Here is a 51,467-nt window from a genome sequence, read left to right as displayed (position 1 = left end):
CAAGCCAGGCTGGCGAATCAACCAGAGGTGATCTGGTATAAAAGCACCGACCGGACTCATAGCTCAGCTGGATAGAGTACTCGGCTACGAACCGAGCGGTCGGAGGTTCGAATCCTCCTGAGTCCGCCATATCGAAAGGGCCTGCAGAAATGCAGGCCCTTTTTCTTTGTGCGTTATTTCTTCACGCACCCGGCTTCGTCGAAGCTGACCTGTCGGCTGTTGCCGCCTTTGCGCTTTTCACGATAGTGGTAGCGCTCCTGCCCATTGCTGGCCGTGACTCTGTCCGGTTTGCCCAGGCTGCTTTCCACGTCGCTCCGGCTCATGCCGCGGCGAACGTCCTTGCGGATGATCGCCTGGCGTCTCTCGCTGCTGCTCAGCAGGTTGCCGCAGCCATCGTCCTGCTGGCCGACGATGATCAGCTCGCCATTGCTTGCCGAGGTGGTTGCTGTGCGTCGGCCAGGGGTCGCCAGGGGGATTGCCTTGCCGCTGCTTGGCGTATGGTTGCGCGTGTCCTGCAGGTACTGTTCCTGATCGCTGGCGCAGCCGTGGCGGGTGAAGGTGACATGGCCGTCTGCGCCCACGCAGCGGAACACGCTGGCGGCATGGCTGTCTTCAATACAGTGGAGAAGTGCAGCGGCAAATAGCGCTGCCCAATGCTGTCCTTGCATGAGGCGTCCTCCGTGACGTTTGCCTGTTTCAGGTTAGACCGTTTTTTCCTGCTCGCCAGGGTGTCCTCGTGCGAGCGGCCGGCGTCGCATAGCCAGGTTTCATGCGAGATCGAAGTTTGCGATGCAAGCAGTTGTTCTTGCCGCGCTTTTGTCACGTACAAAGCTGTTTTGCGGTGTTATCATTCGCCGCGTCAGCCCCGCCGGGGCTTGTGGAATACCACCATGGACTTACCCAGTAGTTACTCAATACTCCCCTCGCACAATCGTGTAAGACCTGATTGATCCCCTTTGGCGTGCCCGCCAGCTGGGGGTGGAGCGCGCCATGACTGAAGTAGAAGCCAAAAAGCCGCAAGAGAGCCTGCAGGATCGCCTGGCCCAGGTGATCGAGCTGCTGCATCGGCACAGACTGGTCGAAGACCTGACCCATCGTCAGGAAGGCCAGCATCACGACCGGGTAGAAAGCCTGGTACATCGTCAGAATCTCGTCGAGCTGCAGCGCAAGCTCGAAGATCTGCACCCCGCTGATGTCGCCCACATCCTCGAAGCCTTGCCGCTCGACGACCGCCTGACCGTCTGGCAGCTGGTCAGGGCCGAGCGCGATGGCGACATCCTGCTGGAAGTGTCCGACGCGGTCCGAGAAACCCTGATCGCCGACATGGACGATCACGAAATTCTCGCCGCAGCCAAGGATCTGGACGCCGACGAACTCGCTGACCTGGCGCCGGAGCTGCCGCGTGACGTCGTTCACGAGCTGATGGAGTCCCTCGACGCCCAGCAGCGTGAGCGTGTGCGCTCGGCCCTGTCCTATGAGGAGGATCAGGTCGGCGCGCTGATGGACTTCGAGATGGTCACCATCCGCGAAGACGTCAGTCTGGAGGTGGTGCTGCGTTACCTGCGCCGCCTGAAGGAGCTGCCGGGGCATACCGACAAGCTGTTCGTGGTCGATTACGACGGCGTGCTCAAGGGCGTGCTGCCGATCAAGCGTCTGCTGGTCAATGATCCGGACAAGCAGGTTGGTGAGGTCATGGCCGACGATCCGGTCAGCTTCCACCCGGACGAGGACGGCTATGACGCCGCCCAGGCATTCGAACGTTACGACCTGATTTCCGCCCCGGTGGTGGACAAGAACGGCAAGCTGATCGGTCGTCTGACCATCGATGAGATGGTCGACCTGATCCGTGAGGAAAGCGAAAGCGAAGTGCTGAACATGGCCGGTCTGCGCGAGGAAGAAGACATCTTCGCCTCGGTGTGGAAGTCGGTTCGCAACCGTTGGGCCTGGCTGGCGATCAACCTGGTCACCGCTTTCCTGGCGTCACGGGTGATCGGCCTGTTCGAGGGCTCGATCGAGAAACTGGTGGCTCTGGCGGCGCTGATGCCCATCGTTGCTGGCATTGGTGGCAACTCGGGTAACCAGACCATCACCATGATCGTGCGCGCGATGGCGCTCGATCAGGTCAGCACCGGTAATACCGCGCGCCTGGTGCGCAAGGAGCTGGGGGTGTCCCTGATCAACGGCATCCTCTGGGGTGGCGTGATCGGTGGGGTGGCCTATTACCTGTACGACAGCTGGTCGTTGGGCGTGGTGATGACCGCTGCGATGACCCTGAACCTGTTGCTGGCCGCGCTGATGGGGGTGCTGATACCCATGACGCTGGCACGCCTGGGGCGCGATCCGGCCATGGGGGCCAGCGTGATGATCACCGCCATGACCGACAGCGGCGGTTTCTTCATCTTCCTCGGAATGGCGTCGATCTTCCTGCTGTAACCTCAGTTCATCGGCGCGAGCAGGTGCCGGGTGTCCAGAAAGGCCGTGCCCCTGGTGATCCGGCTGCCCTCCAGTTGCGTGCAGCAATTGCGCCTGCCGATGACCCGCAGCGCCATGAGTGCGATCAGGGGCGCGCAGCGCATGGGTCGCGCAAGCCCGTCGCAATTCATCCGCGAACCGAGCCTCTGTTCGGGAGATGAAACCCACCATTTCAAGAGCTTCCTGGCCCTCGCTGCGGCGCTCGATAGCCCAGCTCGCGCGGTCTGCTAGGGCGAGCTTTGCCAAGGCGTTCTAGTTCTTTGGTAGTGAATGCGGCGAAACCACTACATAAATCCTTCGTTCAGCCCTTATGTGGTTTGCCTGAAACGCTCGTTTCAGGCTAAGGTTCGGCAGCTTTGCCCGGGCCTAGGTGCCGGGCGCTCCTGATCAAATAATGAATGCAGCCGCCGAGCTGCTGGCCAAAGGAGCCAAGATGACCCCCAGTGAACTGCTGCTCGAGGGTGTCGAACTCATGCTGTTCGGCATGGGCTTCGTGTTTGTCTTTCTGGTGTTGCTGGTTGGCGTGGTCAGCCTGATGTCCCGTCTGGTTGCGACCTTCGCTCCGCCCGCACCGATCTCTGTCGTTTCCTCTCCAATGCCCAGTGCCAAGCCGGCCAGCCATGAGCCGGATGCAGAAACGCTGGCCGCCATCCAATCCGCTATTGTCCAGCACCGCGCCCGCCGCGGTTGATCAGGTTCAGAGGGAGTACCTGCATGACTGCCGTAAAACAAGCACTCGGAATTACCGATGTGGTGCTGCGTGACGCTCATCAGTCGATCCTGGCGACGCGTGTCCGTCTGGAGGATATGCTGCCGATCGCGCCCAAGCTCGATCAGGTCGGTTTCTGGTCAGTGGAGTCGTGGGGCGGCGCGACCTTCGACGCCTGCATTCGTTACCTTGGCGAAGACCCCTGGGAGCGTATCCGCGAACTGAAGAAAGCCATGCCCAATACCCGTCAGCAGATGCTGCTGCGCGGGCAGAATCTGCTGGGCTATCGCCACTACGCCGATGATGTGGTGGAGAAGTTCGTCGAGCGCGCCGCCGTCAACGGTGTCGACGTGTTCCGTGTGTTCGATGCGATGAACGACCCGCGCAACCTGCAAACTGCGCTCAAGGCGGTCAAGCAGCAGGGCAAGCACGCCCAGGGCACCATTTCCTACACCACCAGCCCGGTGCATACCCTGCAGATGTGGGTCGACCTGGCCAAGCAGATCGAGGACATGGGCGCCGACTCGGTGGCGATCAAGGACATGGCCGGGATTCTCACCCCGTACACCGCTTTCGAGCTGGTTTCGCGCCTCAAGGCCAGTCTGTCGATTCCGATTCACATGCAGTGCCACGCCACGGCTGGGCTGTCGTCGGTGGCCATTCTCAAGGCTGTGGAGGCGGGCATCGACAATGTCGACACCGCGATCTCCTCGCTGTCGATGACCTATGGTCATTCGCCGACCGAGTCGGTGGTGGCCATGTTCCAGGGCACCGAGCGCGACACTGGGCTGAACCTGGAGCTGCTGGAAGAGATTGCCGCGTACTTCCGCGAGGTGCGCAAGAAGTACGCGAAATTCGAGGGCAATCTCAAGGGTGTAGACTCGCGCATCCTGGTCGCCCAGGTGCCGGGTGGCATGCTCACCAATATGGAAAGCCAGCTCAAGGAGCAGGGCGCCCAGGACAAGTTCGACCAGGTGCTGGCTGAAATCCCGCGTGTGCGCGAAGACCTCGGTTTCATTCCGCTGGTCACGCCCACCTCGCAGATCGTCGGCACCCAGGCGGTGATCAACGTGCTCACCGGTGAGCGCTACAAGTCGATCACCAAGGAGACCGCTGGGGTGCTCAAGGGCGAATACGGCGCCGCGCCGGCGCCTTTCAACGCCGAATTGCAGGCCCGTGTGCTCGATGGCGCCGCGGCCATTACCTGCCGCCCGGCTGATCTGCTCGACGCCGAGATGGACAAGCTCACCGCCGAGCTCAAGGGCATTGCTCAGGAAAAAGGCATCAAGCTGGCAGCCGAGGCAATCGATGATGTGCTGACCTACGCGCTGTTTCCGCAGATCGGCCTCAAGTTCCTCGAGAACCGTGGCAATCCGGCTGCCTTCGAGCCGGCGCCGACTGGCAAGGAAGCGCTCGCCCGCGAGGCCGGCAAGCCCGAGGTCTACACCGTCGAGGTCAATGGCAAGTCGTTCGTCGTGCAGGTCAATGAAGGCGGGGATATCGAAGGTATCAAGCCGCTTGGTGGTGCGGTCAGCTCCGCTCCGGCCGCGGCGGTGCAGGCGAGCGGTGCGGGCGAGCCGCAGGCGGCTCCGCTGGCCGGCAATATCTTCAAGGTGCTGGTGCAGCCGGGCCAGGCCGTCGAAGAGGGCGAGTTGGTCATCATCCTCGAAGCGATGAAGATGGAAACCGAGATTCGCGCCTTCAAGGCTGGCACCGTCGGTGCCGTCAAGGTCAAGGTGGGTGATGTGGTGGCGGTGGGCGACAGCCTGCTGACCATCGGCTGAGGGGCGCATAATGGAAAAGCTGCTCAAGCTCTGGCAGAGCACCGGCCTGTATCACCTGGAACCCGGCCAGGCATTCATGATCGCGGTGTGCATGCTGCTGATCTACCTGGCGATCAAGAAAGGCTTCGAGCCCCTGCTGTTGATCCCCATCGGTTTCGGCGGGCTGCTGTCGAACATCCCGGTGGCCAACATGGCCGAGGGCGCGGGGTTCCTTCACCTGATCTATGAAGTGGGTCTGCCGACCAGTATCTTCCCGCTGCTGATCTTCCTTGGTGTTGGCGCCATGACCGACTTCGGTCCGATGCTGGCCAACCCCAAGACCCTGCTGCTGGGGGCTGCCGCGCAGTTCGGTATCTTCGGCACCTTACTGGGTGCTCTGGCGATCACCGCGCTGGGCATTCCCGGCATGGAGTTCACCCTCAAGGAGGCGGCGTCCATCGCCATCATCGGCGGGGCGGATGGGCCGACTTCGATCTTCGTCACCTCCAAGCTGGCGCCTGATCTGCTCGGTCCGATCGCGGTCGCGGCCTATGCCTACATGGCGTTGGTGCCGTTGCTGCAACCCCCGATCATGCGTGCGCTGACCACCAAGGAGGAGCGCGCCATCGTCATGCAGCAACTGCGTCCAGTGGGGCAGACCGAGAAGATCCTCTTCCCCATCGTGCTGTGCATTCTGATCGGCATGCTGCTGCCCGATGCCGCGCCGCTGATTGGCATGTTCGCCCTCGGCAATCTGCTGCGCGAGGCGGGTGTGGTCGAGCGTCTGGCTGATACGTCGCGCAATGCGCTGATCAATATCGTCACCATCTTCCTCGGGCTGACCGTGGGCTCGAAGCTGTCGGCAGAAGCCTTCCTGCAGCTCAAGACCCTGGGCATTCTCATGTTGGGCATGGTGGCGTTCTGCGCGGGTACGGCGGCGGGCGTACTGATGGCCAAGCTGATGAATCTGTTCAGCAGCAACAAGGTCAATCCGCTGATCGGCTCGGCGGGGGTGTCGGCGGTGCCGATGGCGGCGCGGGTGTCGAACAAGGTCGGCCTGGAGGCCAACCCGCAGAACTTCCTGTTGATGCATGCCATGGGGCCGAACGTAGCTGGGGTGATCGGCTCGGCAGTGGCGGCGGGGGTGCTGCTCAGCTTCGTTGGCTGAGCAGGGCGCGGAGTTCGCTCCGCGCTGAATGCCTGTCAGCACCACTGGCGTAAATGGCAGGCAATAAAAAACCGGCGCAAGGCCGGTTTTTTCTGGTTCAGCGCGCCTCAGGCTTCTTCGGCGGCCATCTCCACGTCGTGGGCAATCAGGGCAACCAGCGCATTCTGCTGGCGGCGCGACAGCTGACGGAAACGTTGCAGCAGTTCGCGCTCGTGCAGGCTCAGCTCGGGGCTGTCGAGGCGCAGGCTGAGATCCTCATCCAGAGCGCCTTCCTGCAGCATGCTCTGCTCCAGACGGGCGATGATTTCAGAGTTCATGCTGCGGTGATGGTTGCGTGCTACATCAGCAATACGCTCACGCATGCCATCGGGCAAGCGAACGACGAATTTGTCAGCCGTGCGGCTGGAATAAATAGCCTGTTTCATAGGGCGCATACATTACCGGTTAGTTCAGGGAGCGATACTGGTAGTCAGTGTCGAGATTGTCACCGGTTTGACCGTCTTTCGCACTAGCCGTTCAACCGGTATCGCGTTCTGCGTCATTATGACCACGAGGTCATCTGAACAGTTCCTTGACGCCAAATACGTGTCACATTGTGCTTCAGGTACAGGCTTTATGCCAGCACCGGCTGTCAGAAATGCGCACTATTCAGCATTTAGTCCTCCCGTTCGACGCCTTGGCGTGCAAAAGATTCAAGCGATGGTCACCTAAACGTAACGACTGCTTCACAGCTCTGACACAGGATCTGCCTACCTTGGTCTACACCAGAAGGCAGCCGAAGCGCCCTCTGTTCGTCAATGATAGTAGAGGGCCAGCACATGAGCGCAGCGATTCGAGTCGACCGTCTGAATAAAAGCTTCGGCCGCAAGCAGGCGCTTTTCGATCTGGCCCTGTCGGTGCAGCCGGGCGAGATGGTAGCGCTGATCGGGGCATCTGGCTCGGGAAAATCCACGCTGTTGCGGCATCTGGCCGGCCTGGCTCGCGGTGATGCCGGCAGCATCGAGGTGCTTGGGCGCCAGGTGCAAGCCGACGGGCGGCTTGATGGTGGTGTGCGTCGTCAGCGCGCCGAGATCGGCTACATCTTCCAGCAGTTCAATCTGGTCGGGCGCCTCAGCGTGCTGCAGAACGTACTGCTCGGTGGCCTTGGCCGTATGCCGCGCTGGCGCGGCAGCCTTGGTCTGTTCAACCCCGAAGAGAAGCAGCGTGCGTTGCAGGCGCTGGAGCGGGTGGGGCTGGCAGAGTTCGCTGGGCAGCGTGCCTCGACCCTTTCCGGTGGCCAGCAGCAGCGCGTGGCCATTGCCCGTGCACTGTGCCAGCAGGCCGAGGTGATTCTCGCCGATGAGCCCATCGCTTCGCTCGATCCGGAGTCGGCGCGCAAGGTGATGGAGATTCTCGCCGATATCAACCGCCGCGACGGCAAGACGGTGGTGGTGACCCTGCATCAAGTCGATTACGCGGTGCGCTATTGCCAGCGTGCCGTGGCACTCAAGGGTGGGCGCATCCATTTCGATGGCCCCACCGAAGGCTTCAATCCCACGTTCCTCAACGACCTCTACGGTGGCGATCTCGATATCAGCCTGTTGCTGCCGCAAGGGCAGCGCCCCCGCGCCATGGAGCGTCCGCTGACGCTGGCCAAGGCCTGAGCTCAGTTCCCTCATTCGAAATACCAACGCCAATCAGCAACAGGAGTGTGCTCCATGTTCAAACGTATCGGCCAGGTGCTGGCTGCCTCTGCGCTCGTCACCGGCTCCCTGCTGGGCTCGGCCCAGGCTGCCGAGGAACTCAATTTCGGCATCATTTCCACCGAGTCCTCGCAGAACCTCAAGACCATGTGGGATCCCTTCCTGGCCGACATGAGCAAGCAGACCGGTTTGAAGATCAACGCTTTCTTCGCCCCGGACTACGCCGGGATCATCCAGGGCATGCGCTTCGACAAGGTCGACGTGGCCTGGTACGGCAACAAGTCGGCCATGGAAGCGGTGGACCGTGCCGGTGGCGAGATCTTCGCCCAGACCGTCGCGGCCAATGGCGCTCAGGGTTACTACAGCCTGCTGGTTGCCCACAAGGACAGCCCGCTCAACTCGGTCGAGGACGTGCTCAAGAACGCCTCGAATCTGACCTTCGCCAACGGTGATCCCAACTCCACCTCTGGTTACCTGGTACCGGGCTATTACGTGTTCGCCAAGAACAACGTCGACGCCGGCAAGATCTTCAAGCGCTCGCTCAATGGCAGCCATGAGGTCAATGCCCTGTCGGTGGCCAACAAGCAGGTCGATGTCGGCACCTTCAACAGCGAAGGGATGGAGCGCCTGGAAGTGACCGCTCCGGATAAGGCCGCCCAGCTCAAGGTCATCTGGCAATCGCCGCTGATCCCGTCCGACCCCATCGTCTGGCGCAAGAACCTGCCTCAGGAAACCCGCGACAAGCTGCGTAATTTCTTCATGACCTACGGCGCCAAGCCGGAGGAGAAGAAGGTGCTCGCCGGCCTGCAATGGGGTCAGTTCAAGGCGTCGGACAACGACCAGCTGCTGCCGATCCGTCAGCTCGAACTGTTCAAGAAGCGCACCGACGTAGCCAACAACACCGGGCTCAAGGACGCCGACAAGCAGGCTCAGCTCAAGGAGCTTGATGCCGAACTGGCCAAGCTGCAGCAGCGCATGGCTGAGCTCGAGCAGCAAAACGGCGCCAGCGCCGGCTGAGCCTCGCAGCCGCCCCGCAAGAGCGGGGCGGCTCTCGAAAGGCCGCCGCTAAAGCGCCTCCCACAGTATCGAGAATGACCCATGACCACACTGACCACCGCCACCCCGGTCACCGACGGCAAGCGTAGCTGGCCGCAACTGATTGGCTGGGGCCTGTTCCTTGCCGTGCTCGCCTGGTCCTGGCAGGGCGCGGAGATGAACCCGCTGGCGCTGGTGCGCGATGCCGGCAACATGGCCACCTTCGCCGCCGATTTCTTCCCGCCGGACTTCAGCAACTGGCAGCACTACCTCAAGGAGATGGTGGTCACCGTACAGATCGCCCTCTGGGGCACCGTACTGGCCATCGTCTGCGCCATTCCGCTGGGCATCCTCTGCTCCGAGAACATCGTGCCCTGGTGGGTCTACCAGCCGGTGCGCCGGGTGATGGATGCCTGCCGTTCGATCAACGAGATGGTCTTCGCCATGCTCTTCGTCGTCGCGGTCGGCCTTGGCCCGTTCGCTGGCGTGCTGGCGCTTTTCATCAGCACCACCGGGGTGCTGGCCAAGCTCTTCGCCGAGGCGGTCGAGGCCATCGATCCAGGCCCGGTGGAAGGCGTGCGCGCCACTGGCGCCAGTGCGCTGCAGGAGGTGATTTTCGGCGTCATCCCGCAGGTCTTGCCGCTGTGGATTTCTTACTCGCTGTACCGCTTCGAGTCCAACGTGCGCTCGGCCACGGTGGTCGGCATGGTCGGCGCCGGCGGTGTCGGCGTGATCCTCTGGGAGGCCATTCGCGGCTTCCAGTTCGGCCAGACCTGCGCGCTGCTGATCGTGATCATCCTGGTGGTGAGTGCCATCGACATCCTGTCCCAGCGCCTGCGCAAGCTCTTTATCTGAAGGAGAGGAAGGGCGCCTGTGTGCGCCCTTTGCAAACGATGAACTTGTCTAGACAAAGCGAGCCGCTGTACCGCGAGCTGGCTGCCGTGCTGCGCGAAGACGTGCAGCGCATGAACCCGGGCGACTACCTGCCGGGCGAGATGCAACTGGCTGCGCGCTTCTCCGTCAATCGCCACACCCTGCGCCGCGCGGTCGACGAGTTGGTGCTTGAAGGCCGCCTGCTGCGCCGTCAGGGCAAGGGCACTCAGGTGCTGGCCAAGCCGCTGGTGTATCCGGTGGAGGCGGGTAGTGCCTTCAGTCAGTCGCTGTCCGCGCTTGGCCACCGCGTCGAAGCGCAGTTGATCGAGCGCCTGCGGCGCAGTGGCAGCAGCGAGGAATGCCGCCACCTGCAACTGCCCGATGGCAGCGAGCTGCTCGAACTGGCCACCCTGCGCCTGCTCGATGGTCAGCCGCTGAGCCTGATCCGCCACCGTTTCTGCGCCAGCCTGGCGCCGCTGCTGGCGGACTATCAGGGTGGTTCGTTGCGTCAGTACCTGGCCGAACGCGACCTGCCGCTGGTACGCACCTTCAGCCTGATCGGTGCGCGCTTGCCCAGCCGCGAGGAGGCCGCGCACCTGCTGATGCCACGGCATGCGCCGCTGCTCAGCGTGCTCACCCTGTCCCGTGACCCCGCCGGTCGTGCCGTGGAGCTGGCGCAGTCCAGCAGCCGCGCCGATCGCTTCCAGTACCAGGTTGCCACCTGATGGAGCCCCGCATGAACGACTTTGAACCGAACATCGCCGCGCGCCAGCGCTGGATGGGGGTGCTGGCCCGCGCCGGCCAGGCCCTCGATGCCCATGAAGCGGCGCTCAGGGATAGCGCCTACCAACTGATCCGCGCGCCCGAGGTGGGCATGACCCTGGTGCGCGGGCGCATGGGCGGCACCGGCAGCGCCTTCAACCTGGGCGAGATGACCGTCACGCGCTGCGTGGTGCGCCTGGCTGACGGGCGTACCGGCTACAGCTACCTGGCCGGCCGCGACAAGCGCCGCGCCGAGCTGGCGGCCCTGGCCGATGCCCATCTGCAGGGCAGCGACCAGGCCCGCTGGCTCAGCGACCTGATCGAACCCCTGGCCCGCCAGCAGCGCGAACAGCGCCTGGCCCAGGCCGCCCGCACCGCCACCACCCAGGTGGAGTTCTTCACCCTGGTCAGAGGAGAGGATTGATGAACACGCCGCACAGCTCGCACTGGCTGCAACCGGCTTTCGATGACCCGGTGCTGGATGCCCAGGTCAGTTTTCGCGCCGCACTCAATGCCCTGGCCGAGCCAGGACAGCCGCGCACCATGGATCGCGCTCACCCACTCGGTGACCTGGCACCGGCCACCTATGGCCTGTGCCTGGCCTTTCTCGACAGCGACACGCCGCTGTGGCTGGCGCCGCGTTTCGATACGCCACTGATTCGCGCCAACCTGGCCTTTCACTGCGGCTGCCCGATCGTCGACGACCGCGAGATCGCCCTGTTCGCCCTGCTCGACGAGAGCGAGCTGGTCGACCTGTCCGACTTCGACAACGGCAGCGAGCGTTACCCCGACCAGTCCTGCACGCTGCTGATCCAGCTCGATGACCTGCACGCCGGCGCGGCCCTGCGCTGGCGCGGGCCGGGCATCAAGGACGTGCGCAGCGTCAGCCTGCAACTGCCGGCCGGCTTCTGGCCGCAGCGCCAGGCCCGTAGCGCATTCCCGCGCGGGCTGGACTGCTTCTTCGCTGCAGGCGCCGAGGTCATCGGCCTGCCGCGCAGCACCCATGTGCTGATCGAAACCGAGGAGGCAGCCTGATGTATGTCGCCGTCAAAGGTGGCGAACGCGCCATCGACAACGCTCACCAGCTCCTGGCCAGCCGCCGTCGCGGCGATAGCAGCATCGCCGAGCTGGAGGTGGAGCAGATTCGCCAGCAACTGCCACTGGCCGTCGCCCGTGTGATGAGCGAAGGCTCGCTGTACGACGAAGAGCTGGCCGCGCTGGCCATCAAGCAGGCCGCAGGTGACCTGATGGAGGCCATCTTCCTGCTGCGCGCCTACCGCACCACCTTGCCGCGCTTCGGTGCCAGCGAGCCGCTGAACACCACGCAGATGCAGCTGGAGCGACGCATCTCCGCGACCTTCAAGGACCTGCCCGGCGGCCAGCTGCTCGGCCCGACCTTCGATTACACCCATCGCCTGCTGGACTTCGCGCTGCTGGCCGAGGGCGAGTATCCGCCGCCGCCGTCCGGCGCGCAGGACGAGCCGAGGCCCTGCCCGCGGGTGCTGGATTTCCTCGCCGAGGAGGGGTTGATGGCGCGCGAACAGGACGATGCCGCGCCGGTGCCGGACATCACCCGCGAGCCGCTGGCGTTCCCTTCCAGCCGCGCCGAGCGCCTGCAGGCACTGGCGCGGGGTGACGAGGGCTTCCTCCTGGCGCTGGGCTATTCCACCCAGCGCGGCTACGGGCGCAACCACCCCTTCGCCGGAGAGATCCGCATCGGTGACATCGAGGTGTGGATGACGCCGGGCGAGCTGGGCTTCGCCGTGCCGCTGGGCGACATCGAAGTGACCGAGTGCGAGATGGTCAACCAGTTCGTCGGCGAGAGCGCCGAGCAGGCGCAGTTCACCCGTGGCTATGGCCTGGCCTTCGGCTACGCCGAACGCAAGGCCATGGGCATGGCGCTGGTCGACCGTGCCCTGCGCGCCGGCGAGTACGGCGAAGAGGTGCAGGGCCCCGCGCAGGAAGAGGAATTCGTGCTGATGCACTGCGACAACGTCGAGGCCGCCGGCTTCGTCTCGCACCTGAAGTTGCCGCACTACGTCGACTTCCAGGCCGAACTGGAACTGATCCGCAAGCTGCGTCGCCAGGCGCCGGCAGAGGAGAACCGCTGATGAACCCTTCGACCACCAGCGGCGCCCGCGAGGCGTCCGCGTACAACTTCGCCTACCTGGACGAACAGACCAAGCGCATGATCCGTCGCGGCCTGCTAAAGGCCGTGGCGATCCCCGGCTACCAGGTGCCCTTCGGCGGCCGCGAGATGCCGCTGCCCTATGGCTGGGGCACTGGTGGCATGCAGCTGACCGCCGCCATTCTCGGTCGTGACGATGTGCTCAAGGTCATCGACCAGGGCGCCGACGACACCACCAATGCGGTGTCGATCCGCCGCTTCTTCGCCCGTACCGCTGGCGTCGCCACTACCGAGCGCACGCGGGAAGCCAGTGTGATCCAGACCCGTCATCGCATCCCGGAAACGCCGCTTTCGGCTGGGCAGATCATGGTCTACCAGGTGCCGATTCCCGAGCCGCTGCGCTTCATCGAACCGTCCGAGAGCGAGACGCGCACCATGCACGCGCTGGAAGACTACGGCGTGATGCACGTGAAGCTGTACGAGGACATCGCCACCTTCGGCCACATCGCCACCGCCTACGCCTACCCGGTAACGGTGGATGAGCGCTACGTGATGGATCCGTCGCCGATCCCCAAGTTCGACAACCCCAAGCTGGACATGAGCCCGGCACTGATGCTGTTCGGGGCCGGCCGTGAGAAGCGCCTGTACGCGGTGCCGCCCTACACCCGCGTGGTCAGCCTGGATTTCGAGGATCATCCCTTCGCCGTGCAGCAGTGGGACGAGTGCTGCGCGTTCTGTGGCAGCAGCGAGTCGTTCCTCGACGAGTTGATCGTCGACGACGCGGGCAGCAAGCGCTACGTCTGCTCCGACACCGACTACTGCCGCCAGCGCACCGAGGAGAGCCTGCAATGAGCGCCGCCGAACGTCTGCAACCTGCCCTGGAAACGGCCGAGCCGCTGTTCTCGGCGCGAGATCTGACCCGCCTGTACGGCCCGGAGAAGGGCTGCCAGGGCGTGAGCTTCGATCTCTATCCCGGCGAAGTGCTGGGCATCGTCGGCGAGTCCGGTTCGGGCAAGTCCACCTTGCTCAGCCTGCTCTCCGGGCGCTGCCTTCCGGATCGCGGCGCGGTGCGCTATCGCGGTCGCACGGGGCAGTGGCTCGACCTCTACAGCACCAGCGAGGCCGAGCGGCGTACGTTGCTGCGCACCGAATGGGGCTTCGTCGAGCAGAACCCGCGTGACGGCCTGCGCATGGCGGTGTCGGCCGGCGCCAACATCGGCGAACGGCTGATGGCTCAGGGCGTGCGCCACTACGGCGAACTGCGCGCCGCCGGGCTCGACTGGCTGAGCCAGGTGGAGATCGACCCGGCACGCATCGACGACCTGCCGCGCACTTTCTCCGGCGGCATGCAGCAGCGCCTGCAGATCGCCCGCAACCTGGTCTCCGCGCCGCGCCTGGTGTTCATGGACGAGCCGACCGGCGGGTTGGACGTGTCGGTGCAGGCACGTCTGCTCGACCTGCTGCGCGGCCTGGTGCGCGAGCTGGACCTGGCGGTGGTGATCGTCACCCACGACCTGGCGGTGGCGCGGCTGCTGGCCGACCGGCTGATGGTGATGCGCCGCTCGAAGGTGGTGGAGGCGGGGCTGACCGACCAGATCCTCGACGACCCGCAGCACCCGTATTCGCAGCTGTTGGTGTCCTCCGTCCTGCAACCCTGAAAGTAATCCCCGTAGGAGCGGCTTCAGCCGCGAATCGCCTTTCGCGGCTGAAGCGGAATGCCGCCCAGCCGCTCCTACGGAGGGAGAGGTTCAAATGAACAACCTGATCGAGGTCACCGGCCTCAGCAAGACCTTCACCCTGCATCAGCAGAACGGCGTCGTCCTGCAGGTGCTGCGTGATCTGAACTTCAGCGTGCGCGGCGGCGAGTGCCTGGTGCTGCACGGCCAGTCCGGTGCCGGCAAGTCGACGCTGCTGCGTACCCTGTACGGCAACTATCTGGCCGCTGGCGGCAGCATCCGTATCCGTCACCGCGGCACGCCTGTAGAGCTGGTCGGCGCCGAACCGCGCCGGGTGCTGGAGGTGCGCCGGCAGAGCCTGGGTTATGTCAGCCAGTTTTTGCGGGTGATCCCGCGCGTCTCGACCCTCGACGTGGTGATGGAGCCGGCGCTCTCGCGTGGCTGGGCGCGTCGCGATGCCGAGGCGCGGGCCAAGGAATTGCTGGCCCGGCTGAACATTCCCGAGGCGCTCTGGCAGCTGGCGCCGGGGACCTTCTCCGGTGGCGAGCAGCAGCGCGTCAACATTGCCCGGGGCTTCATGGTCGAGTGGCCGGTGTTGCTGCTCGACGAACCCACCGCGTCGCTGGATGAGGCCAACAGCCAGGTGGTGCTGGCGCTGATCGAAGAGGCCAAGGCCGCGGGCAGCGCGCTGATCGGCATCTTCCACGACCGCAGCGCCCGTGAGGCGGTGGCCGACCGTTACCTCGACATGAGCGCCGCTGCGGCGCAACCGGAGTACGTCTATGTCGTCTGAACAGATTCTCAGCAATGCCCGCATCGTCACCGCCGAGCGTGAATTCCTCGGCACCCTGTTGCTGCGTGACGGCCTGATCGCCGCGGTGGACGAGGGTACCAGCCGCCTGCCGCAGGCTCAGGATCTCGCTGGCGACTACCTGCTACCGGGGCTGGTGGAGCTGCACACCGACAACCTGGAAAAACACATGAGCCCGCGCCCCGGGGTGGACTGGCCGTCGGTGTCGGCGGTGCTCACCCATGATGCGCAGATCGTCGCTGCCGGCATCACCACGGTGTTCGATGCGTTGGCCATCGGCGACATCAACCCGCGTGGCAAGCGCATGCAGCAACTGCCGGCGATGATCGAGGCCATCGCCGCCAGCGAGGCCGCCGGGCAGACCCGCGCCGAGCACCGCCTGCACCTGCGCTGCGAGCTGTGTCACCCCGATGCTCTGGCTGTCTACCGCGACCTGGTGGAGCACCCACTGGTGGCGCTGGTGTCGGTGATGGATCACTCGCCCGGCCAGCGCCAGTTCGCCAAGGTGGAGAAGTACCGCGAGTACTACATGGGCAAGTACCACCTGAGTCCGGCGGAGATGGAGGATTTTATCCAGGAGCAGATCGCCAACTCGTGTCAGTACAGCGACCGTCAGCGCCGCGCCATCGTCGAGGACTGCCACAGCCGGGGCATTTCGCTGGCCAGCCATGACGACGCGACCCTGGCCCACGTGCAGGAGTCGGCCGGCTTCGGCATGGCCATCGCCGAGTTCCCGACTACCCTGGAGGCGGCCGAGGCCAGCCACGAACTGGGATTGAAGGTGCTGATGGGGGCACCGAACGTGGTGCGTGGCGGCTCGCACTCGGGCAATATCGCCGCGGCGGAACTGGCGCGCCACGGTGTGCTGGATATCCTTTCCAGTGACTACTACCCGGCCAGCCTGCTGCACGCAGCCTGGCTGCTCGCCGGGCAGGACAACGACTATGATTTGCCTGCGGCCATCGCCACCGTGAGTCGCGCGCCGGCCAGGGCGGCGGGCATGGATGATCGCGGCGAGATCCGCGTCGGCCTGCGCGCCGACCTGGTTCAGGCCAGGGCGCATGGCGAGCAGCCGGTGATCCAGCAGGTATGGCGGCAAGCACGAAGGGTGTTCTGATGCAGGGCAGGTTGATCTATCTGATGGGACCTTCGGGCTCGGGCAAGGACAGCCTGTTGCAAGCCGCACGTGCGCCGCTTGAGGCGCACGGCTGCCGGTTCGCCCGGCGAGTGATCACGCGCAGTGCCGAATCGGTAGGTGAGGATGCACTGGGGGTGACCCCGGCCGAATTCGAGCGCCTGGAGGGCGAGTGTGCCTTCGCGCTGAGCTGGCGCGCCAATGGTCTGGCCTATGGCATCCCGCGCGAGATCGATGACTGGCTGAGCACCGGGCAGGATGTGCTGATCAACGGTTCGCGCGGTCATCTGGAGGCGGCGCGGCAACGCTACCCGGATCTGCTGGCGATTCTTCTGCAGGTCGATGAAGCGGTGCTGCGTCAGCGCCTGCTGGCTCGCCGTCGCGAGACGCCGGAGCAAATCGAGCAGCGCTTGGCCCGCAGCCGCAGCTTTACTGGTGTGGGCGGCGCTTCAGCGGCGACTGTCGCGCAGGAGCACATTTGCGTTCTAGACAACTCAGGCCCGTTGCCACACACCGTCAAGCGCCTGCTGCAACTGCTGGACGAGGCGCGTCAATGCGCCTGACCTTGCTTGGTACCGGCGATGCCCGCCAGGTGCCGGTGTACAACTGCAGCTGTCCGGCCTGCGATGCGGCGCGGGTGTATCCCGCGCGGCGCCGTGGTCCCTGCTGTGCGCTCATCGAGTGCGGTGCGCAGCGCTGGCTGATCGACAGCGGCCTCACCGATCTTACCGAGCGCTTCGCCCCGCATAGCCTGAGCGGCATCCTGCAGACCCACTACCACGCCGACCACGCCCAGGGCCTTTTGCATCTGCGCTGGGGCCAGGGCCTGGTGATCCCGGTGCATGGCCCGGATGACCCCGAAGGTCTGGCCGACCTGTACAAGCACCCCGGCATTCTCGATTTCAGCCAGCCTTTCGCTGCCTTCGAGCGTCGCCAGTTGGGTGAGCTGGGTGTCACCGCGCTGCCTCTGACGCATTCCAAGCCGACGTTCGGCTATCTGTTTGAAGGGCCTGGAGACGAAAGGCGCATCGCCTACCTCACCGACACGGTCGGCGTGCCGCAAGCGAGTTGCGCCGAACTGCAGCGTGCACCGCTGGATCTGCTGGTGCTCGACTGCTCAACCGCGCCGCAAGCGCTGGCGCCGCGCAACCATAACGACCTGACCCGGGCACTGGAAGTCATCGGGCACCTGCAGCCGACCCAGGCGGTGCTGACCCATATCGGTCATAGCTTCGATGCCTGGCTGCTGGACCATCCCGACGCCTTGCCGCCGGGCGTGATGCTGGCGAGCGACGGGATGGTGCTGTGAGCCCACGTCGCCACCTGTAACCAAAGATTTCAGATCTGCCGGACTTGCCGTTACAGTGCCAGGCCTTCCGACGTGTTTGCCGCCAGCGAAGAGAACGCATGAACGCCCGCCGCATTACCCTGTTGCTGTGTACGGCCGAGACCCTGGGCATGGCCGGCTTTGCGCTGTTCGCCGCGCTGCTGCCGCAGTTCCAGGCGCTTTGGGGCCTGAGCAATACCGAGGCCGGCTGGATAGGCGGCGGCTTCTTTCTCGGCTATATGCTGGCCGTGCCGGTGCTCACCGGGCTGACCGACCGCCACGATGCGCGGCTGATTTACCTGTGGGCGATGCTGCTGACGGCGGTAGCCAGCGCCGGTTTCGTCTTCGCCGATGGTTTCTGGTCGGCGCTGCTCTGGCGTGTGCTCGCCGGTATCGGTCTGGCGGGCACCTACATGCCGGGGCTCAAGGCGCTGTCGGAGCGTATCGACGGTGCCTCGCAGTCGCGTGCCATCGCCTTCTACACCGCCAGCTTTGGATTGGGTACGGCGCTGTCGTTCACCTTGTCCGGCGAACTGGCCAGGCTCGGCGGCTGGCAGCTGCCGGCACTGCTCAGCGGCGCCGGCGCGCTGTTGGCCTGGGCGTTGGTGTACTGGGCAATGGCACCGAAAGCGGTGGTCGCTCATGCGCCGCGCAATCTGCTGGATCTGGCACCGCTGAAGAACCGTGCGGTACTGGCTTACTGTCTGGCCTACGCGATGCACAACCTGGAGCTGTTCGCCCTGCGTGCCTGGCTGGTGGCCTTCGTGGTGTTCTCCGGGCATTTGCAGGGCGTCGATCCCTGGCTCTCAGGCACCTGGGTGGCGATGCTGGCGACGCTGATCGGCATGCCGTCGAGCATTCTTGGTAATGAGCTGGCGCTGCGTTTCGGGCGTCAGCGCTGGCTGATCGGGGTGATGCTCAGCTCCGCGCTGCTGGCCGCCGTGGTCGGCCTGGGCGCAGCGTTGCCGTTCTGGGTGATGCTGGTGCTGATTCTGATCTACGCGGTGACGGTGACCGCCGACTCGGCTTCGCTGACCGCCGGGCTGGTCAGTGTGGCTCCGGCCAGCCACCGTGGCGCGGCGATGGCGCTGTATTCCTGCACCGGCTTTACCGGCGCCTTCCTCGGCCCGTTGCTGTTCGGCATGACGCTCGATGTTCTGGGCGATGAGCTGCTATTTGGCTGGTGGGCGGCGTTCGCCCTGATGGGCCTGCTGCTGACGTTGGGGCCGCTGGCGCTGTGGTGGGCGGGCAGAGCGCGCGAGGACTGCTCGCGCCCCTGAATGTACGGGATTGCCTACAGGCCCCGGCTGGTAGATTTCACGCCTTCGTGCCCAGCACTTCGGCCTTGCGCAGCCAGTTCTGGCGCTGCTCCTCGCTGGATGGGCGCACCGGGGCGAATTCGCTCAGGCGGCGGGTCTTGATGCCGCAGAAGCCGAGGATGGTGCGCACCATCTGCCGATGCGCCGGGGCACCATAGACCCAGCGGAAATACCAGCGGGGTGTGTCCAGGGTCACCAGCAGGTCGGCGCTGCGCCCACTGAGCAGCTTGTCCCAGAGTTGCGAGCGATTGCGGTACTTGAAGGCGAAGCCGGGCAGCAACACCCGATCGAAGAAGCCCTTGAGCAGCGCCGGTACGCCGCCCCACCAGACCGGGTAGACGAACACCAGGTGCTGGGCCCAGTGGATCAGACGCTGAGCTTCGAGCAGATCCGGTTCGAGGGTCTGGCTTTGTTCATAGCCGTCGCGCAGCACCGGGTCGAACTGCATCTCGCCCAGCCGCAGCTGGCGTACCACATGCCCCTTGCTGCGCGCTCCCTGGCTGTAGGCCTCGGCCAGGGCATGGCAGAGGCTGTCCTTCTTCGGCGTGCCGAGAATCAGCAGGATCCGCTTGCCATCGCCTTCCAGCCGTGTGGCACCGCTCTTGCCTTCAGTCATGCCGCCCGGCTCCGAGCATGTCCTGTGGTCGTACCCATTGGTCGAACTCCTCTTCATTCAGATAGCCGAGCTGCAGTGCAGCCTGGCGCAGGGTGCTGCCTTCGGCATAGGCCTTCTTGGCGATTTCAGCGGCTTTGTCGTAGCCGATATGAGGGTTGAGGGCGGTCACCAGCATCAGGCCATTCTCCAGGTGCGCGGCCATTTGCACGGCATCCGGTTGCAGCTCGGCGATGCAGTGCTGCTGGAAGTTGCGGCAGCCGTCGGCGAGCAGGCGGATCGATTGCAGCAGGTTATGGATGATCACCGGCTTGAACACGTTGAGCTGCAGGTGGCCCTGGCTGGCGGCGAAGCTGATGGTGGCGTCGTTGCCCAGCACCTGGCAGGCCAGCATCGACAGCGCTTCGCACTGCGTCGGGTTGACTTTACCGGGCATGATCGAGCTGCCTGGCTCGTTGGCCGGCAGGCGCACTTCGGCCAAGCCGGTGCGCGGGCCGGAGCCGAGCAGGCGCAGGTCGTTGGCCAGCTTCATCAGGGCCACGGCCAGGGTTTTCAACGCCCCAGAGAGCTGTACCAGCGGCTCGTGCCCGGACAGTGCGGCGAACTTGTTCGGTGCGCTGGTCAGCGGCAGGCCCGACAGTGCGGCCAGTTCGGCGGCAATGGCTTCGGCGAAGCCGCTCGGCGCGTTCAGACCAGTGCCGACGGCCGTGCCACCCTGGGCCAGCTCGCAGACGGCGGGCAGGGCGGCGCGAGTCGCCGCTTCGGCATGGCCGAGCTGGGCGACGAAGGCCGACAGCTCCTGACCGAAGGTGATCGGCGTGGCGTCCATCATGTGGGTGCGCCCGGTCTTGACCAGGTTGGCGTGACGCTGCGCCTGCTCCTGCAGGCCGTCACGCAACTCGGCCAGCGCCGGCAGCAGGCAATGGCGCACACCCTGCACGGCGGCGATATGCATGGCCGTGGGGAAGCAGTCGTTGGAACTCTGCGCGCGGTTGACGTGATCGTTGGGGTGCACCGGCGTCTTGCCGCCGCGCTGGCCGCCAGCCAGTTCGTTGGCGCGGCCGGCGATCACCTCGTTGACGTTCATGTTGCTCTGCGTGCCGCTACCGGTCTGCCAGACCACCAGGGGGAATTGCGCATCGTGCTGGCCTTCGAGCACCTCGTCGGCGGCCTGCTCGATCAGCCGGGCGATGTCCGCCGGCAGCTCGCCGCTGCGGCTGTTGACCCGTGCTGCGGCTTTCTTGATCAGCGCCAGGGCGTGTAGCACGGCCAGCGGCATACGCTCCTGACCGATGGCGAAGTTGATCAGCGAGCGTTGGGTCTGTGCGCCCCAGTAAGCGTCGTTGGGGACTTCGATCGGGCCGATGCTGTCGGTTTCGGTGCGGCTCATGGCGTTCTCCGGGGCAAGTGCGAGGTTGCTGGCAGTTTAGGTCGCGCCACCGAAGACTGGTTCCACAACTTGTCTATCAGGTTGATCGGAACTCAGAGTACGTGCTCACCAGCGGGCATGGGTTTCACCCAGCCAGCCCAGTGCGCCATCGACCGGTACGCGTTCGCCCTTGGGGCCGCGCAGTACACCGTCGTAGTGGCCGAAGTGCTGCACGGTGTTGGCGTGGAAGGGGCCGAGCTTGGGGCAGGCCTTGTGGACCTGACGCGGGGTGAAGCGCAGGGCGACGCGGTCGTCTTCGCTGTCCAGGCGCCAGGGGGCCAGCGCTGCCTGCGAGCTGCACTGCATATGCAGCGGGCTTTCGAGCTGCTGCACTTCACCGCCGAACCACAGTGCGTTTTCCGACAGGCCGCTGTAATCCAGCCAGCCCGCGCCGAAGTTACCGGCGATGCCACCGGCTGCGGCGAAGGCTGCGCGTTGCCAGTAGGTGTTCAGCGGCCAGACCCCGCGGCCGAAGTCCAGTGCAGCGAAGCTCTGGCCCTGCACGCAGCTGTAGTGTTTGTTGCCCAGTTGCAGGCTGCCTGCGGTAGGTAGGCCCAGTTGGCGGCTGGTGGCATGAAAGCCGCCATTTTTCAGGGGCGCGACCAGATTGACCGATTGCAGGTGGGCTGGGCGCTGGATGTCCAGGGCCACCTGCAGCGGTTGCCCGCCGATATCCGGAGCTGCAGCGGTGAGGCGCAGCCGGCCGGGGTGTTCGTCGATCCGCAATTGCAGGCGAGAGTGGCTGAACGAATGGCTCTCCAGCGGCAGGTCGGGGAGCTGGCAACCGAGGGCAAACGGGCGAAATTGGCTATGGGCGACGGCCTGGCCGGTCTCCAGATCGAGAAAGTAGGCAGCGCCATAGCCGAGGTAATCGAGGTCGGACAGGGTCAGCGCGAGCATCCACTGCGGGGTGGTGATGCACCAGTGATTCCAGCGTTTGCGCCGCCCGGCGTGACCGTTGAGGGCGCAGTCCACCTGCGGGCGGCTGGACCAGCCAATGGCGTCCTCCAGCAATCGGCCCTTGCTGTCGCAGAGCGGCTGGAGCGTGAAGGGGGCATGTGAGGTTAGGCTGGTCATAAGGCACGTCCATGTATGTGCGCAGGCTGGCGATCAATTGCCGGCTCGGGGGAGTGTGCACGCCTTTATAAGACTGGCGAATATCTTGCAGAATGCCGAGCTAGCCCAAGCATGGGCAAGTGCTGGCAATTTGGCAACTGACCAGTGGGTGCGCCAGTGTGCAGGGCGTCTGTGAGTCGTGTCACAACTCGCGTCCCTTGAGGGATTTCGGCGCAGGGCACAAAATGCCGCCACCGCAGTCTACCCAGACTCATTCATCACCAGTGGAAGCTTCCCATGCTCCGTTTTTCCAAACTCTGCACCGCCGTTCTGCTCAGCGCTAGCGCATCCCTGGCCATGGCCGATGCCGCCAGCCACGCCGCCGATGCCGAGCGTTTTCTCAAGCTGGCCCACGCCGACAAACTGACCGTGCCGGTCTATGGCCAGGTTCAGCAGATGTTCGCGCAGCGTTTCGCCCAGGCGCCGAATGGCAAGAAAGCGGTACTGGAGAGCTATCAGGCCAAGGCCAACACCGCACTGGACAAGGCCGTCGCCTGGGACAAGCTGAAGCCGGACATGGTCAAGCTCTACACCAGCAACTTCAATGAGCAGGAGCTCAAGGACCTGATTGCGTTCTACGAGTCGCCGCTGGGGCAGAAGGTACTGCAGAAGATGCCGATGCTGACCGCACAATCCGCGCAGATCACCCAGAGTAAACTGGAGTCCGCCGTACCCGAGGTGAACAAGCTGCTGGCCGACATGAGCAACGAACTCGGTCTGCCGAAACAGCCCTGATGGAGCCCAAGATGTCCAAGCAAGACCTGATCGTCACCGCCCTGGCCGCGCTGCAACCCGAGCACCTCGAGGTGCTGGACGAGAGCCATATGCACAGCCGCGGTCTGGAGACCCACTACAAGGCGGTGATCGTCAGTCCGGCCTTTGCCGGCCTGAATGCGGTCAAGCGACATCAGAAGGTCTACGCCACCGTCGGTGAGTTGATGGGGCAGATCCACGCATTGGCGCTGCACACCTACACCCCCCAGGAGTGGGTAGCGCAGGGCGTGGCTCCGGCCTCACCGACCTGCCACGGCGGTCATTGAGATAGCCCAGGGGCAATCCGCGGAGATCGGGTGTCAAGTCCCGGATTGCATTCGGGCTACGTGACAGGCTGTCACGCCTTGTCGCCAAGCCACCCCGGCGAATCCCTGCTTTGCTACAATCCGTCCGCGCCGGCTCATGCCGGCGTTTTTCATGTCACCCCAGTCCGCCCTTTACGTGGGCGACTACTGAGAGAATATTCATGACCGACAAGATCGTCGTCGCGGCGCTGTATAAGTTCGTCTCCCTGCCGGATTACCAGGCGCTGCGCGAGCCCCTACTGCAAACCCTGATCGATAACGACATCAAGGGCACCCTGTTGCTCGCCGAAGAGGGCATCAATGGCACCGTGTCCGGTAGCCGCGCGGCTATCGATGCGCTGCTCGCGTGGTTTCGCCAGGATGTTCGCCTGGCCGATATCGACCACAAGGAATCCTACTGCGATGAGCAGCCGTTCTATCGCACCAAGGTCAAGCTGAAGAAGGAAATCGTCACCCTCGGTGTGCCCGGTGTCGATCCCAACCAGCGTGTCGGCACCTACGTTGAGCCGCAGGACTGGAATAGCCTGATCAGTGACCCGGAAGTGCTGCTGATCGATACCCGCAACGATTATGAAGTGTCTATCGGCACCTTCGAGGGCGCCATTGACCCTAAGACCAAGTCGTTCCGCGAGTTTCCCGACTACATCCGCGAGCATTTCGACCCGAGCAAGCACAAGAAGGTGGCGATGTTCTGCACCGGTGGCATTCGCTGCGAGAAGGCTTCCAGCTATATGCTTGGCGAGGGTTTCGAGGAGGTCTATCACCTCAAGGGTGGCATCCTCAAATACCTGGAAGAGGTACCGCAGGAGCAGACCAAGTGGCAGGGCGACTGCTTCGTCTTCGACAATCGTGTGACCGTGCGCCATGACCTGTCCGAAGGCGACTACGATCAGTGTCACGCGTGTCGCACGCCGATTTCCGTGCAAGACCGTCAGTCCGAGTTCTACAGCCCCGGCGTCAGCTGCCCGCATTGCTGGGATTCTCTGCCGGAGAAAACCCGCGAAAGCGCCCGTGAGCGGCAGAAGCAGATCGAGCTGGCGCGCCAGCGCAATCAGCCGCACCCCATCGGCCGTGACCCCCGCCAACTGAACGAGGCCTGACCCATGGCTAGCCGCCTGCTCTACGTGATGGACCCGATGTGCTCCTGGTGCTGGGGTTTTGCACCGGTGGTCGAAGCCCTTGCCGAGCAGGCTGCTGCTGCCGAGGTGCCGCTGCAGATCGTGGCGGGAGGCCTGCGTCGTGACCAGGTGGCCGTCGACGCGGCTGCGCGGGTGCGTTATCTGGGCTACTGGCAGGCGGTCAACGCCAGCACCGGGCAGCTGTTCGATTTCGAGCGCGGCCTGCCGGAGGGCCTGGTGTACGACACCGAGCCCGCCTGCCGCGCACTGGTGACGGCTCGCAGCCTCCACGCGCCCAGCGCCTGGAGCTTGCTCAAGTTGATCCAGCGGGCGTTCTACACCGAAGGCGCCGACGTCACCCAGGCCGGCGTGCTGGTGCAACTGGCCGAACAGGCGGGCATTCCGCGCATCGAGTTCGCCGAGGCCTTCGACAGCCAGGCCATGCAGGAGGCGACCGCCGCCGACTTCACCTGGGTTCAGGATCTGGGTATCGCCGGCTTCCCCACGCTGCTGGCCGAGCGCGATGGCCAGCTGGCGCTGTTGACCAATGGCTATCAGCCGCTCGAGGTTCTCTCTCCTCTGCTCGGCCGCTGGCTGGAGCGCGCTGCCAATGCCTGATCGGTTGAGCTGGGCAGAAGTTCGTCGCCTGGCCCTGCGTCACAAGAAGGCACTGGTCCTGGCCAATCTGGTCGCTGTAATGGCGACCTTGTGCAGTGTACCGATTCCGCTGCTGCTGCCGCTGCTGGTTGACGAAGTGCTGCTGCACGACGGCGACACTGCGCTCAAGGTGATGGACAACTTCCTGCCGGCCGATTGGGAAACCGCGGCCGGCTATATCGGCCTGATGCTGCTGTTGACCCTGTTGCTGCGCGGCTCGGCGCTGATCTTCAACGTGCTGCAGGCGCGGCTGTTCGCCAGGTTGTCGAAGGACATCGTTTACCGCATTCGCATGCGCCTGATCGAGCGCCTCAAACGTATTTCCCTGGGCGAGTACGAGAGCCTGGGCAGCGGCACCGTGACCACTCATCTGGTCACCGATCTGGAAACCCTGGACAAGTTCGTCGGCGAGACCCTGAGCCGCTTTCTGGTGGCGGTGCTGACCCTGGTCGGCACCTCGGCCATCCTGGTCTGGATGCACTGGCAACTGGCGCTGCTGATCCTGTTGTTCAACCCGCTGGTGATCTACGCCACGGTGTTGCTGGGCAAGAAGGTCAAGCACCTGAAGAAGCTGGAGAACGACAGCACGTCGCGTTTCACCCAGGCCTTGAGCGAAACCCTGGAGGCAATTCAGGAAGTGCGTGCCGGCAATCGCCAGGGGTATTTCCTCGGCCGTCTCGGCGGCAGGGCACGCGAGGTACGCGATTTTGCTGTGGCCTCGCAGTGGAAGAGCGATGCCTCCAACCGTGCCAGTGGCCTGCTGTTCCAATTCGGCATCGACGTGTTCCGCGCGGCGGCGATGCTCACCGTGCTGTTCTCCGACCTGTCCATCGGCCAGATGCTAGCGGTGTTCAGCTACCTGTGGTTCATGATCGGCCCGGTCGAGCAGCTTCTCAGCCTGCAGTACGCCTTCTATGCCGCTGGTGGCGCGCTGACACGCATCAACGAGCTGCTGGCGCGCCAGGACGAGCCGCAGTACCAGGGGCGTGTCGATCCTTTCAGGGCACGCGACACGGTGGGCATCGAGATCCAGGGGCTGACCTTCGCCTACGGCGACGAACCGGTGCTCGATCGCCTCGACCTGTCCATCGGCCCGGGCGAGAAGGTTGCCATCGTAGGCGCTTCGGGGGGCGGCAAGAGCACCCTGGTGCAGTTGCTGTTGGGGTTGTATACACCGCAGGCCGGCAGTATCCGTTTCGGCGGCAGCACGCTGGAGGAGGTCGGCCTGGATTGCGTGCGCGATAACGTCGCGGTGGTGCTGCAGCATCCGGCGTTGTTCAACGACACGGTGCGCGCCAACCTGACCATGGGCCGTGAGCGCAGTGACGAGGCCTGCTGGCAGGCGCTGCGTATCGCCCAACTGGCTGACACCATCGGGCAGTTACCACAGGGGCTGGACAGCGTGGTCGGCCGCAGCGGCGTGCGCCTGTCCGGTGGTCAGCGCCAGCGTCTGGCCATCGCGCGCATGGTGCTGGCCGAGCCCAAGGTGGTGATCCTCGACGAGGCCACTTCGGCGCTGGACGCCGCCACCGAGTACGCGCTGCACGAAGCCCTGGCGCAATTTCTTGAAGGGCGCACCACATTGATCATCGCCCACCGCCTGAGTGCGGTGAAACAGGCGGATCGCGTGCTGGTGTTCGATGGCGGCAGCGTTGCCGAGGATGGCGACCACCAGCAGCTGATTGCCGAAGGTGGCCTGTACGCCAAGCTCTATGGGCATTTGCAGCAGGGGTGAGGCTTCTGGAATGTTCGCGGCTGAAGCGCAATGCCACCCAGCTGCTCCTTCGTGATGCTAGGTAGGAGCGGCTTCAGCCGCGATGCTCTTTTGTGCACCTAGCGGCCCCGGATTGCATCCGGTCTACAACGCGTGCTGGCTTATCGCCGCTGAAGCGCCTCCCACAAGTTTGCTCGCTGCCATGGCAGGCTCCTGTGGGAGGCGCTTCAGCGGCGATGCGTTTGCCTCAAGCGTTGCTCATCAATGCTTCGCTCAACTCTTCGAACAGTGTCTGCACCGAGCGCAAGGCGCGGCAGTCGGGGCGGGTCAGCAGCCAGAGTTCGGTGTCGCAACCAGCGACCGGCGGGCCGAGTGCCTTGAGCTCGGGGTGGGCGCGCAGTACGAAGTCGGGCAGGGCGGCGACGCCCAGTCCGGCGCGTGCCAGTTGCGCCACGGCATACATGCTGCTGCAGCGATAGTTGGGAGTGACGCTCGGCAGTTCGCGCAGGCGCCAGAGCACCGTGGCGTGGTCCGGCATCGCCTCGTCCGGGGCAATCCAGCTTTGCCGCGCCAGGTCGCTACGGTCCTGCCCATCATCGCGGGCGCAGACGAGGTAGGACACCCTGGCCAGACGCCGGCCGACCAGGTGCTCCGGCGGCTCGCTGGTCAGGCGCAGGGCCAGGTCGGCATCGCGACGACTGAGGTTGGCGAAGTCGTTGGAGGTCACCAGTTCCAGCGACAGTGCCGGGTAGCTGGGCATGAAGCGCGCCAGCGCTGGCAACAGCAGGCTGCTCAACACGGCATCCGTGCAGGTCAGGCGTACCGTGCCGCTGACCACATGCTTGCCTTGCTCCAGAGCCACACGTGCAGCCTCCAGCGCCCGTTCGGCGTGCTCAGCCTGCTCCGCCAGTGCCCTGGCGGTTTCGCTGGGTTCGTAGCCGCGCCTGCTCTTCTCGAACAGCGCTGCACCCAGTGCGGCTTCCAGGCGGCGTACGGCGCGAAATACGGTGGAAACGTCCACCTGCAGCAGCTCCGCAGCACGTGCCAGGGAGCGGCCCCGTACCATGGCGAGTACCAGGGAGAGGTCGGCGTGGTCGATCTGATATTGCATCGCTGCAATTCCTGCTTGTCAGTTTGCCAATTATTATTGCGTAGGCGCCCTCTTATAGTGGCAGGTAAACCGCCATGCAAGAGGGGGAGATGCGCATGTACAGCAAGTGTCGAGTCAGGGTCGCCCTGGTGGGTGAATTCAATCCGGCGATTACCGCCCATCGTGCCATCCCCGAGGCGCTGCGTCTGGCCTCCGAGGCGCTGGGCGTGGCGGTCGAATACGACTGGCTGGCCACCGACAGCATCGTCGATGAAACGGGCCTGATGAGTTATGACGGCATCTGGTGCGTGCCGGGCAGTCCGTACGCCAGTACCGATGGGGCCCTACGCGCGATCCGTTTCGCCCGTGAACAAGCTGTGCCGTTCCTCGGTACCTGCGGTGGTTTCCAGCACGCGTTGCTGGAGTACGCGCGCAACCGCCTGGGCTGGCTGGATGCTGAACACGCCGAGCTGTCGCCACAGGCGCAAACCCCGTTGATCGCACCCTTGGCCTGCGCTCTGCAGGATGTCAGTGAGTGTGTGCGTCTGGTTTCGGGGTCGCGTATCGCTGAGCTCTACGGTGTGCGTGAAATCAGCGAGCAGTACCTGTGCCGTTACGGCCTCGACGATGCCTTCGTCGAGCCGTTGATGGCGCAGGCATTGAAGGCTTCCGGGCATGACGAGGCGGGTGCCGTGCGCGCCATCGAACTGGAGGAACATCCGTTCTTCATCGCCACCCTGTTCCAGCCCGAGCGCGCGGCGCTGGAAGGCCGCGTGCCGCCGGTTGTCGCTGGCCTGGTCGGTGCCTGCGCAGTGCAATCGGTGCACGAGGCCCATCTGGAGCAGGCTTCGTGATCGCGGCCACGCCGGAGCCTCCCTATTACGTGGTGATATTCACCTCGGTACGCACGGCGGTCGATGCCGGCTACGCCGAGGCGGCGCAGCGCATGCTGGAGCTGGCCGCGCAGCAGCCGGGCTTTCTCGGCGTGGAGTCGGCGCGCAGCGATGGCCTGGGCATTACCTTGTCCTATTGGCAGAGCGAAGAGGCCATCCGCGCCTGGCGCGAGCATGCCGAGCACAGCACCGTCCGCGAGCGAGGGCGTGCAGAGTGGTACGCCGCCTGTACCACTCGTGTGGCCAAGGTGGAGCGGGCTTACGGTTTCGATCGTTCGGCCTGAGAGCGAGTGGCAGGTTTGCCAACCACGATGTAATGAAATATTTACGCATGGTCGGGTTTTTGGTGCTCAGCTACACGCATATATAGGGGTGTAAGGAAAACTTGCCAAGCAGGGGCCCGACTGCTGTGGCGAGCTGTCGCAAGCCATCTTGAGAGCGGCTCTGCGCTCGGTTGTCATGAGGTTGTCCGCAACGCATTCGTGCGCTTGCCATAACAATGACAATCAGGAGGCAGAATGAACGCCGTGGCCAAGATCGAGCAGCACAATCCCATCGGGACCGACGGTTTCGAGTTCGTCGAATTCACCGCACCGAGCGCCGAGGGTATCGAGCAACTGCGCCAGTTGTTCACCGCCATGGGCTTCACCGAGACCGCCAAGCACCGCTCGAAGCAGGTGTGGCTGTTCCAGCAGAACAACATCAATATCGTGCTCAACGGCAGCCCGGTCGGCCATGTACGCGCCTTCGGCGAGAAACATGGGCCGAGTGCCTGCGCCATGGCCTTCCGCGTGAAGAATGCGGCCCAGGCGGCAGCCTACGTCGAGCAGCAGGGCGCCACGCTGGTGGGCAGCCACGCCAACTTCGGCGAGCTGAACATCCCCTGCGTCGAAGGCATCGGCGGCTCCCTGCTGTATCTGGTCGACCGCTACGGTGACAAGAGCATCTACGACGTCGATTTCGAGTACATCGAAGGTCGCAGCCCCAACGACAACGCCGTCGGCCTGCAGTGCATCGACCATCTGACCCACAACGTACGCCGTGGGCAGATGGACGTGTGGTCCGGCTTCTACGAGCGCATCGCCAATTTCCGCGAGATTCGCTACTTCGACATCGAAGGCAAGCTCACCGGCCTGTTCTCCCGTGCGATGACCGCGCCGTGCGGCAAGATCCGCATCCCGATCAACGAGTCGGCCGATGACAAGTCGCAGATCGAGGAATTCATCCGCGAATACCACGGCGAGGGCATCCAGCATATCGCCCTGAGCACCAACGACATCTACGCCACCGTGCGCCAGCTGCGCGCCAACGGTGTTGATTTCATGACCACCCCTGATACCTATTACGAGAAGGTCGACACCCGCGTCGCCGGTCACGGGGAACCGACCGAGGTGCTGCGTGAGCTGAATATCCTCATCGATGGTGCACCTGGGGACGACGGCATCCTGCTGCAGATCTTCACCAACACGGTGATCGGCCCGATCTTCTTCGAGATCATCCAGCGCAAGGGCAATCAGGGCTTCGGTGAGGGCAACTTCAAGGCCCTGTTCGAATCCATCGAGGAAGACCAGCTGCGTCGCGGTGTGATCTCCGAGGAGTGATGCCATGAGCCGTCAATGGATTCGCTTTCCCCTGCGTGAAGGCGAGTGCTCGCGCCAGGCGCATTGCGACCTGCCGCAGGGCACCTACGAGCGCGAAATGGGCCGCGAGGGTTTCTTCGGGCCCACCGCGCACCTGCATCACAAGCACCCGCCAACCGGCTGGATCGACTGGCAGGGCCCGCTGCGCCCGCATGCGTTCAACTTCAACGACATCCCCAGCGAGCGCGACTGCCCGCTGGCGGCGCCGCTGACCTTGCACAATGCCGACGTCAAACTGCGTGTCTGGCGCACCCATGGCGCCATGCGTCATCTGGTGCGCAACGCCGACGGCGACGAGCTGCTGTTCGTCCACGAAGGCAGCGGGCATTTCTACTGTGACTTCGGCCATCTGGAATACCGCGACGGCGACTACCTGCTGATTCCGCGCGGCACCGCCTGGCGTATCGAGGCCAGCACGCCGAGCTATTTGCTGCTGATCGAGAACACCGAAGGTGCCTATCAGTTGCCGGACAAGGGCCTGCTCGGCCCGCAGGCGATCTTCGATCTGGCCATGCTCGAGCACCCGCATATCGATGACGCCTTCAAGGCGCAGCAGGACGAGAACACCTGGCAGATCCGCATCAAACGGCGCGGCCAGGTCAGCACCGTGACCTACCCCTACAACCCGCTGGATGTGGTCGGCTGGCATGGTGACAACACCGTGGTGCGCCTGAACTGGCGCGACATTCGCCCGCTGGTCAGCCATCGCTACCACCTGCCGCCGTCGGTGCACACCACCTTCGTCGCCAATGGCTTCGTGATCTGCACCTTCACCCCACGCCCGGTGGAGTCCGACCCCGGCGCGCTCAAGGTGCCGTTCTTCCACAACAACGACGACTACGACGAAGTGTTGTTCTACCACCGTGGCAACTTCTTCAGCCGCGACAACATCGAGGCCGGCATGGTCACCCTGCATCCGTGCGGGTTCCCCCATGGGCCGCATCCCAAGGCGCTGAAGAAGAGCCAGGAGGATCCGGCCACCTTCATCGACGAGGTGGCGGTGATGATCGACACCCGTCGCGCCCTGGAAGTGGCCGATGCCGCCAGCGCGGTGGATGTCGCCGAGTACGTCAATTCCTGGCGTGCGCCGGGTATACAAGGTTAAGGCGGTCACCAATCGCCCCCTCTCCCACAAGTGGGAGAGGGGAGAACAGCCCGCACGCGAACAGATGAATAGGTAGGAATCATGAAACTCGCATCACTCAATCAAGGCCGCGATGGCGTGCTGATCGTCGTTTCCCGCGATCTGACCCGCGCCGTGCGCGTGCCGCAGGTCGCCGCCACCCTGCAGGCCGCGCTGGACGACTGGGCGATCGCCCGGCCCAAGCTCGACGCGGTCTATCAACGCCTCAACGACGGCATGCAGGAGGGCGCTTTCGCCTTCGATCAGGCGGCCTGTCACAGCCCGCTGCCACGCGCCTATCACTGGGCCGATGGCAGCGCCTACGTCAATCATGTCGAGCTGGTGCGCAAGGCGCGTGGCGCCGAGATGCCGGAGTCGTTCTGGCATGACCCCTTGATGTACCAGGGGGGCGCTGACGCCTTCATCCCGCCGCACAGCCCGATCCGCCTGGCCGATGAGGCCTGGGGCATCGACCTGGAGGCCGAGTTGGCGGTGGTCACCGACGACGTGCCAATGGGCGCCACGGCGGCCGAAGCGGCCGGGCACATCCGCTTGCTGATGCTGGTCAACGACGTGTCGCTGCGCAACCTGATTCCTGGCGAGCTGGCCAAGGGCTTCGGTTTCTACCAGAGCAAGCCGTCGTCGAGCTTCTCGCCGGTGGCCATCACCCCGGACGAGCTGGGCGAGAGCTGGAAGGACGGCAAGGTACACCGGCCGCTGGTGTCGCAGATCAACGGTGCGCTTTTCGGCCAGCCGAACGCCGGTGTGGACATGACCTTCAACTTCCCGACTCTGGTGGCGCACGCGGCCAAGACCCGCCCGTTGGGCGCCGGCACCATCATCGGTTCGGGCACGGTGTCCAATTACGACCGCAGCGCAGGCTCCTCCTGTCTGGCGGAGAAACGCATGCTGGAAATCGTCGAGTCGGGTGAGGCGAAAACCCCCTTCCTCAAGTTTGGCGACCGGGTGCGCATCGAGATGTTCGATGTCGCCGGGCAGAGCCTCTTTGGTGCCATCGATCAGGTGGTGCAGCGCTACGACGCTCACTGATTCGTAGGGGCAGCTGTAGGAGCGGCTTTAGCCGCGATTCGCCAGCAGTCGTTTAAAGCATCGCGGCTGAAGCCGCTCCTACGGTTTGCGTTTCGCAAGGAATCCGCAATGTTGAAACTCTACGGCTACTGGCGCTCCAGCGCCGCCTACCGTGTGCGCATCGCCCTGAACCTCAAGGGGCTGGCCTATGAGCAGGTGCCAGTGCATCTGGTCAAGGACGGCGGCCAGCAGCACGGCGCCGACTATCGCGCACTGAACCCGCAGGGTCTGCTGCCGCTTCTGGTGGACGAGGGCAGCGGCGGTGTACGCATCGCCCAGTCGCTGGCGATCCTCGAATACCTGGAAGAAATGTTCCCGGTGCCGGCGCTGTTGCCAGCCGACCCGGCCGAGCGTGCGCAGGTGCGGGCGTTGGCGCTGCATATCGCCTGCGACGTGCATCCGCTGAACAACCTGCGCGTGCTGCAGTACCTGAGCGCTGAGCTGGGCGTCGCCGACGAGGCAAAGAACGCCTGGTACCGACACTGGGTCGCCCTGGGCTTGGCTGCGGTGGAGGAGGGGCTGGCCGTATTCGACGGGCGCCTGTTGCTCGGCGAGCGACCTGGATATCTGGAAGCCTGCCTGATTCCGCAGCTGTATAATGCGCGGCGTTTTAACTGTGACCTTGCCGCGTACCCACGCATTGTCGCCATGGCGGCGCGCTGTGAACCCCTGGAGGCCTTCCAACTGGCCGCGCCGGAGGTGCAAGCCGACGCCCAGTGACTCCTCTGGCTTCAACCCAAGCCTTGCATTCCGCTGCGCCACAAGCGCGGCGGGTCCGATTCCGTCACAGATAAAAACAAGCAGGTGACGCATGACCCGTGAAAAACCGAAGAACCTCTGGCTCTCGCGCTGGGGCTTCATCCTCGCAGCAACCGGCTCGGCCGTGGGCCTGGGCAATATCTGGAAATTCCCCTACATCACCGGCGAGTACGGCGGCGGCGCGTTCGTGCTGATGTACCTGGCGTGCATCCTGGCTATCGGCATCCCGGTGATGATGACCGAAATTGCCGTCGGCCGCCGCGGCCGTGGCAGCCCCATCGACGCCATTGGCCGCGTGGTCCGCGAGAACGGCGGCAACCCGCTGTGGAAGGCGGTTGGCGGCATGGCCATGCTCGCCGGCTTCATGATCCTGTGCTTCTACGTGGTCGTCGCCGGCTGGGCCTTCGCCTACACCTGGAAGATGCTCGACGGCTCGCTGGCGGCCAGCAGTGTCGAGGCGCTGGGCGGCGTGTTCGAGGCGCACAATGCCAACCCCTGGCAACTGGGGGGCTGGAGCGTGCTGGTAGCGCTGCTGACCTTGTGGATCGTGGCCAAGGGCGTGCAGCAGGGCATCGAGAATGCCGTGCGCTGGATGATGCCGGGCCTGGCGCTGATGCTCGTCGCACTGGTCGGCTATGCCCTGAGCAGCGGCAGCTTCGATGCCGGTTTCGCCTTTCTATTCCATTTCGACGCTTCGAAGATCACCGGTGAGGCGCTGCTGGCGGCATTGGGCCACGCCTTCTTCACCCTGAGCCTGGCCTCGGGCGCCATTCTCACCTACGGCTCCTACATTCCGGATGGCCAATCCATCGCCCGCACCACCTTCATGGTCGCCATCTGCGACACCCTGGTGGCGCTGCTCGCAGGGCTGGCGATCTTCCCGATCATCTTCGCCAATGGCATGAGCCCCAGCGCCGGGCCGGGGCTGATCTTCATGAGCCTGCCGCTGGCCTTTCAGCAGATGCCCTTCGGTACGGTCTTCGGCGTCTTGTTCTTCGCCATGGTATCGATTGCCGCGCTGACCTCGGCGATCTCCATGATCGAAGCCACGGTGGCTTACCTGAACGAGAAGCACGGCATCAGCCGTCTGCGCGCGGCCATGGGGGCCGGCGCGGTGCTGCTGGTGATCAGCCTGCTGGCGATGCTGTCGTTCAACCTGATGGCGGGCTGGACGCCCTTGGGCAAGAACTTCTTCGACTGGCTGGACTACCTCACCTCGCGCTGGATGATGCCGCTCGGTGGCATCTTCATGGTGGTGCTCGCTGGTTACGCGCTGCGCTGCGACATCCTGCGCGACGAACTGGACCTGCCGCCGGCCGGCTACGCCTTGTGGCTGTTCATGGTGCGCTACGTCAGTCCGGTGCTGATCATGGTGGTCTTCCTGCATGCGCTGGGCTGGCTGCTGTTCGATCCGGTCACTCAGTGGTACTGGATCGCCGGTGCCATTGGTCTGCTGACACTGGCTGGCGAGATCCTGCGGCCCAGAGTGGTGCCGGTGCTCGCCGGGCGTTGATCGCGGCTCGAGTCGAGAGGCGCAGCTTCGTCAGGGGCTGCGCCTTTTTTGTCGGCATCGCTGCGGTCGGCGGGTTTTCGCCATTCGTTCGGCGCCAATAAGCGGATCATTGCCGGTGTTGGCGCTTTGATCGGCTATCCTGAGAATCATGGTTTGGCGAATTGCCAGCACTCAAGCGGCGCTACACTCTTGCCGATAGGTTGGATTAGATATGGCATAGCAGTTGCGTGGTCAGTCGACCAGGTCGCGTCCATGAGACGCGGTCGTAATAAGAAGAATCTGGAGTCGCGCCTTATGTTCAAGCCTGCCGCACGCTTTTTCGCCAACCTTGCCGTGGGCAAGAAACTCTTCATCGGTTTTGGTCTGGTGCTGTTGCTCACTGCCGCCATGACCGGCAGTGGCTACCTGGCCGTGCAGGCGGTTCTGCATGGGCATGAGCAGGTGGGGCAACTGGCGCAGGTGAACCAGGAAATCCTCCAGGCGCGCCGTTTGGAGCGCAATTTCGCCATCGAGCAGACACCGGACAACGCGGGCCGAGTGCGCGAAAGCCTGCTCAAGGTGCAGGGCATGTTGCAGCATCTGAGCGAGGGGGCGGCTGAAAGCACGCGTGTGCAGACCATGCAGCAGGCCACCACCGAGTACCTGAAACAGTTCGATAACTATGTCGAGCAGCAGGATAAAGCCCGTGAGGCGCGCCAGGACATGCGTACTGCAGCGGGGGAAGCCCGTGACCAGTTCGAGGTGATCGAGCTGGATATGTACGATGCCGTGCGCGAGCTACGCCTGCAAGGTGATCGCCTGCGTGGCAGCGACCCGCTGACCCTGGCGGAAACCGCATCCGGTCTGAGCAAGCGCATGCTCGACCTGCGGGGTCAGGAAAGCCTTTACATCATCGACGGTTCGTCCGAAGCGCTGGAAGAATGGCAGTACGTCAGCGAGGACCTGCAGAACGTCGCCCGCAGCCTGACCGTCTGGCTCAACGATGAACAGAAGGCCTCCATCGAGACCGCTTTGCAGGCGCTGACCCTTTATCAGCGCTCCTTCCTCTACTACCAACAGCTGCGTGAGCAGAACCACGCCACCGAGAAGGCCATGATCGAGCGCGCCCGTTCGGTTGTCGATCTGGCCGAGTCGGCCCAGGCCAGTGCCGAAAGCCGGATGCTCGTCGATAGCCGGCGGGCGCTGCTGATGCTCGGCATCATGGGCGTGGCCGCTGTGGTACTGGGCCTGTGCGCCGCGCTGCTGATCACCCGCCTGATCGTCGTGCCGCTGCGGCAAACCGTGATCTTCGCCAAGCGCATCGCCTCTGGCGATCTGAGCCAGGACATCCCGCAGGAGCGCAGCGACGAAGTCGGGCAATTGCTCGCCGCCATGCAGGACATGACCCTCAGCCTGCGCAATCTGGTTGGTCGTATTGGCGGTGGTGTCGGGCAGATTGCCGCGGCGGCCGAACAGCTCTCTGCGATCACCGCGCAGACCAGCGCCGGTGTGCAGACGCAGAAAATGGAGACCGAACAGACCGCCACGGCCATGCACGAGATGGCTGCCACCGTACAGGAAGTGGCGCAGAACGCCGAGCAGGCCTCGCTGGCTGCGCGCGATGCCGACCAGGAAGCACAGCAGGGCAATCGCGTGGTGCAGCAGGCCGTGGAACAGATCGACAGCCTGGCCAGCGAAGTGGAGCAGTCGGCCAAGGCCATGGCTGACCTGAATCAGGAAAGCGCGCGTATCGGCAGCGTGCTGGAGGTGATTCGTAGCGTCGCCGAGCAGACCAACCTGCTGGCGCTCAACGCGGCCATCGAGGCGGCGCGCGCCGGGGAGCAGGGCCGTGGTTTCGCCGTGGTCGCCGACGAGGTGCGGGCGCTGGCCAAGCGCGCTCAGGAGAGTACCGAGGAGATCGAGAGCCTGATCGCCGGTCTGCAGCGCATGGCTAAAGGCGCCGTGCAGCAGATGGACAGCAGTCGCGATCTGACCCGCCGCACCGTCGAACTGGCTGGCGAAGCCGGCGGTGCGCTGGCTCGTATCACTCATGCGGTGAGTACCATCGAGCAGATGAACCAGCAGATCGCCGCCGCCGCCGAGGAGCAGAGCGCGGTGGCCGAAGCGATCAACGAAAGCATCACCCGCGTGCGCGATGTCGGCGAGCAGAGCGCCACCGCCACTGAGCAGACCGCCGCCTCCAGCGCCGAGCTGGCTCGCCTGGGTGTGGAGCTGCAGGGGCTGGTGCGACAGTTCCGCACCTGATCCTCAGCCCAGATGGAATCCACCGTCGATAGGGATGATGGCGCCGGTCATGTAGGCACCTGCGCTACCGGCCAGGCTCAGCGCCAGAGCCGCCATCTCCTCTTCGCGGCCCCAACGCTTCATTGGAATGACGGCAGTATCGGCGGCGAGTGCGGCCTCGTCCTCGGCGATGAAGCGGGTCATCTTGCTGGGAAAGCGCCCTGGGGCAATCACGTTGACGTTGATGTGCTCGCCGACCAGTTCCTTGGCCAGCATGCGTGATAGCTGATGCAGCGCCGCCTTGCTCGGGCCGTAGGCATAGGCCTGTTCGCCCATGGCGCTGATGCCGGCCACCGAACCGATATTGATCACCCGCGCTGGATATTCGCCAGAGCCGGCCTTGCGCAGCAGCGGTAGCAGTTGCTGGATGCAGCCGAACACCGAGGTGACGTTGAGCTGCATGACCTTCTCCCAGCCCTTGGCCGGGTAGCTTTCCAGTGGTGCGCCCCAGGTGGTGCCGGCGTTGTTGACCAGAATGTCCAGCTTGTCGATGCGCCCGCTCAGTTCGGCTGCCAGTGCCTGAACGCCTTCCTCGCTGGACAGGTTGGCGGCAATGCCGGTGCACTGGCCCAGCGCAGATAGTTCGGCGGCGGTCTGCATGCAGGCTTCGCCGTCGCGCGCGCAGACATAGACATGGGCACCGGCTTCGACGAAGGCCTTGGCGATCATCAGGCCGATGCCACGGGTGCCGCCAGTGACCAGGGCAGTGCGCCCGGCAAGGGAAAAGTACGGATGCATGGGAAGGCCTCGCTGAGTGATAAGGCCTTCACCCTAGGGCCTGGCAGCGGGGAATGCAGGCATCATTGCTGGGCGAAATGACGCTTCATGCGTTTTGTCTGGTCGCGGCTGAAGCTCCTCCCACGCAATCGGCGCTCTGTAGGAGGGACTTTAGCCGCGATCAGCGATCTGCACATCCAGCACGCGAATACGCCCCGGCTCGGGATAATGCCAGTGCACGTCCAGATCCCAGAAGCGTGCGCCATAGCGGCGTTCCGGCTCCGGCTGCTGGTAGGCCGGGCGCGGATCCTGCGCCAGGCACTGTTCGATCAACTCGACCAGCGGCTCGTTCAGGCGCTGTGCGTGCTGGCGCGCCAACGGCAATGCATCGCCATGCCACTGGACCGGGATCAGCCGTGGTGCGGCATCGGCCATGGTGTTGTGCGCATCGCTCACACAGTCGGCGTAGGGAACGTACGGCTTGATATCCAGCACGGGCGTGCCGTCGAGCAGGTCGATGCCGGACAGGTGCAGGCGGCCCGGCTCGACCTTCTCCAGGCGAACCACCGATTGGCCGATGCCATTGGGGCGATGGGTGGCGCGGGTGCTGAACACGCCGACCGACTGGTTGCCGCCCAGGCGTGGCGGGCGCACTTTCAGGCGTGGTTTGTCTTCCAGCGCCTGGTGAAACAGAAACAGCAGCCAGACGTGGCTGACCTGTTCCAGACCCTCAACGGCCTCGCCCTGATCGAAGGGCGGCAGCAGCTCCAGTACGCCGCGTGCGGCAGGTGCCAGGTGCGGCTGGCGGGGGATGGCGAATTTTTCCTTGAAGCAGGAATGGACGATGCCGACAGGGGAAACCAGATGCTGCATGGCGTTCTCTTAGCGGCTGCGCACAGGGGCGTCGTGCGCGACCCGGCAACCGGCGTCGCGGAACGGGCCGGTAAAACGGATCCAGCCTTCGCCAGGACTGACCTGGGCGCAGGTCAGGTGGCCGTCGACCTTGCTCTGCCAGAGAAAGAAGGGGGCAGGCGCCGCCAAGCCGGGCAGGCTCAGGGCGAGCAGGGCAGTGAGTAACAGGGTACGCATGATGGTGGTCTCCAGAGCGTGACGGACACAGCCTAACACGGTCTCAGAAGCGCTCCTTCTCGCCCAGATAGCGCCACTGCCCGACCGGCAGCTTGGCCATGGGCACGCCGCCAATGCGGATACGCTTCATGCCGAGCACCTTAAGGCCCAGTGCCGTGCAGATCTGCCGCAGCAGGTCAGGGGCAGGATTCTTCAGGGCGAAGCGCAGGCGCTGTTCGCTCTGCCAACTGGCCTTGCACGGTGGGAATTGCGTGCCCTTGTGCAGCCAACCTTTCTTCAGGCGTTCCAGTGCGCTGGCGGGCAGTTCGCCGGCTACCTCGACCAGGTATTCCTGTTCCAGCTTGGCAGCGTCCTCGCGCAGCTTGCGTTGCGTGCGCCAATCCTGGCTGAGCACTATCAGGCCGCTGGCACCGGTCTGCAGCGGCAGGCTTTGCTCCTGGCGCAGGAAGTGGCCATGCAGGATGCGCTGGGCGTGCGGGTCTTGTTCCCAGTGTCGTTCGCGTACCAGCAGGTGCTGCAACTGTGCGGCGTTGCAGCCAGTCGCACCATGCACCAGCAGTGTCACCGGCTCTACCGGCTCGAGCGTGGCATCTGCATGCAGCTCGACGCGCTGATCCTCGACCTTGAATTGCGGCGCCTCGACCACCTGGCCGTCCACCGTCACCCAGCCGCCGCTGATGTACAGGTCGGCCTCGCGGCGCGAGCAGCCGAACAGTTCGATGACGCGTTTGGACAGGCGGGTGGGTTCGGTCATGGTGGCGCTCGACAAAAAGAAGGTCATTGTACCGGCAAGGCGTTGGGGGAGGCCGGAAAGAAAAAGCCCCGCAGGCTGCGGGGCTTTTCAGGGGGGAGCTGGATCAGACCAACTCGCCCCACATGTCGTACTCATCGGCATCGACGATGCGCACACGCACCTTGTCACCCGGTTTGACGCTGGTGGCGTCGATGAACACGCTGCCGTCGATCTCCGGGGCGTCGGCCCAGGAGCGTGCCACGGCGCCTTCGCCGTCCACTTCGTCGACCAGCACGTCCATCTCCAGGCCGATCTTGGCCTGCAGGCGCGCCGAGCTGATGGCCTGCTGATGCGCCATGAAGCGCTCCCAGCGCTCTTGCTTGACGTCGTCCGGCACCACTTCCAGGCCCAGGTCGTTGGCCGGTGCGCCTTCCACCGGCGAATACTGGAAGCAGCCGACGCGGTCGAGCTGGGCTTCGGTCAGCCAGTCGAGCAGGTACTGGAAGTCTTCCTCGGTCTCGCCGGGGAAACCGACGATGAAGGTGGAGCGAATGGTCAGCTCGGGGCAGATCTCGCGCCACTTCTTGATGCGCGCCAGGGTCTTGTCCTCGAACGCCGGACGCTTCATCGACTTGAGCACTTTCGGGCTGGCGTGCTGGAAGGGGATGTCCAGGTACGGCAGCAGCTTGCCGGCGGCCATCAGCGGGATCACGTCGTCGACGTTGGGGTAGGGGTAGACGTAGTGCAGGCGCACCCAGACGCCCATCGACGACAGCGCCTCGCACAGCTCGAGCATGCGCGTCTTCACCGGCTGGCCGTTCCAGAAGTCCAGCTTGTACTTCATGTCGACGCCATAGGCGCTGGTGTCCTGGCTGATCACCAGCAGCTCCTTGACGCCGGCCTTGACCAGACGCTCGGCCTCGCTGAGCACATCGCCCACCGGGCGGCTGACCAGCTTGCCGCGCATCGACGGGATGATGCAGAAGCTGCAGCTGTGGTTGCAGCCTTCGGAAATCTTCAGGTAGGCGTAGTGGCGCGGGGTGAGCTTGATGCCCTGCGGCGGCACCAGGTCGATCAGCGGGTTGTGCTCGGCTTTCGGCGGGATCACCTCATGCACGGCGTTGACCACCTGCTCGTACTGCTGCGGGCCGGTGACGGCCAGCACGCTCGGGTGTACGTCGCGGATGCTGTCCTCGGCCACGCCCATGCAACCGGTGACGATCACCTTGCCGTTCTCGGCCAGGGCTTCGCCGATGGCGTCCAGCGATTCGGCCTTGGCGCTGTCGATGAAGCCGCAGGTATTGACCACCACCACGTCGGCATCCTGGTAGGTCGGTACGATCTCGTAACCTTCCATGCGCAGTTGGGTCAGGATGCGTTCGGAGTCGACGGTCGCTTTCGGGCAACCAAGGCTGACGAATCCGACTTTCGGGGTGGCGCTGGACATGCGGGCTAACCTCTAACGGGCGCCTGGCTGGCGCCTCTGATCAAAAAGTGCGCAATTCTAGCGGCGGTTCGGGCGCTTGACCAGAGGCGCCGTCACCTCAATTGCGCCCCGGCAGCATGCGCGTCAGGGTGTTATCGCGCACCACGTAATGGTGATACAGGCCGGCGACCGCGTGCAGGCCGATCAGCCAGTAACCGGCGCTGCCGGCCAGTTCGTGCAATTCCTTGATCTGTCCGGCCAGCGCCTTGTCCGGGCCGATCAGTGCCGGCAGTTCCATACCGAAGAAGGGAACAGGCTTGCCAGCGGCGCTGAGGATCAGCCAGCCGGCCAGCGGTGCGCCGATCATCAGGGCGTACAGGGCCAGGTGCATCAGCTTGGCGAGCAGTTTATGCCAGCCAGCTGGCGCAGGTTCGATGGCCGGAGTAGGGCTCAGCGCCCGGGCCAGCAGTCGCAGCCAGACCAGCGCGAAGACGCCCAGGCCGAGCATGAAGTGCCACTGCTTGAGCAGCTCGCGGGTATCGCTGCCTTTGGGGAAATTACCCTTGAGTTCGATGCAGGCGTAGACGGCGGCGATCAGGACCAGCATCAGCCAGTGCAGGCCAATGGACAGGCTTGAATAGCGGGACGGGGTGTTCTTCCAGTTCATACAGGCTTCCTCGGTAATGTCCTGCATCTGCGGCAGGTGCTTCTAGGATAGAGCCGCTTTGCTTATGTGAAGCTGAGGAAGATCAATGTCCGAAAACGAAAAAGGCCACTCGATTGAGTGGCCTTTTTCGGAAGGTGGTTGCGGGAGCAGGATTTGAACCTACGACCTTCGGGTTATGAGCCCGACGAGCTACCAGACTGCTCCATCCCGCGGCGGCCATTCTATCGAAAGAGCGCCTTACGTCAACCATTATCTTTAAAAAACTGTTTTCAACTCAGATGGTTAGCCTCAAACAACTGTTAGACTTCAGCGAGTTCGACCATATCTGGCGAGGCTTTCGAGGGTGTTGTGCGCAAGATAATTCACGTTGACTGCGACTGCTTTTACGCCGCAATCGAGATGCGTGACGACCCGAGCCTGGCCAATCGTCCGCTGGCTGTGGGTGGTTCGGCCGACCGGCGCGGGGTGATCGCCACCTGCAACTATGAGGCGCGCGCTTATGGCGTGCGCTCGGCGATGTCGTCGCGGCATGCGCTGAAGTTGTGCCCGGACCTGCTGATCGTCAAGCCGCGTTTCGAGGTGTATCGCTCGGTCTCCCGCGAGATTCATGGCATCTTTCGCCAGTTCACCGACCTGATCGAGCCGCTGTCGCTGGACGAGGCTTATCTCGATGTCAGTGATTCGCCACATTTCTCTGGTAGCGCCACACGCATTGCTCAGGAGATTCGCCGCCGCGTGGTACAGGAGCTGCACATCACCGTGTCGGCTGGCGTGGCGCCGAACAAGTTCCTGGCCAAGATTGCCAGCGACTGGCGTAAACCCAACGGGTTGTTCGTCATCACCCCGGATCAGGTCGATGACTTCGTTGCAGAGTTGCCAGTGAACAAGCTGCATGGCGTCGGCAAGGTCACGGCTGACAAGCTGACGCGCCTGGGCATTCGCACCTGCCTGGACCTGCGTGAGTGGAACAAGCTGGCGCTGGTGCGTGAGTTCGGCAGTTTTGGCGAGCGCCTGTGGCGTCTGGCCCATGGCATCGACGAGCGCGACGTAAAGGTCGATAGCCGCCGTCAGTCACTGAGTGTGGAGCACACGTACGATCAGGATCTGCCCGATCTGGAGTCCTGCCTGGAAAAACTGCCGGCACTGCTCGAAGAAATGCACGGCCGCCTGCAGCGCCTCGACGCCAGCTATCGGCCGGACAAGCCCTTCGTCAAGGTGAAGTTCCATGACTTCACCCAGACCACCCTGGAGCAGGCCGGCGCCAGTCTCGATCTGGACAGCTATCGACTGCTACTGAGCAACGCTTTCGCGCGGGGCGACAAGCCGGTGCGGTTGCTTGGGGTGGGGGTCAGGTTGCATGACCTGCGCGGGCGGCAGACGCAGCTGGAGCTGTTCACCTAGTTGCCGCTCGGGGAGGGGCTTTGGCCGCGACTATCGGTAAAGATGTCGCGCGCCCAAGCGCCGCCCTCGGAGTGCGTTTGACCGCCGCTCACTCCGCCCAGAGGCGAATCGGTTTGCCGCTGGCTGGCCACAGTTGCAGCTGGCCGATGTCGTTGAAGTCCCAGCGCTTCACTTCGCCCAGTGCGGCGAGGAAGCGGCGTTCCTGCTCCATCAGTGCGGGTGCGCACATCTTGCGGGTGCTGCCGGGGGCGTCGAAGCCAAGCGTGTCACCTTTGAGCCTGTAGCCAGCGAACCAGTGGTTGCAACCGGCATGTCCGTGAGCGCGGCCATCAGCGGCAAACGTGACGGTCAGGTGGCTGCGGTCGATCAGCGGGCGTTCGCCGATCCATTCGACGCGGTAGCTGCGTTCGGTTTCCAGCTGCGGTGCATCGCTGGCGCAGCCCGCCAGAGTCGCGGCGAGCAGAGCGAGGGGCAGGGCGCGGTACATGGTCTCAGGCCTCCTGGCAGGTGCGGCATAGGTGACGACCGGCATCGTGGCGCCAGCCCAGCTCGGCGATACGGGCTTCGGCGGCGGGCGCTTGCGCGGCTTTGCCGAGGGCTGCATCGACGGCGAATTCGAAGTCCAGTTGCTTGCCGCAAGCGTCGCAGTTCACCTGCCAGTTATGAATGGCCAGTTCCTTGAACTGCGGGCCCTTGCACACCGCCAGCCATTGGCCGGGCGGATTGATCAGGTGACGGACTTTTTCCACGTCCAGGCGCATGTGCAGGTCGCGGCTGCCCTTGAGGGTGACCAGCAGTGCATCGCCTGCCTTGATCGAGCCGCCGTTGCCGGTGACCTGATAACGGCCTGGTGCCAGAGCGCGGCATTCGGTGAGCGTGTGTTGCGGGTTGAGCAGGGAATAACGGAAATCGTGTTCGGCCATGGGTCCTCCGGATCAGCCGGCATGCTATCACGCGGCGCTCTCGACCTCATCGCTCGAGGTCGTCACCCATGGCGCATCTTCAGGCGCTCTGGGCCGCCGCTTCGGTCAGGCGCGTGATCGCCGCATCCAGTTCATCGAGGGCTCGCTGGGCCTCGGGATCGTCCTGCTTGAGAAGTGTCTCACTGCGCTGGCAGGCCGCACGTAGCTGCGGCACGCCGCAGTAGCGAGTGGCCCCATGCAGGCGGTGAACCCGTTCGATCAAGGCCGTGCGCTCGCCGGTATCGCGGGCCTGACGGATCGCCTGGCGATCACCGGCCAGACCTGCCAGCAGCATGCTCAGCATGTCGGCGGCCAGATCGGCCTTGCCGGCTGCCAGGCGCAGGCCTTCTTCGGCGTCGAGCACCTTGGGTTGCGCCTGGGATGGCGCAGGTGGCGCGACCTTGTGAGTCGGTTGGTTACGCAGATTCAGGCCGGTCCATTTGAGCACCACCTGGGCCAGCTGGCGTTCGTTGATCGGCTTGGTCAGGTAGTCGTCCATGCCGCTTCGCAGCAGGGCGCGCTTCTCGTTGGCCAGGGCATGGGCCGTGAGCGCGATGATCGGCGTGGCGCTGCGGCTCTGATCGCTCTCCCACTGGCGAATCGCCTCGGTGGCTTCGCGACCATCCATGCCGGGCATTTGCACGTCCATGAACACCAGGTCGAAGCTGCCTTGCTGGACCGCTTCTATCGCGGCGTACCCGCTGTCGACGGCTGTGACCTGAGCGCCAAGGTCGTCGAGCAGCGTCTGCACCAACAGCAGGTTGGCCGGGTTGTCGTCGACGCACAAAATCTGTGGCCGGCGGGTATCGCTGATCGCCGCCGGTTCGCTGGCCGAGCGCTGCGGGTTGACCATTTCGACCAGGGCCTTGTGCAGCTTGCGCGTACAAGGGGGTTTGGCCTGCAGCTGGTTGTAGGCGTCGGGTAGCGATTCGTGAAACAGGCTCAGTTCGGTGGTCGGGCACAGCACCAGTGCCTTGCAGCCAAGCCGGTCGAGGTCCCGTATCCGTTGGCCAAGGCTGTCCGGCGGCAGCTGGCTGGCAGTGATGCCCAGCACTGCCAGGCTTAATGGACGCTCACGATTGTGCTGGTTGTTCACCGCCTCGAAGAGCTGGCCGGGATCGGAGAAACTCTCGACCTCCAGGCCGCAGTCCTCGAGCAGGTGGGCCAGCGCCTGGCGGGCCAGTTCGTGACTCTCCAGCACTGCCACGCGCCGACCCTGGAGGGCTGCACGCGGCAGGTCTTCGGCGTCGTCGCGAGCCTTGGGCAGGGTCAGGGTGATCCAGAATTCCGAGCCTTCGCCCGGGGTGCTGTCGACCCCGATCTCACCACCCATCTGCTCGATCAGGCGCTTGGAAATCACCAGGCCGAGGCCGGTGCCGCCGGCCTGGCGGCTGAGTGAGTTGTCGGCCTGGCTGAAGGACTGGAACAGCGCGCGCAGGTCGTCGTCCGACAGGCCGATGCCGGTGTCCATCACGCTGATGCGCAGCTGCGCGCTGTCGGCGTTCTCGTCCTCGACCATGGCACGCATGACGATGGTGCCTTCGCGGGTGAACTTGATCGCGTTGCTGACCAGGTTGGTCAGCACCTGTTTCAGACGCAGCGGGTCGCCGCGCAGGGCCAGCGGAGTGTCGCGGTAGATCAGGCTGACCAGCTCCAGCTGTTTTTCGTGGGCCGCAGGGGCGAGAATGGTCAGGGTGTCCTGCAGCAGGTCGCGCAGGTTGAACGGGATGGATTCGAGCACCAGCTTGCCGGCCTCGATCTTGGAGAAGTCGAGTACCTCGTTGATGATGCCGAGCAGGTTGTCGGCGGATTTCTCGATGGTCGACAGGTAGTCCTGCTGACGCGGGCTGAGCTCGCTCTTCTGCAGCAGGTTGGTGAAACCGAGAATGCCGTTGAGCGGCGTGCGTATCTCGTGGCTCATGTTGGCCAGGAACTCGGACTTGATGCGGCTGGCTTCCAGGGCCTCCTTGCGCGCGAAGTCCAGCTCGATGTTCTGGATCTCGATGGTCTCAAGGTTCTGGCGCACGTCTTCGGTGGCCTGTTCGATGCTGTGCTGCAATTCTTCCTGGGCGTTCTGCAGGGCTTCGGCCATGCGATTGATGCCCGAAGCCAGCTCGTCCATCTCATGACTGCCCAGCGGTGGCAGGCGGGTTTCCAGGTTGCCGTCCTTGAGTTGGGCGACTCCGGCCTTTATCGCGCGCAGCGGAGCGTTGATGCTGCGGCTCATGCGCAGGGCGAGCAGGGCGGTCACGGCCAGGCCACCGACGATCAACAGCAGGCTGGCGAACAGGCTGCGATAGCCGCTGAGCAGCGTGCCCTGATGCGAGAGTTCCAGCTCGACCCAGCCGAGCAGTTCGAGTTGGCGGTCCTCGCCGAGGTTGTCGCTGAGTACCAGGTGTTGGTCGTAGACCGGCAGGAGAAAGCGCGTGGCATCCTGGCCACTGAGCAGGCTGACGCCCGGCTGGCCGCTGGGCGAGGGATTGAGCATGCTGGGCCCGGCGTGTGCCAGGGCTTCACGTTGCGGGGCGAGAAAGCCGACCGCACGCACGTCCGGGTGCTCCAGCGCCTGCTGAGCGATGCGCTCGAGTTTTTTCACATCCTTGTGTTGCAGCGCCGGAGCCGCCAGGGGCGCCAAGTGTTCGACCAGCATTTCACCGCGTTGCAGCAATTGAGCCTGCAAGTCCGAGAGCTGCACCCAGGTGAAATAACCGCCCAGCACCAGGGCCAGCAGGCTGCTGGGCAGCAGGGTGAGCAGCAGCACGCGGCCTTTGATGCTGAGATCCTTGAACACGATTTTCCTCCTTCAGGACATCTGGCCAGTGTAGCGATTCGACGCGGCGGAATCTCCAGGTGAGAGATTGTTGTTTAATAGATAGAATTGTTCGCATTCAATATCTATCGGTTTACCGTCATGCTGACCCGCTTGCCTCCCTCGGCCCGCATCCTTGCCGTCGAGGATGACCCTTTGCTCGCTGGTCATGTGCAGTCGCATCTACTGGGCTGCGGGTTTGACGTGACCCTGAGCCATGACGGCCGCGAAGGGTTGCGATTGGCCGAAAGCGAAGATTTCGATCTGGTGCTGATGGACATCCTCCTGCCCGGCATCGATGGCCTGCAGGCTTTGCAGCGTCTGCGCCAGCGCCGCAGTGTGCCGGTGCTGCTGATGTCGGCTCTGGGTGATGAGCAGAATCGCATCGCCGGCTTCAGCCAGGGCGCCGACGATTATCTGCCCAAGCCTTTCAGCCTGGGTGAGCTGAGCGTGCGGGTCGAGGCGATTCTGCGTCGAGTCGCCTACGAGCGCCGCGAGCAGCAGCCCAACGCCTCCGGGGATGGCTTGCAGTTCGATGAAGGGCGCAGCGATGTTGCCTTCTGCGGCACCTGGGTTGGCCTGACGCCCAGCGAGTACCGGGTGCTGGAGTTGCTCTGGCGGCATCGCGACGAGGCGCTGAGCAAGCCCTTCCTTTATCAGCAGGCGCTGCGCCGTGCCTATTCGCAGCATGATCGCAGCCTGGATATGCACGTCAGCCACATTCGGCGCAAGTTGCAGGCGGTCGGCTATGAGGCGGCGCGTGTGGATACCGTCTGGGGCAAGGGCTACCTCCTTACGCAGGCTCTGGCATGAACCTTCCGGGGCGACATTCGCTGCTCTGGCGACTGGCCGGCGCCCTGGCCTTGTTCTGCCTGCTGCTGGTCAGCCTGCATGTGGATGTGGGGCGAATGCTGCTCGATACGACCTCTTATCTGCCCGAGTCGAGCCGGCAGATTCTCAGGGACGAGGCTCGCCAGGCCGAAACGGCCTGGCGGGATGGCGGGGCGTCAGGCGTCGATGCCTATCTACAGAATCTGCACCAGCGCGAGCAGGTCTGGGCTGTGGTGGTCGATGAGCACAAGCACTCGCTGGGCTCGCGGCCGCTGACCCGTGAAGAAGAGCAGCGCCTGGATTTCGTGCGCAAGCTGGATTTTTCCGTGGGCCGGCCGGGTACGACGCCGACTTTCTACCTGCCTTTCAGCGATTCCAGCGCACGACTGGTCATGCAGTTGCCGCAGCGCTTGAACCCACGTCAGTACAACCAACTGTGGGAGGTGCTCCTGCAACGGGTGTTGCCAGCGGTGCTTGCCGTGGTCGTGGCACTGCTGCTGTATCGACTGTTGATCGCTCCCTTGGCGATCCTGCGGCGCCAGGCTGCCGCGCTGAGCGCAGGGGACCTGTCCGCCAGGCTTGGCCCACCGGTTACCCGGCGCCGGGATGAGCTGGGTGAGCTGGCGCGAAGTTTCGATCATATGGCCGAGCGTCTGCAGGGTACGGTCGCTTTTCAGCGCAAGCTGTTGCGCGACTTGTCCCATGAGTTGCGCACCCCGCTGAGCCGCCTGCGCGTGGCCGGAGAAAACGAGCGCGATGGCGATGCGCTGCGCCAGCGCCTGGCGCGTGAAGTGGACGCGATGGAAAAGCTGGTCGGCGACGCACTGGAGCTGGTCTGGCTGGACACGGAGCGGCCACAACTGCCCAGTGAAGACGTGGATGTGGTCAGGCTGTGGGATGTACTGCGTGAGAACGCCGGCTTCGAAACCGGCTGGCCGCATACGCGCATGCCCTGTGAGCTGCCGGCGGATTGCCGGGTGCGCGGCAACCTCAATGGCCTGGCGCAGGCCCTGGAAAACGTCCTGCGCAATGCCATCCGTCATTCGCCAGATGGCGGCGTGGTTCGCCTGGGTGGTCGACTTGAAGGCAATAAATGGCTGTTGTGCATCGAGGATCAGGGCTCGGGCGTGGCCGAGGGTGAACTGGAGACCATCTTCCGTCCCTTCACTCGCCTCAGCGCCGCCAGGCCGGGTGGCGACGGTTTCGGCCTGGGCCTGGCCATTGCCCGCAGGATGATCGAGGCACAAGGCGGGCGTGTCTGGGCCGAGAACGGGCGCCCAGGGTTGCGCATCCATATGCACTTGCCGGCGGCCTGATCACGGCGCACAACGGCTGGTTACGTTCGCTGGGTGATGCCGCGACGGGTTCGGCGTATCATGACGCCCCTTCGCGTCAGTCTGGATTCGAGCGACCCATGACCCTGCAATTCCCCACCATTGCCGACTGCATCGGTAATACCCCTCTGGTACGTCTGCAACGCCTGGGCGGTGACACCAGCAACACGCTGCTGGTCAAGCTGGAAGGCAACAACCCGGCGGGCTCGGTCAAGGACCGTCCGGCCTTGTCGATGATCAACCGCGCCGAGTTGCGTGGTGCCATCCAGCCGGGTGACACCCTGATCGAAGCCACCAGCGGCAACACCGGTATCGCCCTGGCCATGGCCGCGGCGATCAAGGGTTACAAGATGATCCTGATCATGCCGGACAACTCCACCGCCGAGCGCAAGTGGGCGATGACCGCCTATGGCGCCGAGCTGATCCTGGTCAGCAAGGAAGAGGGCATGGAAGGCGCACGCGACCTGGCCGAGAAACTGCAGGCCGAGGGGCGTGGCAAGGTGCTCGATCAGTTCGCCAACGGCGACAATCCCGAGGCGCACTACAGCGGTACTGGCCCGGAAATCTGGCGCCAGACCGGTGGGACCATCACCCATTTCATCAGCTCGATGGGCACCACCGGCACCATCATGGGCACCTCGCGCTACCTCAAGGAGCAGAACCCGGCGATCCAGATCGTCGGTCTGCAGCCGCAGGAAGGCTCGGCCATTCCCGGTATCCGCCGCTGGCCGCAGGAATACCTGCCGAAGATCTATCAGGCCGAACGGGTCGATCAGGTCATGGACATGGGCCAGGCCGAAGCCGAACAGGTCATGCGGCGCCTGGCGCGGGAAGAGGGCATCTTCTGTGGTGTGTCTTCCGGCGGCTCGGTGGCCGGCATGCTGCGCCTGTCGCAGCAGCTGGAAAACGCGGTATTGGTGGCGATCATCTGCGACCGCGGCGACCGCTATCTGTCCACCGGCGTTTACGAAGAACCGGCGCACTGATGGCCAGACGCAGCTCCAACCTGCGCTTTCAGCCCAGCGGCGGCACTCGTGCGGCGCAGGTTCCGGTGGGCAAGAAGCAGAAGCTGTCCATCGAGCGCCTGGCTGGTGACGGTCGCGGTATCGCGTTCGAAGGCGGGCGAACCTGGTTCGTCAGCGGTGCACTGGCGGGCGAACAGGTCGAGGCACGGGTGCTCAGCGCGCGCAGCCAGACCATCGAAGCGCGCGCCGAAAGGATCATCGCCGCCAGCAACGAGCGCCGTGAGGCGCCTTGCGTACACGCCGATCGTTGCGGCGGCTGCAACCTGCAACATATGCCTCATGCCGATCAACTTGCCCTGAAACAGCGCACGCTGGCCGAGCAGCTTTCACGTCTGGGCGGCGTGCAGCCGGATGAGTGGGCACCGCCGCTGGTCGGCGCGGAGTTCGGCTACCGCCGTCGTGCGCGCGTTGCCGTGCGCTGGGACGCCAAGGGGCGTCAGCTGCAGGTCGGGTTCCGCGCCGAGGCCAGTCAGGACATCGTTGCCATCGACCACTGCCTGGTGCTGGTACAGCCCTTGCAGCCCATTTTCAAGGCACTGCCGGCCTTGTTGTGCAGCCTGGACAAGCCGCAGGCCGTCGGGCATGTGGAGTTGTTCAGTGGTACTGCCGAAGCGCTGTTGCTGCGCCATACCAGCAGCTTGAGCGAGGCTGACCTGGGCCGCCTGCGCACGTTCTGCAGCGAGCATCGTGCGCAATTATGGCTGCAGGGTGAGGGGCTACCGCAGCCTGACGAGCAAGCCGCCGAGCTGGGTTTCATGCTTGAGCGTTGGCAGCTGCAGTTGGCCTATCGGCCGGGTGACTTTGTACAGGTCAATGGTCTAGTCAACCAGGCGATGGTTGCTCAGGCGCTAGACTGGTTGTCAGTGCAGCCTGGTGAGCGGGTGCTGGATCTGTTCTGTGGCCTGGGTAATTTCGCCTTGCCACTGGCCCGGCAGGCGGCTGAGGTAGTGGCAGTGGAGGGCGTCGAGGCGATGGTGCAGCGTGCCGCTGGCAACGCGCAGAACAATGGTTTGGGCAACGTGCACTTTTTCCATGCCGACCTGTCCAAGCCGCTGGCCGACGAGACCTGGGCGCGTGGCGGTTTTACCGCAGCGCTGCTCGATCCGCCGCGCGATGGCGCGTTGCAGGTGGTACGCGGGATGACGCAGTTGGGCGCGCGGCGCCTGGTCTATGTATCCTGCAACCCGACCACGCTGGCGCGCGATGCCGCCGAGTTGCTGGAGCAGGGTTATCGCCTGCGCCGCGCCGGGATTCTCGACATGTTTGCGCAAACGGCGCATGTCGAGGCGATGGCTCTGTTCGAGAAACCCGAGGCCTAGGCCTCGGGCCAAAGCGGTACGTTCGGTACCGCAGGGATGCGCAGGACGCGCATTCTTTCAGTTAATCCGACCGGCTCAGAGAAGGCCGGCGACTGCTCGGTGCACCGTATGCGCACCGTAGGGAAGGTAAGACGATGGTTCAGGTGAGAGCGCATCAGCCGGTCAACGATGACGGCAG

General features: G+C 64.3%; 53 protein-coding genes and 2 tRNA genes (1 of these 55 cut by a window edge). 39 read left to right on the top strand and 16 right to left on the bottom strand.

Annotated features, from left to right (window positions below; genetic code table 11):
- The first annotated feature begins 52 nt into the window (after positions 1-52).
- Positions 53-129, top strand: a tRNA-Arg gene (locus PCLY_RS13075).
- A gap of 44 nt (positions 130-173) precedes the next feature.
- Here PCLY_RS13075 and bamE read toward each other — a convergent pair.
- Positions 174-668, bottom strand: a complete 495-nt coding sequence (gene bamE, locus PCLY_RS13070; protein ID WP_061240047.1) for an outer membrane protein assembly factor BamE domain-containing protein — start codon at positions 666-668, stop codon at positions 174-176.
- 322 nt (positions 669-990) lie between these two features.
- Here bamE and mgtE point away from each other — a divergent pair, with 322 nt between their 5' ends.
- The 5 genes from mgtE (at position 991) to PCLY_RS13050 (ending at position 6,112) form a co-directional block, all read left to right on the top strand.
- Positions 991-2,433: a magnesium transporter gene (mgtE, locus tag PCLY_RS13065; protein ID WP_061240045.1), complete on the top strand. Its 1,443-nt coding sequence runs from the start codon at positions 991-993 to the stop codon at positions 2,431-2,433.
- Between the two features lie 45 nt (positions 2,434-2,478).
- Positions 2,479-2,703, top strand: a complete 225-nt coding sequence (locus PCLY_RS24855) for a hypothetical protein (RefSeq protein WP_156458597.1) — start codon at positions 2,479-2,481, stop codon at positions 2,701-2,703.
- Positions 2,704-2,905: 202 nt separating this feature from the next.
- The gene (locus tag PCLY_RS13060) at positions 2,906-3,163 is read left to right on the top strand and encodes an OadG family protein (protein WP_061240057.1); all 258 of its coding nucleotides are present in this window, start codon (positions 2,906-2,908) and stop codon (positions 3,161-3,163) included.
- Positions 3,164-3,186: 23 nt separating this feature from the next.
- Positions 3,187-4,965: a sodium-extruding oxaloacetate decarboxylase subunit alpha gene (gene oadA, locus PCLY_RS13055; protein ID WP_061240043.1), complete on the top strand. Its 1,779-nt coding sequence runs from the start codon at positions 3,187-3,189 to the stop codon at positions 4,963-4,965.
- Between the two features lie 10 nt (positions 4,966-4,975).
- Positions 4,976-6,112, top strand: coding sequence for a sodium ion-translocating decarboxylase subunit beta (locus PCLY_RS13050; RefSeq protein WP_061240041.1), 1,137 nt, complete (start codon positions 4,976-4,978; stop codon positions 6,110-6,112).
- A 107-nt stretch (positions 6,113-6,219) separates the two neighbouring features.
- Here the strand turns inward: PCLY_RS13050 and PCLY_RS13045 are convergent, their stop codons facing one another.
- Positions 6,220-6,546, bottom strand: coding sequence for an Arc family DNA-binding protein (locus PCLY_RS13045; RefSeq protein WP_061240039.1), 327 nt, complete (start codon positions 6,544-6,546; stop codon positions 6,220-6,222).
- A gap of 384 nt (positions 6,547-6,930) precedes the next feature.
- On the opposite strand from PCLY_RS13045, the gene phnC reads away from it, so the two are divergent.
- The 14 genes from phnC (at position 6,931) to PCLY_RS12975 (ending at position 18,821) form a co-directional block, all read left to right on the top strand.
- Entirely contained in the window at positions 6,931-7,755 is an 825-nt protein-coding gene (phnC, locus tag PCLY_RS13040) for a phosphonate ABC transporter ATP-binding protein (RefSeq protein WP_061240037.1), read from the top strand.
- A 54-nt stretch (positions 7,756-7,809) separates the two neighbouring features.
- Positions 7,810-8,811: a phosphonate ABC transporter substrate-binding protein gene (phnD, locus tag PCLY_RS13035; RefSeq protein ID WP_061240035.1), complete on the top strand. Its 1,002-nt coding sequence runs from the start codon at positions 7,810-7,812 to the stop codon at positions 8,809-8,811.
- Between the two features lie 81 nt (positions 8,812-8,892).
- The gene (gene phnE / locus PCLY_RS13030; protein ID WP_061240034.1) at positions 8,893-9,684 is read left to right on the top strand and encodes a phosphonate ABC transporter, permease protein PhnE; all 792 of its coding nucleotides are present in this window, start codon (positions 8,893-8,895) and stop codon (positions 9,682-9,684) included.
- A 20-nt stretch (positions 9,685-9,704) separates the two neighbouring features.
- Positions 9,705-10,427, top strand: coding sequence for a phosphonate metabolism transcriptional regulator PhnF (gene phnF / locus PCLY_RS13025; RefSeq protein ID WP_082768074.1), 723 nt, complete (start codon positions 9,705-9,707; stop codon positions 10,425-10,427).
- Between the two features lie 11 nt (positions 10,428-10,438).
- A complete protein-coding gene (gene phnG, locus PCLY_RS13020) occupies positions 10,439-10,888 on the top strand; it encodes a phosphonate C-P lyase system protein PhnG (RefSeq protein ID WP_082768073.1) in 450 nt (149 codons plus the stop codon).
- Positions 10,888-11,499, top strand: coding sequence for a phosphonate C-P lyase system protein PhnH (gene phnH, locus PCLY_RS13015; RefSeq protein ID WP_037057147.1), 612 nt, complete (start codon positions 10,888-10,890; stop codon positions 11,497-11,499). Before phnG ends, phnH begins: the two co-directional genes overlap by 1 nt.
- Positions 11,499-12,575, top strand: coding sequence for a carbon-phosphorus lyase complex subunit (locus tag PCLY_RS13010; RefSeq protein ID WP_037057155.1), 1,077 nt, complete (start codon positions 11,499-11,501; stop codon positions 12,573-12,575). Before phnH ends, PCLY_RS13010 begins: the two co-directional genes overlap by 1 nt.
- Positions 12,575-13,444: an alpha-D-ribose 1-methylphosphonate 5-phosphate C-P-lyase PhnJ gene (locus PCLY_RS13005; RefSeq protein ID WP_061240028.1), complete on the top strand. Its 870-nt coding sequence runs from the start codon at positions 12,575-12,577 to the stop codon at positions 13,442-13,444. The genes PCLY_RS13010 and PCLY_RS13005 overlap by 1 nt, the downstream gene beginning before the upstream one ends.
- Complete coding sequence (phnK, locus tag PCLY_RS13000) at positions 13,441-14,250, top strand: phosphonate C-P lyase system protein PhnK (protein WP_061240026.1); 810 nt, start codon at positions 13,441-13,443, stop codon at positions 14,248-14,250. Before PCLY_RS13005 ends, phnK begins: the two co-directional genes overlap by 4 nt.
- Before the next feature lie 94 nt (positions 14,251-14,344).
- On the top strand, positions 14,345-15,061 hold the full coding sequence (phnL, locus tag PCLY_RS12995; RefSeq protein WP_061240024.1) for a phosphonate C-P lyase system protein PhnL: 717 nt from the start codon (positions 14,345-14,347) through the stop codon (positions 15,059-15,061).
- A complete protein-coding gene (locus tag PCLY_RS12990; protein ID WP_061240022.1) occupies positions 15,051-16,196 on the top strand; it encodes an alpha-D-ribose 1-methylphosphonate 5-triphosphate diphosphatase in 1,146 nt (381 codons plus the stop codon). Before phnL ends, PCLY_RS12990 begins: the two co-directional genes overlap by 11 nt.
- Entirely contained in the window at positions 16,196-16,777 is a 582-nt protein-coding gene (gene phnN / locus PCLY_RS12985; RefSeq protein ID WP_061240020.1) for a phosphonate metabolism protein/1,5-bisphosphokinase (PRPP-forming) PhnN, read from the top strand. The genes PCLY_RS12990 and phnN overlap by 1 nt, the downstream gene beginning before the upstream one ends.
- The gene (gene phnP, locus PCLY_RS12980; RefSeq protein ID WP_061240017.1) at positions 16,768-17,523 is read left to right on the top strand and encodes a phosphonate metabolism protein PhnP; all 756 of its coding nucleotides are present in this window, start codon (positions 16,768-16,770) and stop codon (positions 17,521-17,523) included. Before phnN ends, phnP begins: the two co-directional genes overlap by 10 nt.
- Positions 17,524-17,621: 98 nt before the next feature.
- Positions 17,622-18,821: an MFS transporter gene (locus PCLY_RS12975; RefSeq protein ID WP_061240016.1), complete on the top strand. Its 1,200-nt coding sequence runs from the start codon at positions 17,622-17,624 to the stop codon at positions 18,819-18,821.
- Between the two features lie 37 nt (positions 18,822-18,858).
- Here the strand turns inward: PCLY_RS12975 and PCLY_RS12970 are convergent, their stop codons facing one another.
- From PCLY_RS12970 to PCLY_RS12960, 3 genes are all read right to left on the bottom strand, one after another.
- Positions 18,859-19,476: an NAD(P)H-dependent oxidoreductase gene (locus PCLY_RS12970; protein ID WP_061240015.1), complete on the bottom strand. Its 618-nt coding sequence runs from the start codon at positions 19,474-19,476 to the stop codon at positions 18,859-18,861.
- Positions 19,469-20,863, bottom strand: coding sequence for a class II fumarate hydratase (locus tag PCLY_RS12965; RefSeq protein WP_061240013.1), 1,395 nt, complete (start codon positions 20,861-20,863; stop codon positions 19,469-19,471). Before PCLY_RS12965 ends, PCLY_RS12970 begins: the two co-directional genes overlap by 8 nt.
- Positions 20,864-20,968: 105 nt before the next feature.
- Positions 20,969-21,979, bottom strand: a complete 1,011-nt coding sequence (locus tag PCLY_RS12960; protein WP_061240011.1) for a DUF2804 domain-containing protein — start codon at positions 21,977-21,979, stop codon at positions 20,969-20,971.
- A gap of 276 nt (positions 21,980-22,255) precedes the next feature.
- Between PCLY_RS12960 and PCLY_RS12955 the strand changes: the two genes are divergently transcribed.
- From PCLY_RS12955 to PCLY_RS12935, 5 genes are all read left to right on the top strand, one after another.
- Positions 22,256-22,753, top strand: a complete 498-nt coding sequence (locus PCLY_RS12955) for a DUF2059 domain-containing protein (RefSeq protein WP_061240009.1) — start codon at positions 22,256-22,258, stop codon at positions 22,751-22,753.
- A gap of 11 nt (positions 22,754-22,764) precedes the next feature.
- Positions 22,765-23,058 carry a BolA family protein gene (locus tag PCLY_RS12950; protein ID WP_061240007.1) on the top strand — a complete coding sequence of 98 codons (294 nt, stop codon included), beginning with the start codon at positions 22,765-22,767 and terminating at the stop codon, positions 23,056-23,058.
- 200 nt (positions 23,059-23,258) lie between these two features.
- Complete coding sequence (gene trhO / locus PCLY_RS12945) at positions 23,259-24,197, top strand: oxygen-dependent tRNA uridine(34) hydroxylase TrhO (RefSeq protein ID WP_061240005.1); 939 nt, start codon at positions 23,259-23,261, stop codon at positions 24,195-24,197.
- A 3-nt stretch (positions 24,198-24,200) separates the two neighbouring features.
- Positions 24,201-24,833 carry a DsbA family protein gene (locus PCLY_RS12940; protein WP_061240003.1) on the top strand — a complete coding sequence of 211 codons (633 nt, stop codon included), beginning with the start codon at positions 24,201-24,203 and terminating at the stop codon, positions 24,831-24,833.
- The gene (locus PCLY_RS12935; protein ID WP_061240001.1) at positions 24,826-26,607 is read left to right on the top strand and encodes an ABC transporter ATP-binding protein; all 1,782 of its coding nucleotides are present in this window, start codon (positions 24,826-24,828) and stop codon (positions 26,605-26,607) included. The genes PCLY_RS12940 and PCLY_RS12935 overlap by 8 nt, the downstream gene beginning before the upstream one ends.
- A 226-nt stretch (positions 26,608-26,833) precedes the next feature.
- On the opposite strand, the gene PCLY_RS12930 is transcribed toward PCLY_RS12935, so the two are convergent.
- Entirely contained in the window at positions 26,834-27,697 is an 864-nt protein-coding gene (locus PCLY_RS12930) for a LysR family transcriptional regulator (RefSeq protein WP_061239999.1), read from the bottom strand.
- A 95-nt stretch (positions 27,698-27,792) separates the two neighbouring features.
- On the opposite strand from PCLY_RS12930, the gene PCLY_RS12925 reads away from it, so the two are divergent.
- From PCLY_RS12925 to PCLY_RS12890, 8 genes are all read left to right on the top strand, one after another.
- Positions 27,793-28,530 (top strand): CTP synthase C-terminal region-related (seleno)protein, encoded by a 738-nt coding sequence (locus PCLY_RS12925; RefSeq protein ID WP_061240055.1) that lies wholly within the window; start codon positions 27,793-27,795, stop codon positions 28,528-28,530.
- Positions 28,527-28,853 carry an antibiotic biosynthesis monooxygenase family protein gene (locus tag PCLY_RS12920; protein ID WP_061239997.1) on the top strand — a complete coding sequence of 109 codons (327 nt, stop codon included), beginning with the start codon at positions 28,527-28,529 and terminating at the stop codon, positions 28,851-28,853. Before PCLY_RS12925 ends, PCLY_RS12920 begins: the two co-directional genes overlap by 4 nt.
- A 234-nt stretch (positions 28,854-29,087) precedes the next feature.
- A complete protein-coding gene (hppD, locus tag PCLY_RS12915) occupies positions 29,088-30,170 on the top strand; it encodes a 4-hydroxyphenylpyruvate dioxygenase (RefSeq protein ID WP_061239995.1) in 1,083 nt (360 codons plus the stop codon).
- A 4-nt stretch (positions 30,171-30,174) separates the two neighbouring features.
- Entirely contained in the window at positions 30,175-31,314 is a 1,140-nt protein-coding gene (locus PCLY_RS12910) for a homogentisate 1,2-dioxygenase (RefSeq protein WP_061239994.1), read from the top strand.
- Between the two features lie 81 nt (positions 31,315-31,395).
- Positions 31,396-32,382, top strand: a complete 987-nt coding sequence (locus PCLY_RS12905; protein ID WP_061239992.1) for a fumarylacetoacetate hydrolase family protein — start codon at positions 31,396-31,398, stop codon at positions 32,380-32,382.
- Positions 32,383-32,490: 108 nt separating this feature from the next.
- A complete protein-coding gene (gene maiA, locus PCLY_RS12900; protein ID WP_061239991.1) occupies positions 32,491-33,141 on the top strand; it encodes a maleylacetoacetate isomerase in 651 nt (216 codons plus the stop codon).
- A 91-nt stretch (positions 33,142-33,232) separates the two neighbouring features.
- Positions 33,233-34,693, top strand: coding sequence for a sodium-dependent transporter (locus tag PCLY_RS12895; RefSeq protein ID WP_061239989.1), 1,461 nt, complete (start codon positions 33,233-33,235; stop codon positions 34,691-34,693).
- Positions 34,694-34,987: 294 nt separating this feature from the next.
- Entirely contained in the window at positions 34,988-36,937 is a 1,950-nt protein-coding gene (locus PCLY_RS12890) for a methyl-accepting chemotaxis protein (protein ID WP_061239988.1), read from the top strand.
- A gap of 3 nt (positions 36,938-36,940) precedes the next feature.
- On the opposite strand, the gene PCLY_RS12885 is transcribed toward PCLY_RS12890, so the two are convergent.
- The 7 genes from PCLY_RS12885 to PCLY_RS12855 all read right to left on the bottom strand — a co-directional run bounded on the left by PCLY_RS12885 (position 36,941) and on the right by PCLY_RS12855 (position 41,820).
- Positions 36,941-37,714: an SDR family oxidoreductase gene (locus PCLY_RS12885; RefSeq protein WP_061239986.1), complete on the bottom strand. Its 774-nt coding sequence runs from the start codon at positions 37,712-37,714 to the stop codon at positions 36,941-36,943.
- Between the two features lie 150 nt (positions 37,715-37,864).
- Positions 37,865-38,566 (bottom strand): tRNA (N6-threonylcarbamoyladenosine(37)-N6)-methyltransferase TrmO, encoded by a 702-nt coding sequence (tsaA, locus tag PCLY_RS12880; protein WP_061239984.1) that lies wholly within the window; start codon positions 38,564-38,566, stop codon positions 37,865-37,867.
- 9 nt (positions 38,567-38,575) lie between these two features.
- Positions 38,576-38,782: a hypothetical protein gene (locus PCLY_RS12875; RefSeq protein WP_061239982.1), complete on the bottom strand. Its 207-nt coding sequence runs from the start codon at positions 38,780-38,782 to the stop codon at positions 38,576-38,578.
- Positions 38,783-38,825: 43 nt separating this feature from the next.
- On the bottom strand, positions 38,826-39,536 hold the full coding sequence (locus tag PCLY_RS12870; protein ID WP_061239979.1) for an rRNA pseudouridine synthase: 711 nt from the start codon (positions 39,534-39,536) through the stop codon (positions 38,826-38,828).
- A 103-nt stretch (positions 39,537-39,639) separates the two neighbouring features.
- Positions 39,640-40,962: a 30S ribosomal protein S12 methylthiotransferase RimO gene (gene rimO / locus PCLY_RS12865; protein ID WP_061239977.1), complete on the bottom strand. Its 1,323-nt coding sequence runs from the start codon at positions 40,960-40,962 to the stop codon at positions 39,640-39,642.
- A gap of 97 nt (positions 40,963-41,059) precedes the next feature.
- Positions 41,060-41,608 carry a cytochrome b gene (locus PCLY_RS12860; protein WP_061239975.1) on the bottom strand — a complete coding sequence of 183 codons (549 nt, stop codon included), beginning with the start codon at positions 41,606-41,608 and terminating at the stop codon, positions 41,060-41,062.
- A 135-nt stretch (positions 41,609-41,743) separates the two neighbouring features.
- Positions 41,744-41,820, bottom strand: a tRNA-Met gene (locus PCLY_RS12855).
- A 136-nt stretch (positions 41,821-41,956) separates the two neighbouring features.
- Between PCLY_RS12855 and dinB the strand changes: the two genes are divergently transcribed.
- Complete coding sequence (gene dinB, locus PCLY_RS12850) at positions 41,957-43,009, top strand: DNA polymerase IV (RefSeq protein ID WP_082768072.1); 1,053 nt, start codon at positions 41,957-41,959, stop codon at positions 43,007-43,009.
- Between the two features lie 88 nt (positions 43,010-43,097).
- Here the strand turns inward: dinB and PCLY_RS12845 are convergent, their stop codons facing one another.
- The 3 genes from PCLY_RS12845 to PCLY_RS12835 all read right to left on the bottom strand — a co-directional run bounded on the left by PCLY_RS12845 (position 43,098) and on the right by PCLY_RS12835 (position 46,762).
- The gene (locus PCLY_RS12845) at positions 43,098-43,496 is read right to left on the bottom strand and encodes an META domain-containing protein (RefSeq protein ID WP_061239972.1); all 399 of its coding nucleotides are present in this window, start codon (positions 43,494-43,496) and stop codon (positions 43,098-43,100) included.
- A gap of 4 nt (positions 43,497-43,500) precedes the next feature.
- Positions 43,501-43,932: a hypothetical protein gene (locus PCLY_RS12840; RefSeq protein WP_061239970.1), complete on the bottom strand. Its 432-nt coding sequence runs from the start codon at positions 43,930-43,932 to the stop codon at positions 43,501-43,503.
- 79 nt (positions 43,933-44,011) lie between these two features.
- The gene (locus PCLY_RS12835) at positions 44,012-46,762 is read right to left on the bottom strand and encodes a response regulator (RefSeq protein WP_061239968.1); all 2,751 of its coding nucleotides are present in this window, start codon (positions 46,760-46,762) and stop codon (positions 44,012-44,014) included.
- Positions 46,763-46,882: 120 nt separating this feature from the next.
- Between PCLY_RS12835 and PCLY_RS12830 the strand changes: the two genes are divergently transcribed.
- The 5 genes from PCLY_RS12830 to relA all read left to right on the top strand — a co-directional run.
- Entirely contained in the window at positions 46,883-47,593 is a 711-nt protein-coding gene (locus tag PCLY_RS12830) for a response regulator transcription factor (RefSeq protein WP_061239966.1), read from the top strand.
- Positions 47,590-48,927: a sensor histidine kinase gene (locus PCLY_RS12825; RefSeq protein ID WP_061239964.1), complete on the top strand. Its 1,338-nt coding sequence runs from the start codon at positions 47,590-47,592 to the stop codon at positions 48,925-48,927. Before PCLY_RS12830 ends, PCLY_RS12825 begins: the two co-directional genes overlap by 4 nt.
- A gap of 98 nt (positions 48,928-49,025) precedes the next feature.
- The gene (gene cysM / locus PCLY_RS12820; protein ID WP_061239961.1) at positions 49,026-49,931 is read left to right on the top strand and encodes a cysteine synthase CysM; all 906 of its coding nucleotides are present in this window, start codon (positions 49,026-49,028) and stop codon (positions 49,929-49,931) included.
- The gene (gene rlmD, locus PCLY_RS12815; RefSeq protein ID WP_061239958.1) at positions 49,931-51,289 is read left to right on the top strand and encodes a 23S rRNA (uracil(1939)-C(5))-methyltransferase RlmD; all 1,359 of its coding nucleotides are present in this window, start codon (positions 49,931-49,933) and stop codon (positions 51,287-51,289) included. The genes cysM and rlmD overlap by 1 nt, the downstream gene beginning before the upstream one ends.
- A 134-nt stretch (positions 51,290-51,423) precedes the next feature.
- On the top strand, positions 51,424-51,467 hold the 5' end (the start) of the coding sequence (gene relA / locus PCLY_RS12810; RefSeq protein ID WP_061239955.1) for a GTP diphosphokinase. It continues 2,200 nt past the right edge of the window; only the first 44 of its 2,244 coding nucleotides appear in the window; its start codon is at positions 51,424-51,426; its stop codon lies beyond the right edge, outside the window.

Source organism: Ectopseudomonas composti (genome assembly GCF_001567565.1).
Lineage (GTDB): Bacteria > Pseudomonadota > Gammaproteobacteria > Pseudomonadales > Pseudomonadaceae > Aquipseudomonas > Aquipseudomonas composti_A.
Note: the sequence above shows the minus strand (reverse complement) of the source record. Positions and strands in the feature narration are given on the sequence as shown.

Excerpts from the sequence above, each read along its gene's own strand:
- PCLY_RS12930 (WP_061239999.1), bottom strand. The coding sequence starts at position 27,697 with ATGCAATATCAGATCGACCACGCCGACCTCTCCCTGGTACTCGCCATG.
- phnK (WP_061240026.1), top strand. The coding sequence starts at position 13,441 with ATGAGCGCCGCCGAACGTCTGCAACCTGCCCTGGAAACGGCCGAGCCG.
- PCLY_RS12905 (WP_061239992.1), top strand. The coding sequence starts at position 31,396 with ATGAAACTCGCATCACTCAATCAAGGCCGCGATGGCGTGCTGATCGTC.
- phnG (WP_082768073.1), top strand. The coding sequence starts at position 10,439 with ATGAACGACTTTGAACCGAACATCGCCGCGCGCCAGCGCTGGATGGGG.
- hppD (WP_061239995.1), top strand. The coding sequence starts at position 29,088 with ATGAACGCCGTGGCCAAGATCGAGCAGCACAATCCCATCGGGACCGAC.
- PCLY_RS13005 (WP_061240028.1), top strand. The coding sequence starts at position 12,575 with ATGAACCCTTCGACCACCAGCGGCGCCCGCGAGGCGTCCGCGTACAAC.
- PCLY_RS13060 (WP_061240057.1), top strand. The coding sequence starts at position 2,906 with ATGACCCCCAGTGAACTGCTGCTCGAGGGTGTCGAACTCATGCTGTTC.
- PCLY_RS12870 (WP_061239979.1), bottom strand. The coding sequence starts at position 39,536 with ATGACCGAACCCACCCGCCTGTCCAAACGCGTCATCGAACTGTTCGGC.
- PCLY_RS12885 (WP_061239986.1), bottom strand. The coding sequence starts at position 37,714 with ATGCATCCGTACTTTTCCCTTGCCGGGCGCACTGCCCTGGTCACTGGC.
- PCLY_RS12950 (WP_061240007.1), top strand. The coding sequence starts at position 22,765 with ATGTCCAAGCAAGACCTGATCGTCACCGCCCTGGCCGCGCTGCAACCC.
- phnD (WP_061240035.1), top strand. The coding sequence starts at position 7,810 with ATGTTCAAACGTATCGGCCAGGTGCTGGCTGCCTCTGCGCTCGTCACC.
- phnN (WP_061240020.1), top strand. The coding sequence starts at position 16,196 with ATGCAGGGCAGGTTGATCTATCTGATGGGACCTTCGGGCTCGGGCAAG.
- PCLY_RS12840 (WP_061239970.1), bottom strand. The coding sequence starts at position 43,932 with ATGGCCGAACACGATTTCCGTTATTCCCTGCTCAACCCGCAACACACG.
- PCLY_RS12955 (WP_061240009.1), top strand. The coding sequence starts at position 22,256 with ATGCTCCGTTTTTCCAAACTCTGCACCGCCGTTCTGCTCAGCGCTAGC.
- tsaA (WP_061239984.1), bottom strand. The coding sequence starts at position 38,566 with ATGCAGCATCTGGTTTCCCCTGTCGGCATCGTCCATTCCTGCTTCAAG.
- PCLY_RS12910 (WP_061239994.1), top strand. The coding sequence starts at position 30,175 with ATGAGCCGTCAATGGATTCGCTTTCCCCTGCGTGAAGGCGAGTGCTCG.
- phnH (WP_037057147.1), top strand. The coding sequence starts at position 10,888 with ATGAACACGCCGCACAGCTCGCACTGGCTGCAACCGGCTTTCGATGAC.
- PCLY_RS12875 (WP_061239982.1), bottom strand. The coding sequence starts at position 38,782 with ATGCGTACCCTGTTACTCACTGCCCTGCTCGCCCTGAGCCTGCCCGGC.
- PCLY_RS12940 (WP_061240003.1), top strand. The coding sequence starts at position 24,201 with ATGGCTAGCCGCCTGCTCTACGTGATGGACCCGATGTGCTCCTGGTGC.
- PCLY_RS12825 (WP_061239964.1), top strand. The coding sequence starts at position 47,590 with ATGAACCTTCCGGGGCGACATTCGCTGCTCTGGCGACTGGCCGGCGCC.
- PCLY_RS12925 (WP_061240055.1), top strand. The coding sequence starts at position 27,793 with ATGTACAGCAAGTGTCGAGTCAGGGTCGCCCTGGTGGGTGAATTCAAT.
- bamE (WP_061240047.1), bottom strand. The coding sequence starts at position 668 with ATGCAAGGACAGCATTGGGCAGCGCTATTTGCCGCTGCACTTCTCCAC.
- phnC (WP_061240037.1), top strand. The coding sequence starts at position 6,931 with ATGAGCGCAGCGATTCGAGTCGACCGTCTGAATAAAAGCTTCGGCCGC.
- phnP (WP_061240017.1), top strand. The coding sequence starts at position 16,768 with ATGCGCCTGACCTTGCTTGGTACCGGCGATGCCCGCCAGGTGCCGGTG.
- phnL (WP_061240024.1), top strand. The coding sequence starts at position 14,345 with ATGAACAACCTGATCGAGGTCACCGGCCTCAGCAAGACCTTCACCCTG.
- PCLY_RS13050 (WP_061240041.1), top strand. The coding sequence starts at position 4,976 with ATGGAAAAGCTGCTCAAGCTCTGGCAGAGCACCGGCCTGTATCACCTG.
- rlmD (WP_061239958.1), top strand. The coding sequence starts at position 49,931 with ATGGCCAGACGCAGCTCCAACCTGCGCTTTCAGCCCAGCGGCGGCACT.
- maiA (WP_061239991.1), top strand. The coding sequence starts at position 32,491 with ATGTTGAAACTCTACGGCTACTGGCGCTCCAGCGCCGCCTACCGTGTG.
- PCLY_RS12960 (WP_061240011.1), bottom strand. The coding sequence starts at position 21,979 with ATGACCAGCCTAACCTCACATGCCCCCTTCACGCTCCAGCCGCTCTGC.
- PCLY_RS12965 (WP_061240013.1), bottom strand. The coding sequence starts at position 20,863 with ATGAGCCGCACCGAAACCGACAGCATCGGCCCGATCGAAGTCCCCAAC.
- mgtE (WP_061240045.1), top strand. The coding sequence starts at position 991 with ATGACTGAAGTAGAAGCCAAAAAGCCGCAAGAGAGCCTGCAGGATCGC.
- PCLY_RS12830 (WP_061239966.1), top strand. The coding sequence starts at position 46,883 with ATGCTGACCCGCTTGCCTCCCTCGGCCCGCATCCTTGCCGTCGAGGAT.
- phnE (WP_061240034.1), top strand. The coding sequence starts at position 8,893 with ATGACCACACTGACCACCGCCACCCCGGTCACCGACGGCAAGCGTAGC.
- oadA (WP_061240043.1), top strand. The coding sequence starts at position 3,187 with ATGACTGCCGTAAAACAAGCACTCGGAATTACCGATGTGGTGCTGCGT.
- PCLY_RS12935 (WP_061240001.1), top strand. The coding sequence starts at position 24,826 with ATGCCTGATCGGTTGAGCTGGGCAGAAGTTCGTCGCCTGGCCCTGCGT.
- rimO (WP_061239977.1), bottom strand. The coding sequence starts at position 40,962 with ATGTCCAGCGCCACCCCGAAAGTCGGATTCGTCAGCCTTGGTTGCCCG.
- trhO (WP_061240005.1), top strand. The coding sequence starts at position 23,259 with ATGACCGACAAGATCGTCGTCGCGGCGCTGTATAAGTTCGTCTCCCTG.
- PCLY_RS12990 (WP_061240022.1), top strand. The coding sequence starts at position 15,051 with ATGTCGTCTGAACAGATTCTCAGCAATGCCCGCATCGTCACCGCCGAG.
- PCLY_RS12975 (WP_061240016.1), top strand. The coding sequence starts at position 17,622 with ATGAACGCCCGCCGCATTACCCTGTTGCTGTGTACGGCCGAGACCCTG.
- PCLY_RS12890 (WP_061239988.1), top strand. The coding sequence starts at position 34,988 with ATGTTCAAGCCTGCCGCACGCTTTTTCGCCAACCTTGCCGTGGGCAAG.
- PCLY_RS12860 (WP_061239975.1), bottom strand. The coding sequence starts at position 41,608 with ATGAACTGGAAGAACACCCCGTCCCGCTATTCAAGCCTGTCCATTGGC.
- PCLY_RS13010 (WP_037057155.1), top strand. The coding sequence starts at position 11,499 with ATGTATGTCGCCGTCAAAGGTGGCGAACGCGCCATCGACAACGCTCAC.
- PCLY_RS12970 (WP_061240015.1), bottom strand. The coding sequence starts at position 19,476 with ATGACTGAAGGCAAGAGCGGTGCCACACGGCTGGAAGGCGATGGCAAG.
- PCLY_RS13045 (WP_061240039.1), bottom strand. The coding sequence starts at position 6,546 with ATGCGCCCTATGAAACAGGCTATTTATTCCAGCCGCACGGCTGACAAA.
- PCLY_RS12845 (WP_061239972.1), bottom strand. The coding sequence starts at position 43,496 with ATGTACCGCGCCCTGCCCCTCGCTCTGCTCGCCGCGACTCTGGCGGGC.
- cysM (WP_061239961.1), top strand. The coding sequence starts at position 49,026 with ATGACCCTGCAATTCCCCACCATTGCCGACTGCATCGGTAATACCCCT.
- PCLY_RS12895 (WP_061239989.1), top strand. The coding sequence starts at position 33,233 with ATGACCCGTGAAAAACCGAAGAACCTCTGGCTCTCGCGCTGGGGCTTC.